This is a genomic window from Flavobacterium sp. GSB-24, assembly GCF_027924665.1.
In the GTDB taxonomy this organism is placed as follows: domain Bacteria; phylum Bacteroidota; class Bacteroidia; order Flavobacteriales; family Flavobacteriaceae; genus Flavobacterium.
This window is the reverse complement of the sequence record NZ_AP027043.1, coordinates 576,716-633,766: the sequence shown is the minus strand read 5'-3', so window position 1 is coordinate 633,766 and position 57,051 is coordinate 576,716. Positions and strand designations below refer to the sequence as shown.

Genomic DNA, 57,051 nt, shown 5'->3' with positions numbered 1-57,051 from the left:
TATAATCTGTTTTCTTTTCTCTTTTAAGAATTCATCAAAGTTTCGATTTCGTCAACTTCAACAGGAATGTTTCTCATTAAGTTAAATGGTTCTCCTTTTTCCTGAACTACAACATTATCCTCCAAACGAATTCCGAATTTTTCTGCTGGAATATAAATTCCTGGTTCAACCGTAAAGACCATATTTGCTTTCATTGGTTCGTGCAGTAATCCGTAATCGTGCGTGTCTAATCCCATGTGGTGAGAAGTTCCGTGCATGAAATATTTTTTGTAAGCAGGCCATTCTGGATTTTCATTCTGAACATCAGCTTTGTCTAATAAGCCTAAACCAAGTAATTCAGAAGTCATGATTTTACCAACTTCAATATGATATTGTTTCCAAAGTGTTCCTGGAGCCAGCATTTTTGTAGCTTCGTTCTTAACTCTCAAAACAGCATTGTAAACTGCTTTTTGTCTTTCAGAGAATTTACCAGAAACAGGAATTGTTCTAGTCATATCGCTTGAATAGTTAGCATATTCAGCAGCAACGTCTAATAAGATCAAGTCGCCGGCTTTACATTGCTGATTATTTTCGATATAATGTAAAACATTCGCATTATTTCCAGAAGCGATAATTGGCGTGTAAGCAAAACCTTTAGAGCGGTTACGGATAAATTCGTGCGCTAATTCAGCTTCGATTTCATATTCTGTAACATTTGGTTTTACAAATGAAAGCAATCGACGGAAACCTTTTTCTGTAATATCGCAGGCGTGCTGAATCAAATCGATTTCTTCGCTTTCTTTTACAGAACGAATGCGCTGTAAAATTGGGTTGCTTTTTGCTACGTTATGCGCAGGATAACGCTCTTTCCACCATTTTACGAAACGAGCTTCGCGGGTTTCAGTTTCAACTGTTGCGCGGTAATGTTCGTTGGTGTTGATGTACATCGTATCGGCGTACGTCATCATTTCGTTCAAAACTTTATGAAAATCTTGTAACCAATAAACTGTTCTGATTCCAGAAACCTGAAAAGCACGTTCTTTAGTCAGTTTTTCACCTTCCCATACTGCAATATGATCGTTGGTTTCTCTTAAAAAAAGAATTTCTCTTTGGTGCTCATAAGGCGCATCTGGAAACAAAAGCAAAACGCTTTCTTCCTGATCAACACCGCTCAGGTAAAAAATATCTCTATGTTGTGCAAACGGTAAAGTACTGTCGGCACTAATTGGGTAAATGTCATTAGAGTTGAAAACGGCAACCGAATTAGGTTTCATTTCTGCCGTAAATTTTCTGCGGTTTTTTACAAAAAGAGCGCTGTTTATTTGATGATATTTCATAATTATTTCGTTTTTGAACTTCGAATTTCAAAATTAGTGATTTTTGGATAAGTGGAGTATAACAGATTTATTAAAGTTTTCTTATTTGTTTTGGTTCTAATTTTTTAGCCACAGATTTGAGGGATTAAAGAATTTTTCTCAATTTATGTCATTGCGACAAAGGAGAGATCACGGTAGTAATTCGACAAAGAATGATATGAGGAAGTTGTTATAAATTTTGTAAGAAAAGAACTGAGTATGTGAGAATATGTCAGTAAGATGATGTTAATTTGTACTTACTAAGTTTAATTTTCTTTTTAGATATAATGACCACAATCAATTTCAAATTAATCACAATAGCCGAAATCAAAACAAAATATCCTTTTTTAACAGAAGATGAAAAGTTCGATTATTTTGAAGAATGGGAAAATGAAGATTTTTTTCTCATTGCAGACGAAGATGTAAATTTTGATGGCAATTTTTATTTAGATGTTTATGAAGAGAAAGAGAAAAAATGGCTTGCCAATTTGCTAAACCTCTCAGTTAAAAAGATAGAAGAAATAAGAATAGAAGGCATTTTTATAAATGGAAATTTTTCTGTCAGCGGTTCGATTATTAATGCAGAAGGCGATTATGGCCCGTATGTTTTTATTAACGGAAATGTAATGTGTCAAAGTCTTTTACTTGGTGGCGCTAATGTTGAAATAAAAGGGAAAATTACAGTAAAAGAAGTTGTGATGACTTATTATAATCATGGTAATTTTAATTGTTCGGGGTTAATTGATTCTCCAGTTTTTATTGTTAATGATCATAATACAACATTTGCAGAAAGAAAAAATGATTTGTTCTATTATAATGACAGAGCCGATGATGTAGATCCAAAAAATGAATGTGAATATGATGATGAAACAGGTGATGAAATTATTTCAAACGAAATCCGAAAATTACTTGATAATCCGCTAATTGAAACTTTTGAAGAATTAGAAAGAGAGCTAGCAAAAGGCGAATTGGTTTTTAAAACAAATAATCCACCCGCTAAAACTTATGAATACTGGCGTAATAGTGTTTCAGAAAATTATAGAAATCTAAAACTAGTTCCAAAAGAATTTAAAACCGAAGAACTTTGTAATTTGGCATTGAATAAAACCTTCCACGCTCTGCCATTTATCGATCAGGACTTAATAACATATGAACTCTGCGAAAGATTAGTCAGTAAAGATGGTTTTGCAATTCAGGTTATTCCAGACGAGTTTATCACAAAAGAATTATGTTTTAAAGCTGCTGAAAGCGGTACAATGCTAAGATTAATTCCGTCAGCATATTATTCTGAAGAATTGATTCTATTAGTTTTCAAAAACGGAAAACATGAACCAGATATTAATGATGTTCCTTTTCAATTTATAACAGAAAACCTTCTTGTAGAATATGTGAAAATTGGAAAAGGATTATGGCTTGATAAAGCTTGTAAAGCAAGTGGAATTGATAAATTGGAGGTTTTAAAACAAGCAATCGACTTTGGAATAGAATATCTGGATACCATTTTTGGAAATCATTTTAGCCAAGAAACGGCAGATTATGCAGCTTGTGTTTATGATAATGAAATGCATAAAGAGGAATGGAGTAAGTATGTTCAGAAATATAAACAAAAATTTGAACGACTTGAGAAATGAAAGAGCTATTAATTGAAAGTAAAGGAATAAAAACTAGCGAGTATTTTATACCGGCTTTTGAACTTAGAAAAGGAGAACTGCTTCTCATTCATATACATGGAACAGTTTGTTTTTATGAAATGAAAGCAGAGTTAACAGATATTTTTACAGGAAAAACACAACATGAGAATGTAAAGATATTACATGCCTTAACTTTTGCTGAGAATTTTAAAGAATCAAGATTTGAACGTATTTTTAATTCTATAACAGTAAGTAGATACTTAAAAAGAAATACAAATTTGCATGAACACTCAGTTCCAAAAATCTTTAAAGAAAATGGTATTTCTAAAAATGATAAAGTAAAAAGCCTTGATTATAGTCAAAAAAAGTTACTTTCTTTATATTCAGTTTTTACGAAAACAAAAAATATAGTTTTTGATTTAAGTGGAGAAGTTTCTGTTGGAGCTATAAAAACATTTGATTTTGTTAAAAATGAAATAAAAAATGATGGTGCCGCAATTTTAATTGATTGGGCGGGAAGTGACGTGAAAGATAAATGTTCAAAAGTTATTGCTATTGAATGGCTTATTGAGCCGAAAAAGAGGTAATAAAAACATTGAAGGAAATATTATGAACAACAAAGAAAAAATAATTCAAAATTATATCGAAGGATATAATCAATTTGATGTTGATAAAATGATTGCCGATTTTGACGAATCGGTTATTTTTGAAAACATTCAAAATGGCGAAATCAACTTGACTTTGACTGGAATAAAAGAATTTACAGTCCAGGCCGAAAAAGGCAAAGAATATTTCTCAGCACGAAAACAAACTATTACATCAATTAAGCAAGATGAGATTACAGCAATAATTGACATTGATTATTATGCTGTTCTAGCAGTAGATTTCCCAAACGGATTAAAAGTTGGTCAAGAATTAAATATGAAAGGAAAATCGATTTTTCAATTCTTGGACGATAAGATTGTAAAACTGATTGATATTAGTTAGAGTTATGAATCTAAAAGTAAACATCAGAAAAGGAGAAAATCACGACTTAGATTTCGTTTACAAATCAATATGCGAACTCGAAAATGAAATTTTAGATTTTAAAGTTTTCAAAGCAATCTTTAACGAAAATATTTCAAACCCAAAAAATCTGTATCTAATCGCCGAAAATGAAAATGAAGGTTTAGGTTTTATTAGTTTCCACACCCAAAATCTTTTACATCATTGCGGATTGGTTGGCGAAATTCAGGAGTTTTTCATTCATCAAAAATACCGAGGTCAAGGCGTTGGAAGATTATTAATTAGTGAGATTTTAGATTTTGCTACTCAAAATGATCTAAAAAGTATTGAAGTTACCACAAATAAAAAGCGAGTTGAGAATGTGGCAATTTATGAAAATCTTGGTTTTACTTTGAGTCATAATAAGTTTACGATTTATAAGTAGAATTATTGGTGTAATTTGTCATTTCGATCCCGAGACTTCGGAGAGAAATCTTCGCAAGTAACTCCGTTCCAATAAGCCAATCTTTGTCGAGCTTCTTGTGGAGATTTCTCCCTTCGAGCGAAATGACAAGATTGTGAAAAATACGATTATAATGTATAAACTAAACCCATCAATAAAGCATCATTTAGTAATTGCCATTCTCATAAGTTTATGGCTTTTTGTTTTTGCTTTTATCATAAAACCATTTGACGACGGGACTATAAATTTCAGAGCTTGGTTTTTAATCAGTTTTGGTTTTAGTCTAATGGCTTTTTTATGTTATGGACTTTTAGCTTTCATTCAAAAAAGCTTTTACGAAAGAAAAGCAAAGTGGAATGTCACTTTAGAAATAATAGCCATTTTTCTTTTTTATATACTGTATTTAATTGGAGTATTTGCCTTTTATAAGAGCCCAATTTTAAACGGAGGATACGATTTTTCGGAATTCTTTTTGATAATCTTTATAAAAGTGGCGTTGATTTTAACTCCTGTAATTATTCTCGCGAGAAGGTATTTAATCAAGCTAATTTCGATAAAAGAAGATGTTTTAATATTTAAAGGAGAAAACAAATTAGATGTCTTAAAAATCAACAAAGCCGATTTGGTTTGTGTTTCAAATGCTCAAAATTATGTTGAGATTTTTTATATCGAAAACGATAAACTCCATTCGAAACTTATTCGATCTTCTCTCAAAAAAATTCAGGACGATTTTGGTTTTTTAGTACAAATTCATCGTTCGCATTTAATAAATCCATCGCATTTTAAATCTTGGAGAAACGCGAATACAATCATTTTGACTCAAATCGAACTTCCAGTTTCTAAAAATTATAAAGATATTTTAATGTCATTGTAAATTTTGTACCTAAAACAATACATTTCGTACCTAAGTCCATAAAACAGTGCTTTTCGGTAAATTTTCATTCTAGTTTTGCTTCATCAATTTTTAAAACAAATTATGAAAACAAAATATTTTTGCACGATTGGATTGCTGTTTTTTTTAGCCAGTTATTTATTATTTTCTAACATTTTGCCGAGTTTAAATACATCGATAGATTTTGCCCATTGGTTTAACTTAATTGGAGCTTGTTTTTTATTGTCTTTTAATGACGCATTTCCTAAAAAGAGAATAAATGCTGTAGCTTCTGTACTAACAACCTTAGGTGTTATTGCGCATATCGGACTTTGTACAATCGATTTTATTATGTCGAGTTACGGCAATAATGAAATTGCAAAAGAGGTATTAAGCCAACAAATCAGTAATTCGCCAAGTATTTTGTATCCTTTTGTTGTTGTTGGGCCGTCTTTGCTTTTTCTTGGTTTGGCTTTGCACGCATTTGCTTTTATAAAAACAGAAACTGTAAAATCTTTAATGGTAATTGTGGGTTCAGTTGCTGTTGGTTTTTCTTTTTTTGTTTTGAAGGATGGAGTTTATATGCTGTTAAGTTGTGCTGTTTTTGTTTTAGGATTAGGTTTGTTAGTGTATAGAAACGAAGAAAGAGAGGTGTTAAATTGAATCTGTTGTTTTAATTCGTCTTTTCGTTTGCGTAATAAACGCATAGAAGATACCCGAATTAAAGGAAATCAAAATTACATTAGTAATTCGACATGCAAAATCGCCAATCTTTGTAGAGTTTCTAATGTGATTTCTCCTTTCAGTCGAAATGACAAAACATGTGGATATAAACAAAAAAACCAAAGCATTTGCTTCGGTTTTTTTGGAATTTGGGATTTGAAAAATTGGAATTTAACTTTTATTCCACCCATTTATAATATCTCGCCCCAATCAAAACTGGAATCTCTTTTTCGATTCGATCTAAAACCCATTCGTTTTTTGGAGTTCTTACACTTTGTTTTTGTTCTTTTTTATGAAGACTTTCATAAGTATTGAAATCAATTTCTACGCTTTCAGCTAAATTTTCAAAAAGCTTTACATTGGCCAAAGCCGATTTCCATTCTGGCTGAATCGTTCCTTCAAAAACTTTAGATTTTGATCCGCTTCCGTAAGCCAGGAAACCGAATTTAGTTTCGGCAACTTCTTTATTGGTATCATAAAAATGCGCCAAAGTCGATAGTAATCCCATGAAAATAGAACCTGTGTAAAGATTTCCAATTAAAGAAGAAGCCAATTCTGCAGGTTGTAATTTCTCAGTTACAAAACTTTTGTAATCGTCAGATTTTGCTACTTCCTTAATTTTAACTTGATAATCTGCAGGTGCGATATCATCGGCTATAATTTTTTCGGCGCTGTCTAAAGCATAGATTTCAGATAACATCCTTCTTCCTTGGAAAGAATAAGGCAAGTGCATCACGATACTATGCCAAGTATTGTAGAGAGTTTCGGTAGTATTTTTTAATTTTTTGAATGAAAAGTAAGCATTACGCGTACGATCCATATAACATTGGTTTGAATATTGTCCGTCAAAAACCGGCTGGTCTTTGTGGATTTCGATTTCGGCTTCTAAATTGTCAAACCAAGAATCATTGTTAGTGTTTTGTGTAATTTCTTCTTTAGAAATAGTTCTGTAAGGTTTAAAGAAGTCAAAAACACCTTTTGTGCTCGTCGCCCAATTATCATCAAAAGCAATAATTTTTGGATTTGCAGTAATCAGCATTGCAACTGCACCAGCTCCTTGAGTATATTCTCCGCCTGAATTCAAATCGTATTTGGCAAAATCAGTCGTAACTACAATTGCTTTTTTAGTCGGGTTTAACTTTACAAAGTCCAGACAGTTTTGTAATGCGTCTACACCGCCAATACAAGCGAAAGTAAAATCTACAACATCGCATTCTGCTAATGAATCTTCGCCAAATTTCTGCTCCATTAAACTAATTAAATAAGAAGCAATTGGCTTAGAACTGTCAATGCCACTTTCGGTACCAACATAGATTCGGCTGATTTCTTTTAAGTCAATTTTATTGTCAATGATAAGTTTTGTTAAAGCGTTTGCTCCAAAAACAACAGCATCCTGATGTACGTCTGGGAAAGTCATTTTAAGTAATCCGAGACCTTTTTCTAGTTTCTCAGGTTCAATATTTCTGGCAGCCGCCAAAGTTTTTATGGGTAAATGTATGTTTGCTACATCAAAAGAAATAGCATCAATTCCTGTTTTCATTCTTATTTTTTTGAGCCGCTAAAGGTAAAACTATGTTGCGGAATGACAATTTTTTACTCAGACAAAATTTATGCGCAGTGAAACTTTTAAAGAAAACAAATCAAAACTTTGAATAAAATAGCAATATGATAATTTTTGATAATCTACTTAGAATTGATTTCTCTCGATTTTACTTAGAAAACAGTGGTTTGAGAATTGCTATAGTGAATTATTTTTTAGCAGTATATTATTTGTACGTAAAAATACGTAGAACCAGGCTATTTTAAAATCATTATAAATAACAGCGAAATGGTTGTAGTTCTTTTGTAATTGAGTTATTTTTGTCTAATTTTTTAAAACAAACTACTTAAACACTTATGGCACAATCTGCACAGTTGAATGCTTCCATCTTAAAGAAAGTAGCTATGGCTCTTTCGGGAATATTCTTAATCACGTTTTTAGCGCTGCATGTTTCCTTAAATTTTATTTCTATTATTAGTGAAGATGTTTTTAACGAAGCTTCTCACTTTATGGGATACAATCCGCTGATACAATATGTAATGCAGCCAGTTTTGGCATTTGGGGTAATTTTCCATTTCGTTATGGGATTTGTTCTAACAGCTCAAAACAGCGCAGCAAGACCAATTGCGTATGCAAAATACAACGGAGCGGCAAATGCTTCTTGGAGTTCTAGAAATATGATTATTTCTGGATTGGTTATCTTGGCATTCTTAGGATTGCATTTTTATGATTTTTGGTTTCCTGAAGTTAACTATAAGTATATAGCAGGACAAGTACCAAATGCTACAAGGTATTATGGAGAGTTAGTTCATAAATTTCACGATCCAATCCGTACAGGATTATACTGCGTGTCTTTTATCCTTTTAGGATTCCACTTATGGCACGGGTTCGCATCTTCTCTTCAATCAATGGGGATGCACAACAAATATTCAAGATTTTTAGCAAAAGTAGGTTACTGGTTCGCAGTTGTTGTTCCAGCACTTTTCGTAATTATCGCATTATTTCATCATTTCAATAATTAATATCAATTATAATGGCATTAGATTCAAAAATTCCAAATGGTCCTATAGCGGACAAATGGACAAATTATAAAGATCATATTAATTTAGTAAACCCTGCTAACAAACGTAATTTAGATATTATTGTAGTTGGTACAGGTTTGGCTGGAGGTTCTGCTGCGGCTACTCTAGCTGAGTTAGGATATAACGTAAAAGCATTTTGTTTCCAAGATTCACCACGTCGTGCGCACTCTATTGCTGCACAAGGGGGTATCAATGCGGCAAAAAATTATAAAGGTGACGGTGACTCAGTTTACAGATTGTTCTACGATACTGTAAAAGGAGGTGACTACCGTGCACGTGAGGCAAACGTTCACCGTTTGGCTGAAGTTTCTGCAAATATTATTGACCAATGTGTGGCTCAAGGAGTACCATTGGCTCGTGAATATGGCGGACTTTTAGATAACCGTTCATTTGGAGGAACTTTGGTTTCTCGTACATTTTATGCACAAGGACAAACTGGACAGCAATTATTGTTAGGAGCTTATTCTGCAATGAACCGTCAGATTGGTCGTGGAAAAATTAAAATGTACAACCGTCACGAAATGCTGGATTTAGTAATCGTTGATGGAAAAGCGAGAGGTATTATCGCTCGTAACTTAATCACTGGAGAAATAGAAAGACATTCTGCTCACGCGGTAGTAATTGGTTCTGGAGGATACGGAAACGTATTTTTCCTTTCAACAAATGCTATGGGAAGTAACGCAACAGCAGCTTGGAAAATTCATAAAAAAGGAGCGTTTTTCGCAAATCCTTGCTACACACAAATTCACCCAACATGTATCCCGGTTTCTGGAGATCACCAGTCAAAACTGACTTTGATGTCTGAGTCTTTACGTAATGACGGTCGTATTTGGGTTCCTGCAAAATTAGAAGATGCTCAGGCAATTCGTGAGGGAAGAAAAAAAGCAACTGATTTATCTGAAGAAGAAAGAGATTATTTCTTAGAAAGAAGATATCCTGCTTTTGGTAACTTAGTACCTCGTGACGTTGCGTCTCGTGCAGCTAAAGAAAGATGTGATGCTGGTTTTGGAGTTAACAAAACTGGAGAAGCAGTTTACTTAGATTTCGCTGCAGCGATCAAACGTTATGGAACTGAAGAAGCTTACGTAAAAGGTTTAGATGCTAATGATGCCGCTTTGGTTACGAAATTAGGAACTGCAATTGTGAAAAGTAAATACGGAAACTTGTTCCAAATGTACTTGAAAATTGTAGACGAAGATCCATATGTAACACCAATGATGATTTACCCAGCGGTACACTACACAATGGGTGGAACTTGGGTTGATTATAACTTAATGACTACAATTCCTGGATGTTTCTCAATTGGAGAGTCTAACTTCTCTGACCACGGAGCAAACAGACTTGGAGCTTCTGCTTTGATGCAGGGATTAGCTGATGGATATTTCGTACTTCCTTATACTATCGGAGATTATTTAGCTCCAGATATTAAAATGGGTCCAATTTCTACAGACTTACCAGAATTCGTTGAAGCTGAAAAAAATGTAAAAGATCAAATCGACAGATTTATCAACAATAACGGAAAACATTCTGTAGATTATTTCCATAAAAAATTGGGGAAAATCATGTGGGATAAAGTAGGTATGGCTCGTAACGCTAAAGGTTTAACTGAGGCTATCGAAGAAATTGCTGCTTTACGTGAAGAGTTTTATAGAGATGTAAAAGTTCCTGGAAGCGCTAACGAATTTAATCAGGAATTAGAAAAAGCGACTCGTGTTGCCGATTTCCTAGAATTAGGAGAATTGTTCGCGAAAGATGCTTTACACCGTAATGAATCTTGTGGTGGTCACTTCCGTGAGGAATATCAAACAGAAGAAGGAGAAGCACTTCGTGATGATGAAAACTTTGCATACGTTGCAGCTTGGGAATACAAAGGAAAACCAAGTGACGCCGTATTACACAAAGAACCTCTTAATTACGAAAACATTAAATTAGTTCAAAGAAGTTATAAATAAAAAAGTTAAGAGTTAAGGGTTATGAGTTTAAAGTCGTTCGAAGATTTAGAGTGCTGGAAAGCTGCACGCGAATTAAGAATCTTTGTTTCTCAAAATATTATTTCGAAATTTCCAATTGACGAAAAATATGCCCTAACTAGTCAGCTTAAACGATCTTCTAGATCTGTTAGTGATAATATTGCCGAAGGGTTTGGAAGATATCATTATCAAGAAAATATTCAATTCTGCAGAATTGCCCGTGGGTCATTAACTGAATCTTTAAATCAGGTAATTACTGCTTTAGATGAGAATTATATTGAAGAAGATTTGTTGCAAAAATTTAAAGAAAGGTTCGAAAGAACCAAAGCAATATTAAATGGATATATAAATTATTTAGCTAGGACTAAAATGGAGTAGTAACCCTATGACGTTTAACTCTTAACTTATAACCCATAACAAAATTATGAAACTTACATTAAAAATATGGCGTCAAAAAAACGCCCAAGATAAAGGGGGAATCGTTGAATACCCAATCGACGGAATCGAACCAGATATGTCTTTCCTTGAAATGCTTGATGTTCTTAACGAACAATTGATCAATAGAGGAGAAGAGCCAGTAGCATTTGATCACGATTGTCGTGAGGGAATCTGCGGAATGTGTTCATTATTCATTAATGGAGAAGCACACGGACCAGACAGAGGTGTTACAACTTGTCAATTACACATGCGTATGTTTAAAGATGGTGATACAATTTTTATCGAGCCATTTAGAGCAAAAGCTTTCCCAGTAATTAAAGATTTAGTTGTAGACAGAAGTTCTTTTGACAGAATTCAACACGCAGGAGGATTTATCTCTGTAAATACTTCAGGAAATACAATAGATGCGAATACAATTCCAATTAACAAACACGATGCAGATAAATCTTTTGATGCTGCAGCTTGTATTGGTTGTGGAGCATGTGTTGCAACTTGTAAAAACTCATCGGCAATGTTATTCGTTGCTGCAAAGGTTTCTCAATATGCATTATTGCCACAAGGTAAAGTTGAAGCAGTTGATCGTGTTTTAAACATGGTTCACCAAATGGATCACGAAGGTTTTGGTAACTGTACAAATACAGGAGCTTGTGAAATCGAATGTCCAAAAGGAATTTCTCTTGAAAATATTGCACGTATGAACCGTGAGTATTTAGCAGCAAGCTTGAAAGGATAATAAAAATCCAATTACTATATAAAAAAACGCATTCATTTTTGAATGCGTTTTTTTTGTGATCTATTTGAATGTTAATCCTGCTTAAGGTCATATGTTCTGCCGTAGTAATTTTTATAATGGTGCAGTTTTTTTGTAGCATTTTATAATTTGAAACCAACTAGCATTCTCAAATTTTGATTTTTTGTAAGTCAAAGTCTAATTTTAACCAACAGATTTACAGTGTAAAAGCAGTGTTTTTAATCCACGTGCTGTTTTGAGGAGCAAAAAGATAATTTTCAATTTATAAAGCAATCTAATTCTAATATTATGAAAAAGATTTTAGTACTAATTACATGTTGTGCCTACATTCTTTTATCTTGCAAAAAAGAGAAAGATGTCGATGATCAAAAAATGGCTGTAGCCGATCAGAAAGATTCTACAGATATTGCTGATAATGGCTGGCCGCGCGAGATAACAAATAATGGGACAAAACTGGTTTATTATCAGCCGCAGGTCGATAGCTGGGATGACCACAAGGAAATTAAAGCAAGACTAGCTTTTTCATTAACTCCTAAGGATGGAAAGCAAGTTTTGGGTGTTGCATCTTTACAAGCGTCAACTTTAGTAGATAAAGACAGCCGAAGTGTTTTCTTTAAAGATATTAAAGTAACCGATGTTCGCTTTCCAGCTCTTGATGAAAAAAAGATTCCCGAAATGGAAAAGCTATTCAAAGAAACACTTCCGAAAGGAGGTGATCCCGTTTCTGTGGATCGTATCCTGGCAGATTTAGATAAAACTACAAGTCCTGCGAAAGGAATTGCTGCGCAAAATAGTCCGCCGCCAATTTTTTACAGTTCAAGTCCGGCAATATTGCTAATTGTTCAGGGAGAACCTGTTTTGGTTCCTGTAGAAAAATCAGATATACAATATGTGGTAAATACAAATTGGGATTTATTTTTTGATAAAACTACTAGTGATTATTATTTACTTGCCGAAAATATTTGGCTGAGCTCTAAAAAACTTGACGGTAAATGGACAAAAGCGACAAAACTTCCAGATGGTTTGAAAAATCTGCCATCGGGACAAAATTTCGACGAAGTTAAAAAAATGATTCCGCCTCCAGAATCAGGTACTGCGCCAAATGTTTTCTTTAGCAAAGTACCTGCTGAATTAATCTTAGTAAATGGCCCTCCAAAATTTGAAAAAATACCAGGCACTCAATTATTGTATATTGATAATACAGAAAATGATGTTTTTGCCAATGAAGCGCAGGGACAATATTATGTGCTTTTATCAGGAAGATGGTTTGGTTCTAAAAGCTTGGACGGACCATGGAGTTATGCAGGGAATAATCTCCCTGCAGATTTTGCCAAAATTCCAAAAGATTCTCCAAGGGCAAGTGTTTTGGCTTCTGTTCCTGGAACTCAGGAAGCAAAAGATGCCGTAATGTTAGCGCAGGTGCCCACAACTGCAATAGTAAACAAAGCTGATGCAGAAGCAAAAGCAAAAGTCGTTTACGATGGTACGCCTCAATTTAAACCAATCGAAGGAACAAAAATGCAGTATGCCAGCAATACGCAGGAAAAAGTCATAAAAGTGGGTGATCTGTATTATCTGTGCTTTCAAGCTGTGTGGTTTATGTCTACAAGTCCAAACGGACCTTGGAAAGTTACAAATTCTGTTCCCAAAGAAATTTATACCATTCCACCAAGTTCGCCTGTTTATAATGTAACATATGTTACTCAAACTAATGTGACTGATACAACTGTAGAAAGTAATACAACTGCAGGTTATTTTGGAGCCTTTATAATAGGAGCAACTGTGGGTGCAATTTTAACTTATGGTACAGGATATTACTACCCGCCTTATTATTACTACGGAGGATTGTATCCAATTTACCGACCATGGCCATGTACTTATGGAGCGGGAGCCGTTTATAATCCGTGGACAGGGGGCTGGGCAGCCGGAAGAAGGGTTTACGGACCTTACGGTGCTGCTGGAACATCTGCTTGGTATAATCCAGCAACAGGCAGGTACGGACGTTCTGCAAGTGTGCAAGGGTGGTACGGAGGTAGGACTGCGGCCAATACTTATAATCCGTGGACAGGAAATTACGGGCAAACTATTCAGGGACATAATGCTTACGCACAATGGGGTCATTCGGCTGCAACAAACGGACATGATTGGGTTCAAACGGGGCATGTCACTACAAGACGAGGCACCGCGGTTGGGTATGAAACTTCTGGTGGAAATAAAGGCGTTATCACGCATAGAAGAGGCGGCGGAACGACTATTCATACTAATAACAATATGTACGCAGGACATGACGGACATATTTATAAAAGAGATCAAAATGGCAATTGGAGTCATTATAATAATGGAAATGGAGGCTGGACTCAAGCTGGAACTCTCGGTGGATCACAGCGTAAAGCTGATAAACCAGATCTTAATAACTTACCGAAAAGGGATAGAGAATCGGGACTGACAAATAAACCTTTAGGAGAAAACAATCGTCTTGGGGATCGCGTTGATAATTTTCCAAAAGCCGATCAGACATTGGGCAGACCAGAAAAACCTTTAGGTGAAGCTGGAGGACAAAATGTAACAAGAGATCTGGATCATTTTGAAAACTCTAGATCACAGGGTGAAGTGAGAAATCAAAATTTCCAAAACTTTAGAAACAACAGCAATTTTAGAAATAACGGAGGCCAATTTGGCGGCGGCGGTTTTAGAGGCGGTGGCTTTAGAGGTCGAAGATAATTCTGTCCTATATAAAAAAAGAAAGGTTGTTACTAACAATTGTAACAGCCTTTCTTTTTTTAGTTAATTACGTGTTTTTTATTTATTCATAAAATAACTGCGATGCTGTAATTTCTTCTTTCTTTTTTCCTTCTTTCTGAATAAAACAATTTAAAATTGTACCGCCGGTTAAGTCAAAATAACTGATGTTGATTTTATGAAAACCTTTTTCTAGTTTAACTGCTCCGTAAGCTTCATTTGCCCAATGAATACCGTCATTATCAACAGTCAATTCATCATCAATAAAAAGCTTCGATCCGTCGTCTGAAAGGGTCGAAAAAGTATAATTTCCAGTTTCAGGTACAAAGATGTATCCGTTAAATTTTAAGCCGATATAACGTTCTAATTTTGTTTTCCATTTTTCAACGCTGATTTTGCCTTCAAAAATTCCTGTCGCTGCAGGTTTTGAAAGCTCCAAATCCAGAACTTGTTTAAATGTTCCTGTATAATATTCATATTTCAAACCATTTTTCTTAGGCTGAATGGCCAAGGCTGATTTTAAATCTGGATTTCGAACTATGATTTTATTAATAGAACTTCTTTTGCCGCTTTCGCTGATTTGAATCGTTTTGATGATTCGATATTCTCCTTTTGGAATATTTATGGGCACTGGATTTTGATACAATTCTGCCGTTTCATCAGGATTATAACCGTCAATTGTATAAAAGATCTTTCCGTTTTTTATAGTTGGTTTTAAATCTAAAATATATTTTGATGCAATTAAAGCCATTTCATCAGCACCAAATGGCGTCGGAACTTTATACAATCGATCTTCTAATTCTAACTTTTCTAAATGATAGGGCAGTTGATTTTGAATAAAATGGTTGTAGTTTTTATTTTTTGGTTCTGTCCAAGCGATTTCTGCTAAAGCCAAAACACGCGGATAAAGCATATAATTCAATTTTGCTGGGCTAGTTAAATATTCTGACCAAAGATTGGCTTGAGCTCCGATAATATATTTTTGTTCTTCAACCGATAAACTGTCAACCGGAGTTGGGTTATAGTTGTATACTTTTTCTAAAGTACTTAATCTGCCAACGGTAAGCGGTTCATTTGGAGAATATCCCTGATTGTAATCAAAATAAACCGTTCCTTCTGGTGTCATTACAACTGGGTGTTTCAGTTTTGCTGCATGAATTCCGCCCGATTCTCCACGCCAAGACATAACGGCAGCGTTTGGGGCGAGTCCACCTTCGAGGATTTCATCCCAGCCAAAAATCTGTCTTCCATTAGCATTCAAGAATTTTTCAATTCTTTTAATAAAATAACTCTGTAATTCATGCTCATCTTTTAAACCTAAAGCTGTAATTCTCTTTTGGCAATTTGGGCAGGTTTTCCATCTTGTTTTTGGGCATTCGTCTCCGCCGACATGAATATTTTTACTTGGAAATAATGCCATGACTTCGGTTAAAACATCTTCTAAAAAAGTAAAAGTTTCATCTTTTCCCGCACAAAATACATCTTCAAAAACACCCCAAGATTCTATAACTTTATAATTTCGATCTGGAAAACAAGCTAAATTTGGATATGCTGTAACGGCGGCAGAAGCATGGCCCGGCATTTCGATTTCTGGAATAACATTCACGTAATTTTCTTCGGCAAATTTCACAACATCTTTAATTTCTTCCTGAGTGTAAAATCCTCCGTATGGATTTCCGTCGAAAAAAAATGGCGATCGTTCAAATTTATTTCCCACTAAAGTTTGAGCTCTTTTTGAACCAACTTCGGTCAGTTTCGGATATTTTTTTATTTCGATCCTCCATCCTTGATCGTCGGTTAAATGCCAGTGAAAATTATTTAATTTATAGCTGGACATTTGTCTGATAAAATCTTTTATGACAGCAACAGAGAAAAAATGACGGCAGACGTCTAAATGCAGGCCTCGGTAAGAATATCGGGGTTGATCTTCAATAATTAGACAAGGAAGTTTGATTTCTTTTGAAATTTTGTTTGGAAGAAGCTGAAGTAAAGTTTGAACTCCATAAAACAACCCTTCTTCTTTTCCTGAAACTATAATTTTTTTAGAAGTAATTTCGATTTTATAGGCTTCTTTTGATGTGAAATTCACATTCGTATTAAAGTCAATTTTTACATGTGATTTCTTTGAAGCAGTTTGAGAATTGAAAGCCGTTTCTAAAATTTGAGCCGATTTAAATTCCCTTTCACTGTAATTTTTATTCACAAAATTGATTTGAACTTTTCCAATTATACGAATACTGTCTCCTGTTAATTTGTAGAAATTTGGAGCTGGAATAATAGAGTTATTCTGCTGGAAATTTTGTGCGGTTCCATTTAAAAAAGAAAGAACAAAAAAGAGGTAAAGGAATTTTTTCATAAAAGAAAAACTTTAGAATTTATTAAAATGGAGTTTTAAAGATAGTAAATGGTTTTAAAATCAGATTTTTAAATTTTTTTATTGATAATCGAGCTTTTGGTTTCAATGAATTATTTACTGAAATGTTTATTTTTGTAGTAAGAAAAAAAACAATCGGCATGAGTACTGAAAATGAAGTTTTAAATTATAGTAAAGAAGAACGTAAAAATCATATTTTAAAAGAGATCAATCTGCACACGCGTGTAAGTTTTGAAACCCTCTCAGCTAAACTTGGTGTTTCTGAAGATACTATTCGCCGTGATATTAATGAACTCGACGCTGATGCACTTTTGATTAAAGTAAAAGGCGGCGCAATGACCAAAGGATATCACTATTCTTCATCTAACCAGACTTATGCAGTCGAAGCCAAACAGGTTATTGCTCAAAAAGCAGTCGGACTACTTCATGACGGAATGGTTTTGATTGTTGACGGAGGAACTACCATTCGTGAATTCATCCGATTAATTCCAAACGATCTTAATTTAACCGTTTTTACCATTACAGCTTTAACGGCCGTACAACTTTTAGATAAGCCTAATATTAAAACGATCATGATTGGCGGCAGTATTTCTTCTTACAGTCAAATGTGTGTGAGCGGAGAAGCTTTTCATCAATTAGCCAACATAAAAGCAGATCTTTTGGTTTTGGGAACAAATGCATTAGACGTAGACGGTGGTTATTCTGATTCGGACTGGGAAACTGTTCAGGTAAAAAAGGCAATGATTCAGGCTTCTAAAAAAACAGCAGTTTTAACAATTACGGAAAAATTAAATACGGTTCTTAAAATGAAAATTGCGAGTTTGTCTGAAGTAAACTATGTTATTACTGAGGAAGAACCTACTCACGAAAAACTAAAGCCATATAAAAGCGCCGTTCCAAGTCTGGTTGTGGTTTAATGTCAATTTTTTATTAGAAAAACACTTCAGGTTTGATAAAATTAAATCTTGAAAATTTCAGTACTTGTTTTCAATCTAAAATATATTTAAAATGAAAATTGCTTTAATCCAAACCGATCTTTTCTGGGAAAATGCTGCTGCAAATCGAGAAAACTTTGATTCAAAAATCGATGAGATTGCTTCTGAAGTAAATTTAATTGTACTTCCAGAAATGTTTTCGACAGGATTTACAATGAATCCATCTGCAATTGCCGAAACGATGGAAGGAGAAACAATCGAATGGATGAAAGTAAAAGCAAAACAAAAAAATGCTGCAATAACAGGAAGCTTAGTTATTACAGAAAATGGAAAATATTACAACCGAATGTTTTTTGTTTTTCCGTCAGGAGATTTTCAATATTATGATAAAAGACATTTGTTTTCGCTGGCGGGAGAAGACCAGTTTTACACTGCTGGAACTCAGAAATTAATTGTTGAATATTTAGAATGGAAAATTTGTCTTCAAATTTGTTACGATCTGCGTTTTCCTGTTTTCGCTAGAAATGTCGAAAATTATGATCTTCTTTTGTATGTTGCCAATTGGCCAAAAGTTAGAACAAACGCTTGGGACACTTTGCTAAACGCGCGCGCCATAGAAAATTTAAGTTATGTTGCCGGCGTAAATACGGTAGGTTTTGATGATAATAATTTTGAACATAATGGTCATACCCAATTAATTGATTTCTGGGGAAATTATATAATAAAGCCACAAGAAACAGCAGGTGTTTTTGTGGCTGAATTGGATAAAAATATAATGTTAGAAACCCGAAGAAAACTTAATTTTCTAGGTGATCGTGATACTTTCGAAATTAAAATCTAGAAAGCTTTCCGTTTCTTTTCTTCATCTTTTTTCTTTTTCTCGTCTTGTTTTTTCTCGACTTCTGGATTAAACGGAACACTTAAATCGATAGTTTCGTTTCGATCCCAATTGGCGCGGACATCAAATTCTTCCTGATTGTAGAATACTTCTTCAGAGTATCGTTTTTCTAGGAAACTACCCGTGTCATACATCTTGTTTTTGTTGTCATCGTAAATAATACGCACCGTAAAAACTTCTGGCTGGAGTAAATTAAATTCTAAAGTTGTTGCACCTTCAGAATAATCGCTGGCTAAAACAACATCTCCTTTTTTATTCGTCAATTCGACAATTATAGGAAAACGTTTTACATTTTTTAGATTTAAAATGATGTTTCCATAATCTGCTGCTTCTTTGGTGCTGAGTTTATAAGATAATGTATCGTTTGTTTTTTCATAAAAATCAGTCAAAGCGCCTGGCAGGAAAGTAAAATTGTATTTTTCTAAAGGCTCTTTTTTGAAATCAATATATAGTTTTTGATCAAATTCGTCATATTCAGTCGTATACGGAACTGCTACAGAATCTTTATTGACTAAAGTGATTTTAGATTTGTCAAATTTTACCAAAGGAGTTTCGGTCTCCAATGTAAAGCGCTCTCTAAAATTAATTTGGCCATTTTGTACTGCTTTGATATTAAGAGTATCCTTTTTTAAAGCTTTGATTTTAAAAGAAAACCTCTTGTCATAGTTTTCTTTTGAAACTTCAAGCGATAATGAATCTGCTTTTATCGGTTTGTACCAAACTTGCAGGGAATCCTTTTTAGGAAGCTGCGTAACTATAGTTTCTAGAACTTCGCTTCCGTTTTTAAGGACAATTTTCGGTTTCGAATTCTTAAAATTCTGTTTTCCTTCATAAGGAAGAAACAATCTATTTCCAGAAGCTTGAATAGGTTTAAAAGTTTTTAAAGGCAGTGTTTCTTTAAATAATTCTACTTCGTAAACAGTGTCAGTCGGAATCGTAACATAATTTTTAAGAAACCCAATTTTATCATCTTTCGGATTAAATTTATTGTTGCTTCCCTTATCCTTTAATGCCACTAAAAGATATTTTCCTTCTTTTAGATTTTCAAACTGGAAAGTTCGCATACTATCCAAAGTGTTGGTGATATAACGCGGAAATTCTTTGTAAATAGTAGAATCTTTAAATTTATCATTTACTTCATAAAGCATTACCGAAACAAAATTATCTACATGTTTTTCGTATGAATCTTTAATTCGTCCGTTCAGTTTAAGCGAATCAATATGAGATCCTGTGGAGAAAATATATTTGAATTGGTTTAAAGCATTTCCTTCATTATTATCCGTAATAGCCTGCCCGAAATTTAAACTGTAAGTTGTGTTGGGCTGTAAAGTATCTTTAATTTCAATCTTAATAAATTTACTAACGGTACTTGGTGTTATTAACGGTTCATTCTTTAATGGCGGAGAAATAATCAACTGTTTATTGGTATTTTTCAGCTTAACATATTCGTCGAAATTTAAAGTGATAGTGTTTCCTTTAAAGTTTGTACTATAATTTTCAGGATAACTTGATACCAAAACCGGTGCTAAAGTATCTTTTAAACCGCCTGTAATACTGCCTCTTTTAGCGCAGCTTATCATTGATATTAAAATTATAAATGAAATATATTTTAGAGTGTTTTTCAACATAACGGGTTTTCAATTTGATTGCACAAAATAACGATTATATTTGCTTTAATTGAAATTTTTTATCCATTTATTAGGATTTAAAAAAATTACATTTCTGTTTATTTTTTATGGTTTCGAATATTTTAAAGAGCCATAATTTCTTACTTTTGGGTTTAAATGTAATTTTCCAAGTTTTGTTAAAGCGACTTTTTCCAATTTTATTTCTCTTTTTACTCTTCTCCTGCAGTAAAAACGAAAAGCCTGTTATTTCTTTTTATTATTGGAAAACAATATTAAAATTTTCAAAAACGGAAAGAGAAGTTTTAAATGAAAACAATGTTCAAAAGCTTTATATAAGGTATTTTGATATTGGAGTTCATCCAGAAAAGAAAAATCCAATTCCGGTTAGTCCAATTCGCTTTGACGAAAATCTTAATCAATATGCTGTTGTTCCAGTTGTCTTTATTCAGAACAAAGTAATGCTGCAGCCCAATCTGGATGTCAATGATTTGGCTGAGAAAACATTTGATTTTATTGAACAGATCAACCAAAAGAATAAAATATCTTGTGACGAAATTCAAATTGACTGCGATTGGACATTGAATAGCAAAGATAATTATTTGAAGTTTGTAGAGGTTTTTAAAAAGCTATCGAAGAAGAAGCTTTCGGCAACAATTCGACTGCATCAAGTCAAATATTTCAAAAAAACAAAAATCCCAAATGTCGATTCTGGAGTTTTAATGTACTACAACATGGGGTCGATTGCACCAGATTCGCTAAATTCTATTTACGATCAAAAAGCGGCTTCAAAATATTTGAAGAGTTTGAAGAAATATCCGCTTCATCTTGATTTGGCACTTCCCATTTATTCTTGGGGAGTTCATATTAGAAATAATAAAGTAATCGGACTTCGTTCGAAAATGAATATAAAAGATCTGCTTCAAGATTCGAATTTTGAAAAAATAAGCCCGATTTTTTTCAGAGTAAAACAATCTAACTATAAGAATGGTATTTTTTATGAAGAGAAAGATTTATTGAAAATAGAAGAAATCAGCACAAAAGATTTAAAAGAAATGGCAGAAGATTTGGATGAAAATCTGCCACAAAAACCAAAAGAAATTATATTTTACGATTTAGACGAATTCAATTTAAACAATTATGAAAAGAATATTTTTGAACAAGTTATTTCTGAGTTTTAGTCTCGCTTTACTTTCGATATACGGAATTATTTATGCCTGTGCCGGCGGAGACGACTGGGATTTCTTTGGTTATAATTCTAATTTTACGCCAGAAACTTTTGCAGACAAATCCTATTCTCCTCTATTTTTATCAGGAGGAATTTTTTACGGAATTGGTTTTGATACGCAGCACAATTCCCGTTTTAATGGAAATATAAAATCAGATTGGGCGAATTACCTTAAAGGAAAAGTGGATACTACAACAGTAAATTATTTTTTGATTGGTGACGAAAAGCCAAGATACTATTCTGACGATAAAAATGCGATTAAAAACAAAGAAGAAATTACAGATCTTCATGTTTTTTATAAAAGCAAAAAAGAAAATAAGAGTTCGCAGAAATGGGGAAAAAAGATTAATTTGAAAGACGAGAAAATTAAAGATTTTATTGAATTCTTATACTTAGCTCAAAAGATTGAAACAGTTTCTATTGGAGAAGATTACTGGAGTTACGATCCAGTGGTGGCAAAAACATTCAATGATGCAAAGATGATTCAATCTATCGAAAATGTGTACAACACTTTATCAGATTCATTTTTGAAAAACAGATATTGGTTTTTAACGATGAAGGCTCGTTTTTATAGTAATGATAAACAAAAAGCAATTGACTTTTTTAATAAAACAGAAAGTTCTGTAGCAAAAAACACTTTGTATTATCGTGCTTTGGCGTATGTTGCAGGAATCAATTACCAACAGAAAAAATATGCGATTTCTAACTATTTATATGCCCAGGTTTTTGATAAATGTCCAGAATTACGCGTGGTAACTGCGTATAGTTTTCGTCCGAAAAATGAAACAGATTGGACTAAAGCTTTAGCAATGGCTAAAAATAATAGTGAGAAAGCTGCGCTTTGGGCAATTCATGGTTATTATAAAGATGAAAAACAAGCGATCGAAAAGATTTATGAACTAGATCCAAAAAGCGAACATTTAAATTATCTAGCAACAAGATTGGTGAATTCGCTGGAGCAAAAAATCAATAATTCTTTTCAGCAGAATGCAGGTGAAAATCAACCTACCAAACCTCAGACAATCGCAGAAAATAAAAGTGAAAATCAAGCAAAGATTGACAAAAGTGCATTTGATTTAATTGCTAAAATTTCTGCAGCGGGAAATACAGAAAAACCATATTTGTGGGATATTGCAATTGGTTATCTTCAAACGCTAAAAGGCGATTATGCCAATGCAGACAAGAATTATACTAAAGCAGTAAAAACGCTGCCAAAAACCGAACTGGCAAGTTACCAAATTCGATTATTGCGTTTTGTAAATAACTTGAGCAAAATAGATAAACTAGATGACAACAATGTAAAAACCGTTTTAGCAGATCTAAATTGGATTTATTTTGAGCTGCCAAAAACTTATAAAGGAAGTGAGTTTCGTTATCAAAATGCTTTTCAATGGAGTAAAAATTATTTGGCAGCTTTATACAAAGCAAAGTCAAATCCAGTAATGGCAGAATTGTTTAACGAATCGCGTTACAGCTATTGGAACGATGGAAATTCATTTTATGATAATGAAAAGGAATTGCTGGCAATGAAAGCTTTTTTAGAAAAAACCAATAAAACCGAAATCGAGAAAATTGGTGCTGGAATTTATAGTTTGAAATTGAAAGATATTAATAATTTTCAGGCAGTTCAGGCGACTTTCAAAAACAAAATTCCTGAAGCGATCGAATATTTGAAGCAGACAGATTCAGTTCAATATTATAAATTTTTAGGAAATCCGTTCAACGGAAGCATTAAAGATTGTCACGATTGTGATCATGTCGCTTATCAAAAAAGAAAATATACCTACATGGATTTTCTGACTACGATAAAATCGATGCAGGAAAAATTGGCGCAGAAAGAAGATGTTTATACCAATAGTCTTTTGTTAGGAAATGTATTTTATAATATTTCTCATTTCGGGAACGGAAGAACTTTCTACGAAATTAATATTGTGGGTTATGGCTCGAGTCCGTATTCATTTAGAAATGCAATGAAAGAAATGATTACCAATAATTCAGTTTCGAAAATGTATTACCAAAAAGCTTTTGAAGCTGCTTCGAACAAAGAACAAAAAGCAAAATGTCTGTATCTGATTTCAAAATGCGAACGAAATGATTATTACAATAAAAAGTATAATAACATAAACAGTTACTGGGAAATTCAAGATGATAAGATTAATTTTATTGCTTGGAATTCTTTCAAAGCTTTAAAGAAAGACTATTCAGATACGAAATATTATCAAGATGTAATTGCAGAATGTGGTTATTTTAATACTTATGTAAATCAATAAAATTTGAAACAATGGTAAACAAAATTGAACATATCGGAATTGCAGTAAAAAATATGGATGATGCCAATGTTTTGTTCGAAAAAATGCTGGGCGTTCCATCCTATAAAATGGAAGCTGTAGAAAGCGAAGGCGTGCTGACTTCTTTTTTTCAAACCGGTAATAATAAAATCGAACTTCTAGAAGCAACAAATCCAGAAAGTCCGATTGCTAAATTTTTGGAAAAAAAAGGAGAGGGAATTCATCATATTGCTTTTGACGTTGATGATATCGAAGCAGAAATTATTCGCCTAAAAAGTGAAGGTTTTGTGTTGATAAATGAAATTCCGAAGAAAGGTGCCGACAATAAATTGGTTGTTTTTCTGCATCCGAAGAACACAAATGGTGTTTTGGTGGAGCTTTGTCAGGAAATTAAATAAAAAAATGTCATTTTAATTTTTAAATAAGACATTGAAAATCAATTTCGTTTTTGAAATTCAGTAAAAGATTTAAAATTAAATACAAATGATGTCTTAAAATATTTGGAGTGAATCAAAAATAGTAGTAATATTGCATCCTCTAAACCGGTCCTATAGCTCAGCTGGTTAGAGCACCTGACTCATAATCAGGTGGTCCCTGGTTCGAGCCCAGGTGGGACCACTTCTTTAGAAATAAAAGCCTTTACAGCAATGTAAAGGCTTTTTTTGTTTTTCTTCCTATTTTAAAATGAAAATAATACAATATTTAACCTCAAATAATTGAATTTTCATTTCCGTTAAATAACTAACTTTATCTGTAAGAAACAAATTTAATCTTACGATGGATAATTTAACTCCCGAACAAAGGAGGAAAAATATGCAGGCGATAAAAAGTACTGCTACAAAAGACGAAATAAGGCTTGCTAAAGCTTTGTGGAATCTGGGCTACCGATATCGGAAAAACAATAAAAAAATATTTGGTAAACCTGATATTACTTTTGCCAAATATAAAATTGCCATTTTTGTAGACAGTGAATTCTTTCACGGAAAAGATTGGGAAGTTCAGCAATTGAGAATTAAATCAAATCGCGAATATTGGATTCCGAAAATTGAAAGGAATATGAAAAGAGATGAAGAAGTCAATGCTTTTCTAGTTTCAGAAAATTGGACAGTTCTAAGGTTTTGGAGTCAAGAAATTAGAAGAAACTTAGAAGTTTGTTTGGCTAAAATTGAAGGAACAATAATGCTTTTGAGTATTTAAACCTTTTGAGCTTTTGCTTTTTTAGTTTCAATTTTTTCAATGCACTTAAATATTTCCGAAGCCAATCTTTCAATCACGGGCATGCTTACGGAATTTCCAGCCTGCTTATAAAGACTAGAATTTGAAATAGAAGGTAGTTTATAAGTGTCGGGAAAACCTTGAAAACGAAAACATTCTCTTGGGGTTAATTTTCTAAAACCAAAATCTGTCGTAATAATAGGAACATTATGTCCGCCGGTTCCCATATTTGCAGTTAGCGTGGGGCAGACTTTAGATTTATTTTCTCTTACGTATTGTCTTCTAAACTGGTAAATTCTGTCTTTACTCACAACAGCTTCTTTCAGCATGTTGTACATATATTTCTCTTCCGTGTAATAGAATTTTTTATCGACTTTTTCTTTTGTGATTAAATCGGTAATCTTTTTAGTTAACGGCTCTTTTTCAGGAAAGGTAAATTTAAAACCTTTTTTTACGAAACTTTTATCGAAAGCAACCATGAAAATCCTTTCACGACTATGTGGAATGTTTCCAAAATCTTTGGTATTCAAAATAGCGCTGTCAAAAGTATAATCGCGTTTTTTTATTTCGCTTTGAATTACTTTCATTGTATTTCCGTTATCATGACTTTTTAAATTTTTTACATTTTCAAGAAATACAACTTTAGGTCTCATCTCGTCAATAAAATCCAATATTTTAAAGAAATGATTTCCCCTGCTGTCATTAAAACCTTTTCGATGGCCCGCAAGAGAAAATGGCTGGCAAGGAAATCCTGCGGTGAGAATATCAATTTTTTTTAGATTTTTTACATCAATCTCCATTACGTCACCTTCTATAAGAGTATGATCGAAATTGTTTCTATAAGTGACACAGGCTTTTTTATCAAATTCATTTGCCCATTCTAATTTAAAACCTGCATTTTCAAAGCCTAAACAAATACCGCCGACACCAGCATATAAACTTCCAACTGTATATTTGTTTTTCATTATTTTTTGGTTTTTAAAAAAGAGCTTGTTTTTTTATTGATAGCCAATGCAAATATATTAATTCAAAAGATTGTTCCCGTGTAAAAAAAATAAGATCCAAGGTTTAAGTTTTTACGTAACTTTTAATGAAGAAATTTTGGTTACAGTTACTGTTCTTTTTTTAAAATCAGGAAATTCTTATAAGCTTGCTGAATTAGTAAATAGTAATGAAAATGAGCTTTTTATGAGCTACAACGTTTTCTAAAAAGGGATTAAGCTATTTGTTGAAAAAAGTGTTAAAATTTGTTTTATGTTTTTTGTTTTAAATATTGCTTTTGTGCAAAAAACTTATACTTTTGTCCAAGATTTTGCAAATAGGAATGTATTTATGCGAAATTTCTATTAAAGAATATTTGTTAATAATTATAGCTTGCTGTTTTGACAGCTTGAATTTTATGAAAAATCTAAAAGCCCCATTTTTAGCAGTTGCTTTAATATTATTAAATGTCTCATTTATGCTGGCTGGTCCTACACCGCCATCGCCAACTGCGAAAACAGCTGGTACTATGAGCTTAGAAGATGATGATGGACCAGGTGGACCGGGTAGTGGTGGACCTGACTTTCCAATAGACCAAAATACCGTATTTTTACTAGTTAGCGGTTTAGCTTTAGGTGCTACCATAATATATAAAAATCAAATAAAAAAAGCTTCAATTTAAATTGAAGCTTTTTTTATAGGAAATCAGTAAGTTATTTATTAATAGAATATAGTCTTGAAATGTATTTTCCAACTACATCAAATTCTAAATTGATTTTTGTTCCAACTTTGAAGTCTTTAAAGTTAGTGTGTTCATAAGTATAAGGAATAATTGAAACACTAAATTCATGAGTTTTAGAATTCACAACTGTAAGACTTACTCCGTTTACAGTAATCGAACCTTTTTCTATTGTAATGTTATTTAAATCTTTATCGTATTCAAAAGTGTAATTCCAGCTTCCGTTGGCTTCTTCAATTTTAATACACGTTCCTGTTTGGTCAACATGGCCTTGAACAATATGTCCGTCAAGACGATCGCCAAGTTTCATGCCTCGTTCTAAATTTACAATATCGCCTGCTTTCCAATCACCAATATTGGTTTTTGAAATTGTCTCATCGATTGCTGTTACGGTATAAAGAGAATCTTTAATGGCTACAACGGTAAGACAGATTCCGTTATGCGAAACGCTTTGATCTATTTTTAATTCGTTAGTTATCGAAGAGTCTACTGTTACGTGAAGATTGTTAAGGTCTTTTTTGATTTCGTGAATCGTACCAAGGGTTTCTATAATTCCTGTGAACATTGTGGTTTTATTTTACTAAATTTGCACATCAAAATTAGTAATAAATAAACTGAGCTCATGAATAAAAAAGCAGAAAATATAATTGTTGGAATTTCAGTAGGAGATTTAAACGGTATTGGAAGCGAAGTTATATTAAAAACATTCGAGGATTCTCGCATGTTAGAATTGTGTACGCCGGTTATTTTTGCAAATGCTAAAATTCTTTCTTTCGTTAAAAAAAGTTTTACCTCTACAGTTCAGTTTCACGGGATTGATAAATTAGATCAAGTTGTACCTGGAAAAGTAAATGTTTTAAATCTTTGGAAAGAAAGTATTGATGTAAATTTTGGTGTAAATGACCCAAAAATAGGGGAGTATGCGATAAAATCTTTTGCGGCAGCAACAAAAGCTTTAAAAGATGATGAAATAGATGTTCTGGTAACAGCACCTATTAATAAGTATAACATACAATCTGAAGGTTTTAAATTTCCAGGACATACAGATTATCTAAATCAAGAATTAGAAGGCAATGCGCTTATGATGATGGTGCAGGATAATTTAAGAGTAGGTTTAATTACAGATCATGTGCCTTTAAATGAGGTAGCTTCTCATTTAACAGAAGAATTAATCACTAAAAAAATTGAAACGATTAAAAAATCTTTAATTCAAGATTTTAGTATAGTGAAGCCGAAAATTGCAGTTTTAGGATTAAATCCGCATGCAGGTGATGGTGGTGTTATCGGAAAAGAAGATGATTTGGTTTTAAAGCCAGTTTTAAAGAAACTATTCGATTCTGGAACAATGGTTTTTGGTCCATTTCCTGCGGATGGTTTTTTTGGAAGCGGTCAATACGAAAAATATGATGCTATTGTGGCAATGTATCACGACCAAGGATTGATCCCGTTTAAAACATTATCTTTTGGAAAAGGCGTGAACTATACAGCTGGTTTGAATAAAGTTAGGACTTCTCCAGATCATGGTACAGCTTACGATATTGCTGGAAAAGACATGGCAGATCACAATTCATTTACAGAGGCAGTATATCTTGCAATAGACATTTTTCGCTCGCGTAATCAGTATGAGGAGATTAGCCAAAAACCTCTTAAAATAAAAGAAAAACAGTTATAAACAAAAAAAGGTGAATAAGATTATTAGATTTATAATAATTTTATATCTTTGCACCCCAATTCAGACATCTAGTTATAGAACTGAATTGATCAAATTGATGTTGAAATGAGCAAAACAAAAGAATTTTTAATTCCTTTCGTAGGATTAAAACTAGGAAAACACCATTTTGAGTATCAAATAAATAACACGTTCTTTAAGGACTTTGACTATGAAGAGTTTCAAAGTTCAGATATTAAAGTGAATTTGGTTTTCGAAAAGAAAAGCAACATGTTAGAGTTAGAATTCAAACACAAAGGAACTGTAAATGTGCCTTGTGATCTAACGGGCGAGGATTTTGACCTTCCTATAAAAGGGAAAATGAAATTAATTGTTCGCTTTGGAGACGAGTTCAATAATGATAATGAAGAATTGTTGATTTTGCCGCATGGAGAACATGAATTATATGTGTCACAATACATTTATGAAATGATTGCACTTTCGGTGCCTCAAAAAAGAATTCATCCAGGTGTTAAAGACGGAACATTACAAACCGAAGCTTTGACAAAATTGAATGAATTAAGTGTAAAAGAACAAAAGGAAGAGAGTAATAAAGAAGAAGATATTGACCCGCGTTGGGAAAAATTAAAGAAACTATTAACGGATAAATAATATAGTAAAATGGCACATCCTAAGAGAAAAACCTCGAAAACAAGAAGAGATAAGAGAAGAACACATTATAAAGCTACTGTAGCTCAAATCGCTACATGTCCTATTACAGGTGAAGCGCATTTATACCACAGAGCTTACTGGCATGAAGGTAAAATGTACTACAGAGGGCAAGTTGTTATCGATAAATCTGAAGCGGTTGCTTAATACGTTTTTGTAAATTATACTAGAACTCTCACATAGTGAGAGTTTTTTTTGTTGGTTATAATTTTTGTTTTTTAAGAAAATATAGACAAAATCGCTTCGTTTTTTTTTGTAATTTTCAAGTCTTTTAAAAATTTTTCAAATCGCAGTATTTGAAAGGAAATAATAGAATATAATGAATAAAATCACAGCCGCTATTACCGCTGTTGGCGCTTACGTTCCTGACTTTGTACTTTCTAACAAAGTTTTAGAAACAATGGTTGATACCAATGACGAGTGGATTACTACTCGAACAGGAATTAAAGAGAGAAGAATTCTTAAAGATGCAGATAAAGGCACATCTTATCTTGCTATAAAAGCAGCGCAAGATTTAATTGCAAAAGCAAATATTGATCCTTTAGAGATTGATATGATTATAATGGCAACAGCAACACCAGATATGATGGTGGCTTCGACAGGAGTATTTGTTGCAACAGAAATTGGGGCTACAAATGCATTTGCATACGATCTGCAGGCTGCATGTTCAAGTTTCTTATACGGAATGTCTACTGCTGCAGCTTATGTTCAGTCAGGACGTTACAAAAAAGTACTTTTAATTGGTGCCGATAAAATGTCATCAATTGTAGATTATACAGACAGAGCAACTTGTATTATTTTTGGTGATGGAGCTGGTGCAGTTCTTTTTGAACCAAATTACGAAGGTCTAGGTTTGCAGGATGAATACTTAAGAAGTGATGGTGTAGGACGCGATTTTCTTAAAATTCCAGCTGGAGGATCTTTGATTCCGCCTTCTGAAGAAACTGTAAAAAACAGACAGCACAATATTATGCAAGACGGAAAAACTGTTTTCAAATATGCTGTGACTAATATGGCCGATGCCAGCGAATTGATTTTACAAAGAAATAATTTGACAAATCAAGATGTAGATTGGTTAGTGCCACACCAAGCTAACAAACGTATTATTGATGCTACTGCCGGAAGATTGGAATTGGATGATTCTAAAGTATTAGTAAATATCGAAAGATATGGTAATACTACTTCTGGAACTTTACCATTAGTATTGGCAGATTTTGAAGATAAGCTTAAAAAAGGAGATAATGTTATCTTTGCTGCTTTTGGTGGTGGATTCACTTGGGGATCTATCTATTTAAAATGGGCTTACGATAAGAAATAAATTAAAACTAAAAACGAATCATTATGGATTTAAAAGAAATTCAAAACCTAATCAAATTTGTTGCAAATTCGGGCGTTGCAGAAGTGAAGTTAGAAATGGATGATGTAAAAATCACGATCAGAACAACTTTAGAAACAAATGTAACTGAGGCAACTTACGTGCAGCAATTACCAACTCAGGCAGCTTTACCTCAGGTAACAGCTCCACAAGTTACTGCTCCAACAGTTGTAAATGTAACTCCAGAAGCACCAGCTGCTAACGATTCTAAATACATAACTATAAAATCTCCAATCATTGGAACTTTTTATAGAAAACCATCTCCAGACAAACCAGTTTTCACAGAAGTAGGAAGCACTATTTCAAAAGGAGATGTTCTTTGTGTAATTGAAGCAATGAAATTATTCAACGAAATCGAATCTGAAGTTTCTGGTAAAATTGTAAAAATTCTTGTTGACGATATGTCTCCGGTAGAATTTGACCAACCTTTATTCTTAGTAGATCCATCATAAATAAATTTAGATTTTAGATTTTAGATTTTAGAATGGTTCATAATATAAGTTTTGTTAATCATCTAAAATTATCTAATTATCAAATTGTCTAATTATCTAATTAAAATAAGATGTTTAAAAAAATATTAATTGCGAATAGAGGAGAAATTGCACTTCGTGTAATTCGTACATGTAAGGAAATGGGAATCAAAACTGTTGCAGTTTACTCTACAGCCGACGCAGAAAGTTTACATGTTAAATTTGCTGATGAAGCGGTTTGTATTGGTCCTCCTCCGAGTAACTTATCGTATTTGAAAATGTCAAATATCATTGCAGCTGCAGAAATTACAAATGCAGATGCAATACACCCAGGATACGGTTTTCTTTCTGAGAATGCTAAATTCTCTAAAATTTGTCAAGAGCACGGAATTAAATTTATCGGTGCTGCTCCAGAAATGATTGACAGAATGGGTGATAAAGCTTCTGCAAAAGCTACAATGAAAGCTGCAGGAGTTCCTTGTGTGCCAGGTTCAGACGGATTATTAGAATCTTACGAGCATGCACAAAAAGTAGCTAAAGAAATTGGTTATCCAGTTATGATGAAAGCTACTGCTGGTGGTGGTGGAAAAGGAATGCGTGCTATCTGGAAAGAAGAAGAGCTTTTAAAAGCTTGGGAAAGCGCGCGTCAAGAAGCTGCTGCTGCATTCGGAAATGACGGAATGTACATGGAAAAGCTTATTGAAGAACCACGCCATATCGAAATTCAAGTTGTTGGAGATTCTTACGGAAAAGCCTGTCACCTTTCTGAAAGAGACTGCTCTGTACAACGTCGTCACCAAAAACTTACTGAAGAAACTCCTTCACCTTTCATGACAGATGACTTACGTACGAGAATGGGAGAAGCTGCTGTAAAAGCTGCTGAATTCATTAAATATGAAGGAGCTGGAACTGTAGAGTTTTTAGTGGACAAACACAGAAACTTCTATTTCATGGAAATGAATACTCGTATTCAAGTTGAGCACCCAATCACAGAACAAGTTATTGATTATGATTTGATCCGTGAGCAGATTATGGTTGCTGCTGGAATTCCAATTTCTGGTAAAAACTATCTTCCAGAATTACACGCTATTGAATGTCGTATTAATGCTGAAGATCCTTATAACGATTTTCGTCCTTCACCAGGAAAAATTACTACGCTTCATATGCCAGGAGGACACGGAGTACGTTTAGATACTCACGTATATTCAGGTTATAGTATCCCGCCAAACTACGATTCTATGATTGCTAAGTTAATTACAACAGCGCAGTCTCGTGAAGAAGCTATCAGCAAAATGCGTAGAGCTTTGGACGAGTTCGTAATTGAAGGTGTAAAAACTACAATACCTTTCCATAGACAATTAATGGATGATCCACAATATATTGCAGGAGATTATACAACTGCATTTATGGATACATTTAAAATGAAAGATCCAGAATAATTATAAAGGCTGTCAATTTTTTTGACAGCCTTTTTTCTTTTATATGCACTTTATTTAAAATTCCAATAAATAAACTCCAAATTCCAACTTGGAGTTATAATTTAAAACCTCAAACATTGGAATTGGGAATTTTAAAATTTGAAATTACTTCTAAGGTTACACTTTAAGTGTTTACTTATTACACACCTTTTTTATCTTTTACACACTTTTTGAAATTTGTCTTTTTTGGGCATAATTAATCAAACCCTTTAAAAATAAGGGTTTATAGCGTTTGGCACAGTTCTTTTCTATTACGGCATAATAATTTCATTACCTAAAGCGTAAACAACTATTAATATTAAATATATACGTTATGAAAAATTTATTTTTATCAGCCGCAATTGTCTTAGGAAGTTTAACTTCATTCGCTTCAAATACACAAGTAACAAATACAATCGTAAAAACGATTTCTATTGAAGACGAATACACAGAGATCAAATTAGAAGAATTACCAGCTGCAATTACAGAAGCTTTGAAAAAAGCATATCCAGAAGCAGTAATAACAAAAGCATATAAAAACGAAAAATCAGAGTACAAACTTGACGTTACTGTTGGTGACAAAGTTGGAAATCTTTTCGCTAATGCAGACGGAACTTGGATTAAAAAATAATCTAAAATAGATTGGTGTGAAAATCCAGTTCAAGAATACTAAAATCAAATTAACAACATTAAAATATAACTATCATGAAAAATTTATTTTTATCAGCCGCAATCGTTTTGGGAGGTTTAACATCATTTGCTTCAACTTCGCCAATTTCAAATACTATCGTAAAAACAATCTCTATCCAAGATGATTATACAGAAATTAAATTGGAAGAGCTTCCAACAGCAGTAACAGATGCTCTTAAAAAAGCATATCCAGATGCTGTGCTTACTAAAGCATTTAAAAACACAAAATCTGAGTACAAGTTAGAAGTAACTGTTGGAGATAAAACAGGAAATCTTTTTGCAAACGCAGACGGAACTTGGATTAAAAAATAATATAAGACTAACCCTTAAAAACTATTACTATGAAAAAGTTGATTCTATCGGCAGCAATTGTTTTAGGCAGTTTGTCGATGCACGCAGAAACCACTGCTGTAACCAGCCCAATGGTACAGACAGTTAATGATCAGGATGGATATAAAGAAGTAGACGGAGTTCCGGCGGCTGTAAAGAAAGGCTTAGACGAGGCTTATCCTGGTGTAGTGCTTGAAAAAGCATGGGTAAATGACAAAAAAGAGTACAAAATTGAGATCACTGTTAGAGGTGAAAAGTCAATTGTCTTTACAGACGCTTCTGGTAACATTCTTAAAAAATAATTTTTAAACCACAATATTATGAAAAAGTTAATCTTATCAGCAGCGATTGTTTTAGGAAGTTTATCGGTAAATGCCGCTATCCTGCCAGCAATTTCGATTTCTCAATCAGTACTTATTCAAGATGAATTTACTGAAGTAGCTGCAGATGCCGTTCCAGCAGCAGTAAAGTCTACAGTTGAAAAATCTTTCCCGAAAACTAAGCTTGAAAAAGCTTATAAAAACGAGAAAAACGAGTACAAACTTGAAATTTCAAATGGAGACAAGAAGTATACTATTTTTACAGATGCTTCTGGTAATATCATTAAAAAATAATTAAAAATCAGCATCATGAAAAAATTAATCTTATCAGCAGTTATCCTTTTTGGAACAATGTCAATTCATGCAGATGTATTGCCAGTTTCAGAAGATATTAAAACTACTGTCATTATTCAGTCAGAATATACAGAAGTTGCTGCAGATGCTGTGCCTGCAGCTGTAAAAACAGCATTGCAGACCGCTTATCCAGGAGCAAAACTGGAGAAAGCATTTGTAAACGAAAAAAAAGAGTATAAACTCGAAATATCAGTTGGAGACCAAAAGGCTACTGTTTACTCAGATGTCAATGGTAACTGGTTGAAGATATAATTAGGTGAATTTAGATTTATGTTTTTGGTGAAAAAGAGATTGCGACGTGCAATCTCTTTTTTTTTGCATAATTTTGTGAAAATACAATTTTAATAGTCTTATTTTAGCAAAAAACTCCCTAAACTCAAATGCCGAAGATATTATTGATAGAAGATGACATCGCGTTTTGCAAATTATTAGAAAAATTTCTAATTAAAAAAGCTTACGATGTAACGATAGCTTTCTCTGCTGCAGAAGCGCGTACAGCAGTTAAAAACGAATCTTTCGATTTGATTTTGACAGATCTTCGTCTGCCTGATTTTGACGGTATTGCTTTAATGTCAGAATTCAAAAATTCATACCCCAATATTCCAGTCATTTTGATGACGGGATATTCGGATGTAAATACTGCAGTCAAAGCCATTAAAAATGGTGCGGCAGATTATATTTCTAAACCTTTCAATCCCGATGAGGTTTTATTAGTTATTACTAACGCTCTAAAATCGCAAGAGCTGGAAGACGAAACCGAAACTCCGGTTAAAGAAAAAAAGAAAGTCAAAAAAACAGTTTCTACAGAAAATGAGTTTGTAAAAGGAATTTCTGTTGCTTCTAAAAAACTGTTAGATCATATTGAATTAGTTAGTCCAACTGATATGTCGGTTTTAATTATCGGCGAAAGCGGAACTGGAAAAGAAATTATTGCAAAAAGTATACATCAGCAAAGCCAGAGGAAAAACAATAATTTTATAGCAGTTGACTGCGGTGCTATTCCGAAAGAATTAGCTGCGAGTGAATTTTTTGGTCATTTAAAAGGATCTTTTACAGGAGCGATCAGTGATAAAATGGGTTATTTTGAAGCAGCAAATGGTGGAACATTATTTTTGGATGAAATTGGAAATCTTTCATACGAAAACCAGATACAGTTGTTAAGAGCACTTCAAGAAAGAAAAATTAAACCCGTTGGAAGTAATAAAGAAATAAACGTCGATATACGCATTATTACAGCTACAAATGAAGATTTGCGCGAGGCAGTAAAAAACGGCGATTTTAGAGAAGATTTATATCATAGAATCAACGAATTCTCTATTCAGTCACCATCTTTAAAAGATCGTGACGAAGATTTAATGGTTTTTGCCGATTATTTCCTAGAAAAAGCCAATCAGCAATTAAATAAAGATATTATTGGGTTTTCTCCAGAAGTAGTTACTATTTTTCAAAACTACAATTGGCCAGGTAATTTACGTGAACTGCAAAATTGCGTAAAACGTGCAACTCTTTTATCTCGTGGTAATTTTATTGAAAGTGATGTACTTCCAGCAGAATTTTTTCAAATTCAAAAACAACAGCCTGCAGCAGGAATGTCATTATCTGAAAATGAAAGAGAGACTATTATTCACGCTTTATCAAAAGCACAGAATAATAAATCGGAGGCAGCGAAGCTCTTAAAAATTACTAGGAAGACGCTTTATAATAAATTGAAACAATACAACATAGAGTAAAGCATTTTTTAAATGCTTTACTTTTTTTATACCTCTTGTTTTAATTCTTCAAAAAGGACATTCATTTTTTCTTTTAAATCGATAAACATACTTTCCAGATCTAAAGTATTCAAATCGTCTTTTTCTAATTTCTTTAAAATCTCACCAATTTCATTCGCCTGAATTTGTTTAAACATTGGCGCAATACGATGTGCAATCGATTTTATTTCGTCGTGATTGTTTTCTTGTATAGCCGTGCTCAAAAGACCTATATTTTCTATACTGCTGTCTATGAAAGATTTTAGAACCTCTTTCAAAGCGGATTCATCTTGACCAAGAAAATCTTTTAAAGTATCTAAAGAATACATTTGAGAAGAATGATTTTCTGCAGTTTCTGAAAATTCAGTATCCGGAATTTCTTCATTGTCTAAAATATGCTGGATAGTTTCGAGCAAAATTTTTGGCGAATATGGCTTTTTGACAACAGTAGAAAAACCAGCTTCTTTATAAACCGAAAGGTCCAAATCTGTTCGACCAGTTAACGCTATTACGGGCTGATTTTTGAAAACAGAATCAGGAAGTTCACGAAGCTTTTCTAAGAACAAAAATCCGTCGATTTCTGGCATCTGAATATCGGTAATCACAAAATCAAAAGGCGTGTTTTGAATGGTTTCTAAAGCCTTTGCAGGATTGCTAAAAGATAAAACCTGATGTTGTTCTTGTTTTAAAACACCACTCGTTAGATTTAAGAGATTAATGTCATCGTCAACAACAATAAAAGTTTGTTTTTTAGTGTTTTTTAATGGCTTGTTTTTGACTTCAGTCGTAGTTGGCTGGCTATTATCAAAAATTAATGGCAGTTCAACTTTAAACGTACTTCCTTTACCATAAATACTTTCTAAACTTAAAGTTCCGCCCAAAATAGAAATGATCTTTTGGCAGATCGATAATCCTAAACCAGTGCCGCCATATTTTTTCTCGATATTTTCATTGGCTTGCGCAAATTCTTCAAAAACTAATTTTTGATTTCCTTTTTCAATTCCAATTCCAGTGTCTTGAATAGAAATAGTAAAAGTCTGGTCTTCATTCGCGTAAGCGGCAATTCTAATGTGTCCTTCCTCTGTAAATTTATAAGCGTTTCCAATAATATTGGTTAAGATTTGTTTTAGTCGAAAAGGATCACCAACAATGCGTTTCTGAAACTTTTCATCAACATTAATAATCAGGTCAATATTTTTTTCCTTATAAACAGTTTGAATGTTTTTCGCAACATCTTCTACAATTTCAGGAAGTAAAAACGGAACTTTTTCGATGGCAATTTTTCCCGCTTCGATTTTAGAAAAGTCCAATAAATCCTGTACCAGCTGTGTAATATATTCAGAAGAATTTTTAATGTTTTTAACGAAATAAGACTGCTTGGTATTAATATCTGAATTTCCTAAAAGCTCAGAATATCCCACAATCGTACTCAAAGGTGTTTTTAAATCGTGGCTTACGGTCGAAATTAATTGCTCGCGGCTTTTAAGCAGATTTTTGGTTTTGAAATTGGCAATTTCCAGTTGTTTTTTATAAACCTGTGATTTAGAATAATCACTCACAATTAAAATAGAGAAAAACACTGTCAGCAATAAACCAATAACAGCAGAAGCCGTCACGATTTCATTGACTCTTTTTAGTGATTTTTCTTTTAGTGAATTGTTTTTTATCGAATTGATAATGATTTCACGCTCAATAATTCGAAGTACTTTTCGCAGCTGATCTGAAATCGCCATTTCGTTTTGAAGCAGTTTGTTTTCTTCAAAATTTAGGGATTCTTTTTTCTTTTCAGCTTTCATTTTTACGTTGCTCAACAGCTTTTTAGAATTTGCTAAAATAGAATCCGAAGCTTTTTTGCTCAACGTATTGGTGCTGTCGTCAGGAATATTTTGATTGAGATAATCTACATATCGCTGTAAAACGCCTCGCTGATAACTTCCTAATTGATTTGGGTTTTTAGTAAAATCCTGAAGTTCGAGTTTTCTCAAATTAAACTCCATTTTCGTGATTTCGTCAATAGCATTATTTACAGAAGTTTCGTCATCTGCTTTATTCTTTATTTCTTTTAACTGTTTGATGTTTTTAGTCTTTTCAGATAAAAGATAAGTCACACTATCCAAAAGTGTTTTTTGATATTCTGTAGTAACAATTTGTTTTAAAGTATCGATGCGAAGACGAAGCGAATCTGTCTCGATCAAATAATTTTTAAAATCTTTTTCGGAGTTATTTTGAATCGTCTGTCTTGCTAAACTTTCTGTTTTATAAACGTTCGAGAAAAGTTTACTGACTCTAAGAATTTTGGTTTTTTCGAAAGCAATTTTGTCTTCCAGTTTGTTGTAAACGACATTTTCAGAATATAAAAACCATCCAACTGTAACAACCAAAGCCAATAATGCAACATAGCTGAATAAAACTTTGAGTGCCGTGTAACTTCTTTTGCTCTCCATATTTTGCTGAAAATGTTTGTAAATTTGGGATGAATCTAAACTCCTGCAATTTATCTAAAAAAATCTGTTTACCGAAAAGTAAATCTCTTCGATATGTTACATAATTATAAGGTCTGCAAATAAAAACAGCCGTAGATTATGTAAATCTACGGCTGTGAATTGATCTTTTTTATGAATTAAAGAGTTTCATCTAACCATTTAAAAAATTCACCTTGCCAAACCTGAGCATTTTGAGGTTTTAACACCCAGTGATTTTCATCTGGAAAATAAACAAAACGGCTTTTAATGCCTCTTAACTGTGCTGCTTGAAAAGCTTCTTGTCCCTGCCCGATTGGCACACGGAAATCTTTTCCTCCTTGGAAAATTAAAATTGGTTTATTCCAGTTCTGAACCAGAGTTGCAGGATTAAAAGTAGTATAAGCTTTTTGAGCTACAGCATTATCTTTTTCCCAGTAAGGCCCGCCGAAATCCCAGTTGTTAAAGAAAACTTCCTCAGTAGTTCCTAACATTGAAACAGTATTGAAAACACCATCGTGAGCAATAAAAGTTTTGAAACGGTTTTTGTGAATTCCAGCTAAATAAAACACAGAATATCCGCCGTAACTAGCACCAACACATCCTAAACGAGTTTTGTCAACGTATTTTTCTTTAGCAACATCATCAATTGCAGAAAGATAATCGTCCATAACTTGTCCGCCCCAATCTTTACTAATTTGCTCGTTCCATTCAACACCATGTCCTGGCATTCCACGACGGTTTGGAGCAACTACCACATAGCCTTTTGCGGCCATCAAAGAGAAATTCCAACGGAAAGAATACGATTGAGTCAACGCACTTTGTGGTCCGCCTTGACAGAATAATAAAGTTGGATATTTTTTAGAAGCATCAAAATTTGGAGGCAAAATTACCCAAACCAGCATTTTTTTGCCATCTGTAGTTGTAACGTAACGTTTTTCGGTTTTGCTTAAAGTTAAAGATTTGTACGTTTCTGTATTCACATTTGAAAGCTGTTTCCAAGTATTTTTCTTCAAATTAAAAGAAAAAATTTCACCAGCATGATTCATATCTGTTCTGGTAACAATAATATCATCTCCAGAAAAACCTACTAAATCATTTACGTCAAAATCTCCGTTTGTCAATTGGCGAACGTTGATTGCGATTTTAGTTAAACCAGGAAAATTAACAGAGAAAAGTTGTTTCGTTCCGTCAATTGGAGCTACAAAGAAAACTGTTTTTCCGTCTTTACTCCAGATGAAATTATCTACAGTTCCGTCCCAATTTGCAGTTAAGTTAGTTTTGATTCCTTTAAACTCAACAATAATATCGTTTTTATCAGACTCGTAACCGTCACGTTTCATTTGTAACCAAGTTAAATTTCCTGTTGGAGAAAACTGCGGTGCAGTATCATAACCTAAATTACCTTCGGTTTTATTAATAGTTTTTTGAGTTTCTAAATTGTACTCATAAATATCTGTATTCGTAGAAATTGCGTAAGCTGTTCCTGCTTTTTTCTTGCATACATAAAAAATGCTTTTGCTGTCTGGCGACCAGATATAATCCTCGTCACCGCCAAAAGGTTTTTGCGGAGAATCAAAATTTTCTCCTTTTAAGATGTCGATTCCTTTTGCGCCGTCTTTGTTTTCTTTATAAAAAACGTGATTAAATTTTCCTTCGTTCCAAGTATCCCAATGACGGTAATCTAAACCATCATAAATTTGCGCATCAGATTTGGTCAATTTTGGATAAAAATCTTTTCCTAAAACTTTATCAATTTTTACTTCTTCATTGTAAACGATAAATTTTCCGTCAGGTGAAATGTTTTTATCTGCCAAGATATCTTTTGTATCTTTAATTTCAACTGCATTTCCTCCATTTACAGGAATCATATAAATTTTAGAAGTCGACTTATTTTCTTCTACAGAAGGCGTAGAAACTTTAAAAACAACATTTTTTGCATCTTTAGAAATGCCAAGAGGTGTCACTCTTCCTAATTTCCATAACAATTCTGGTGACATAACATTCTGTCCGATAGCGTTTAAACTCATCATTATTAAGGTTGTTAATAATACTTTTTTCATAATCAAATTATTCTATTTTTTGTGGCGCTAAAAATACAACAATAAAATTCCAATCTTTTAAATTCCAAATCCCAATTATTGTTAAAACTTAGATAAAAATTCCAAGATTTAAAATCCAAATTCCAATTTTACTTTAGACAATTGTAATCATGTTTGTCAAGCTGAGCGTCCCGAGACTTCGGGAGAAGGACATAATAGGGGCGGGTTTCTCCCGAAGTCTCGGGACGCTCAGCTTGACAATGAGTTGAAAATTATATTAGTTAAATATTTGTAAGCTCGCCAAAAAAAAACTCATAGTAGTTTTGGAATTTAAAAAATTGTAATTTAACCCAATATTGGAATTTAGAAAAGATGGAATTAAGTTATTGGGAATTAAAAAACTGGTTCACGAATATTGATTATACAATTGTGGGAAGCGGAATCGTTGGCCTGCATACGGCATTGCGCTTACGCGAAAGATTTCCAACGGCTAAGATTCTTGTTCTCGAAAGAGGAATGCTGCCTCAGGGTGCAAGTACAAAAAATGCTGGTTTTGCGTGTTTCGGAAGCCTTTCTGAAATTTTGGAAGATTTAAAAACACATTCAGAAGATGATGTAGTAAATCTTATAGAAAAACGCTGGAGAGGTTTGCAACTGCTTCGAAAAAGATTAGGAGATTCTGCGATCGATTTTAAACCTTACGGAGGATATGAATTGTTTTTGAAAGAAGATGAATTCGGATTTAATGAATGTGTTTCTAAAACTTCTTTTATTAATGAAGTACTAAAACCACTTTTCAAAGCTGATGTTTTTTCTAAAGAAATAGACCGTTTTGGATTTGGAAATATTCAGGAATATTTGATTTTTAATCCGTTTGAAGCGCAGATTGATACTGGAAATATGATGCAGGAATTATTGAAGCAGGCAGTTTCTGCCAATATTTTAATTCTAAATCAGCAAACGGTAACTTCTTATGCAGATGCGGGAAATCATGTTGAAGTTGTTGTGAACAATTTTAATTTTACAACCCATAAATTGCTTTTTGCAACAAATGGTTTTGCGGGATCTTTAACCAGCGGAGCTGTAAAACCCGCAAGGGCACAAGTTTTAATTACAGAACCCATTCACAATTTAGATATAAGAGGAACGTTTCATTTAGATCGCGGTTATTATTATTTTAGAAATATTGATAATCGAATTTTATTAGGAGGAGGACGAAATTTAGATTTTGAAGCAGAAACCACAATCGAATTTGGACAGACGAAAATTGTACAAAATAAATTGGAAGATTTGCTGAAAAATGTAATTTTACCAAATCAGGATTTTCAGATCGCGCATCGATGGAGCGGTATTATGGGAGTCGGAAACAGTAAAAATCCTGTTGTTTCTCAACTGTCTGAAAACGTGTTTTGTGGAGTGCGTTTAGGCGGAATGGGAGTAGCAATAGGCAGTTTAATAGGAACAGAATTAGCAGATTTAATATAATGGCAGCACCCAAAAAACCAGTACCAAAAAAAACAACCGCAGCGAAACCAAAACCAAAATCGTCTCCTAAAAAAGGAAATCGATCTTTGGGAGAAAAAATAAAGTGGTTTTTTATTAAAGCAGCTTTATGGTTTTTCGGACTATCAATTGGGTCGGTTATATTTTTTAAATATGTTCCCGTTCCTTTTACGCCCTTAATGATCATTCGAGCTATCGAAAATAAAATGGGAGGAAAGGAAGTTTATTTTGATCACGATTGGGAACCAATTGAGAAAATCTCAATGAATTTGCAAAAAGCAGTAATTGCTAGTGAAGACGCTACTTTCTTAACGCATAATGGCTTTGATTTTAAAGCACTTCAAAAAGCCTATAAAAGCAATGAACGCGGACGCCGAATTCGCGGCGGAAGTACTATTTCGCAGCAAACCGCCAAAAACGTCTTTTTATGGCAGGGAAAAAGTTATTTGCGAAAAGGTCTCGAAGCTTATTTTACGGTTTTAATAGAATTGATTTGGGGCAAAGAGCGTATTATGGAAGTTTACCTCAATAGTATTGAAATGGGCGATGGTGTTTACGGCGCTTATGCGGCAACAGAACACTGGTATCGTCGAGACGCTTCGAGTTTAACACCAATGCAGGCGGCAGGAATTGCGGCCATTCTTCCAAATCCAAGAAAATTTAAGGCTACAGGTTCTTCAAGTTATATAAATAGAAGAAAAGAACGAATTGTGCGCGAAATGCGATACGTTGGAAAAATCAATTATAAAGGTGATGGGAAAAAGTAAAAAGACTTTTTTTGCTTTTCTGATATTAACAGTAACGTTGACTTTTGGACAAGGAAAAACTTCAGAAATAGGTTTTATATCGGATAACGATTTGTATACTTCGTCTAAAAATGACATGTATTACACTAACGGATTGGAGATTTTTTATCGTTTTTTATCAAAGAATGAAAATCCGAAAATCAATAAAAAAGTAACAGAGTTCCGTATCGGACAATATATTTATAATCCGAGATTTATAAATAAAGAAGCAGAGTATGTAAGCGATCGGCCCTTTACTGCCTATCTTTTTGCAGAAGCAGGGAGAAGCTTTTTTTATCAAAGTGAGTCAGTTTTAAAAACCGATTTTCAGCTGGGCTTTATGGGACCAAATGCTTTAGGAGAAGAAACACAGGTAGGTTTTCATAATTTAATTGGCTACAAAAAAGTATACGGTTGGGAGCATCAACTTCACAACGCTTTTGGAATACAAGCGCATGTAATGTATGCTAAAAAAATGTTTCCTTCAAAACACAACGATTTTGTCGATCTGTACTTTCAGTCAGAAGGCAGGCTGGGAACAATTTATACAGGTGTTTCAACAGGTTTTATGGCAAGATTTGGTTTTAAAAGACTGACACCAATTTACAATTCTAATATGTATCATGCTTCTGTAAATTCAGAAGCACAGCCCAACATAAGGGAGTTTTATTTCTACATGGCACCAAGTGTCAATTACCAATTTTACGATGCCACAATCGAAGGAAGCTTGTTTAATCATACCAACCCAATTACCTTCGATTTGGTTCCACTTCGTTTTAATGGTGAAGCAGGTTTAAAATACCGTCACAATAATTTCAATATTTCGTATTCTTTCCTCTACCGCGGACGCGAATCAAAAGGTGATATTAATGATACTAATCGAGGTTATTTTTATGGGTCTATTCGAATGGGGTTTTTGTTGAGGTAGATTTTCTATGCACAAAGGCGTTAAGACGTGAAGATTTTTTTAAAATGAAAGTTTAAAAGTTATGTGGAATTATTTTTTCTTGTTCTTCTTTTTTGTCTTTTATGCTTTTATGAGCTATAAATGGGGATCGTTTTTGATTCCAAACTTTGTCGTTGGATTTATTTTATTACTATTCTTAACCTATTTTTATTACAAATACAATGATAGAGGATTGATTCTGATTTCTATGTTTAATCTGTTCTTGTATGCCCTTTTATTCCTTTCGTCAATATTTATTTATTTTGATAGAGAAAACGAAAAAAGAACTTACTACATATTTCCTATTCTTATCTCTATTTTATTAATGATTGTACAAAAGCAGACTATGAATTATGAGGCTCTTTGGGGTATATACATACCAGTTGCTGGGGCATTTTTTCCTTTGTATTTTTTGAAGTATTACTTAAAATACATGAAGGAAGAAGTTTGATAATAAGTGAAAATTTTTTACAAATCCACGCTATCTACTTTAAATGCTTTCGGATTTAATCCATTTCCATGTTTTTAGACAAATCCTCCCATTTTTGATCCAGACAAACTATAGTATTTTCCATTAGAGCGACATTCACATCAGAAGTGCTTTTTACTTGCGGACTTAATACTGCTTTTTCATTTTTGAAATAAATATAAGCATCAACATTGCTGTCTCCCCAAAAGTATGGGTAAACTATTGCTCTGTTTTCCGTGCTTTCGGTAACGAATTTTTCCATACTGACGATAAAAGCAAGCATGGGCAGCATTTCAACATAATTTTCACTGAAAAACAACAATCCCCATTGCCATTCTTCTTTCGCTTCATCATAGTCTGAAAAAGCCATTGCTTGTTTGTATTCCATCCATCCATCAAGAACTTCCTGATTGGTTTTTTCATTGTAGGAACGAAGATATTCTGGCGTTAAATCCATTTTAGAATACATTTCACGGCTGTCCCACCATTTTTGCCAGTTGTCGTTTAAGGTTGGTTTTTCGGGAGCGCTTTTTAAAAAATTTTCTAGCTGCGCTTTTGTGATTTTTACTTTAGAGAATAAAGAACTTAATTCAGACATTATTTAAGATTTTAATGAAACATAATTAAACAATCAGCGGTTTGTTTTTAACGATTATTTTGAAATTTATATAAAGAAATATACTGATAATGAGATCGAATCTCAATACTATTTTTTATTTCGACTCATGCTTTTTTAGAATATAATGTAATGTAAATACTGTAATTATAGATAAAATGGAAATAGGTAAAAATGACAATGTAAGCGTATGAAGCAATTCTTCTGTAAATAGAAATGTGCTCCACGAAGATTCTCGATCAACAAAAATGCTGTAATTCCAGAAAAACCATATTGAAATTAAGAATAATAATTGAAGAAAAACTATTGAATAGCTGTTTTTAAGGAAAGAAAGAAACCGAAAAACTATTGATAATAAAATTGAACAAATGAAAGACATTAAATAAGCGTCATAAGAAAAAGAACAGTCGAGACAGCTGCTTGAACTTCTTTCAGAAAGGCTTCCCATTGCCCAGTAAATTTGTATAAAAGTAACAATGAAAATTGTAATCGCAGTTATAGAAAGTTTTAGTAATAAAGGGAATAATTTAATTTTTAAGGTTTGCTCCATTTGTTTTTATTGTCCGAAAGGTTTACTTGTTTAGATTTTGACAAAAATAAAAATAAAGAAATATTTCGGGAATTGGCATTGTTTAACTTTAAAGAAACACTTAACCTTTTGATAATATGCTTAATAATTAAAATCTTTACATTTAATTAAAATTCAAACTATGGAAATTAATTGGATTGTAATAGGAGTTGTAGCGCTATTGGTTATCATCTTGGTTATTTTGACACTCAGAAAAAACCAAAAAGAAAAAAGGAAATTGGAAAATTTGCTGAATAATGATTTCAAAAAAACAGATAAAGACGATGTAAATGCTGAGGATTCGGCGAATGAAAAATAAAAATAAAACCGCATAACTAGTTGCTATGCGGTTTTTATCGTTTATTTTATAAAAAGGCAGATTTTATTTTTTAGTATAAATTCCTTTAAAAGCTCCTTTAGATTCTATTTCTGTATCTGATATTTTGACAAAATTATAAGTTCTTTTGGAAGAAGCAGAATTTTTATATTGTAAAATATAAGAATCATCGGTTTGTGTTTGCGTAATTTCTGGATCTTCATCCTGAATGATGTAATACTGTACTTCTCCTTTAGCCGAATAAAGATTTCCATAAGAGTTACAAGTAATATCAGATTTTGTAAATTCAAATATTTGACCTTTAGAGTCAATCCATGTTCCTTGAATCCACTGAGGAGGATTAATTTTAGCATTGATATTATAACCACCATCAATACTCATAACATCTTGACTTTCGTCAGATGAACATGAATACATAAAAACTAGACTTAGTAAAACTATTAATTTTTTCATCATTAAATTTTTTTACAAAATTGATTCGATGAAATTTGAACGAGATACTGGTTTAGTTTTAAATATAATAAATTAGGACATTTTTTTAGAAAAAAAATGATGCCATAAAAGAATTCTTTGGTCCAAAACTTCTAAATAATAATTTTGATAATAATGCTTAATTATGGTTTTATTCTGAAATTATTATTACAAAATAAATAACAGATACAATTAAGAGAACTAATCCGATTATTAGTAATATGTCATCTTCCGCAGAAATAATGCTTTTTTTGACTAGATAATAACGATCGATCAACATTCCGATTTCGTAAAATAATAGAAAACCAATTAAGGTTAATAAACCATATACTTTTTCTAATCCGCCGCTTCCGCTAAAAGCGCCTTCATGAGCAAACCAGCCAATAATTAAAGCTAGCGGAATAATTAATAATGTTGATTTTAAAAGAAGCGGACTTCCTTTCCAGAATAATAATGCAATCAAAGCTATTATTGGTAGTAATAACCATCGTAATAATAATGTCATTTTTAAGTCGATTTTACAGATTAGTAATTTGTATGGTAAAGCTTAAATTTTGCTAAGGTTATAATTTAATGTAAGTTACTTAAAAATGTTTTTATTTGTGCAGGTTGTCTTTTAAAAGCTGTAATTCTGCTATTAGATATTAATGCAAAAGGCTATTGTTGAAGTTTAAATTTCCATTCTACGTTTTTTGTCGCTATCTAAATAAAAAACCGTATCACAACTAAGTAATACGGTTTCTGTGGAGAATATCGGATTCGAACCGATCGCCTTCCCGATCCATGGGATACTTTAGCCTTTTGTAGCTATAAGATTCTCAATGTATTTTCTACTTTTCATTTTTTTAATTTGCATTTCTCTGTGGTAAGCTTCACTTCTTGTATGAAAAGTTTCGAAATATTTTATTTTCCAATCCTTAGCTGTTCTTGTAAATTTACTTCTGCTGTTTAAATGATAATTTAGACGTTGTTCGATATTTTGGCAAGATCCAATATAATATTTATTCAGTGAAGAAGAATATAAAATATAAGTGTAAAACATAGTTTGATATAAATGAAAATACCCAAACAGAATCAATATCTGTTTGGGTATTTTTTTAATTATTAGTGGAGAATACCGGATTCGAACCGGTCACCCCTTGCCTGCCAGGCAAGTACTCTAGCCAAATGAGCTAATCCCCCTTTTGTTTTGTGAAGAATATCGGATTTGAACTGTCACCTTCCCGATTTTCATCGGGATACTCTAGCCAAATGAGCTAATCCCCCTTTTGTTTTGTGAAGAATATCGGATTTGAACTGTCACCTTCCCGATTTTCATCGGGATACTCTAGCCAAATGAGCTAATCCCCCCTTTTGTTTTGTGAAGAATGTCGGATTCAAGCTGTCACCTTCCCGATTTTCATCGGGACGCTCTAGCCAAATGAGCTAATCCCCCAAAAGCATAACAAATAAAGTCAAATAATTCTCAAAAAACAAATTTAGAAATCAATCAGACAAAATATTTTGCAAAAGCGTAACTTTACGTTTAAATCTATTTTTTATGAGTTCAGAAAATCTAAATGGAAGTTTAGAAACTTCTTTTCAAAATACAATTGCAACGGTTCAGTTTGGTCATCCTGCAAGTAATTCTTTTCCGCGTCAATTACTAGATCAGCTTACCACCGAAATTAATTCGTTAAGCCGAAATGAAAATGTTTCGGTTATTATTTTAAAAAGTGAAGGTGAGAAAACCTTTTGTTCAGGCGCTTCTTTTGATGAACTTTTAAAGGTTGAAAATGAAGACCAGGGAACTGAATTTTTTTCTGGTTTTGCCCATTTGTTGAATGCAATGCGAAATTGCAATAAAATTATAATCGGTCGTGTGCAGGGAAAAGCAGTTGGGGGCGGTGTCGGAATTATTGCTGCCTGCGATTATGTTTTTGCGACTCCACAAAGTGATATTAAATTATCGGAATTAGCAATCGGAATCGGACCTTTTGTAATTGAGCCTGCGGTTTCTCGCAAAATAGGGAAAACAGCAATGACAGAAATGACCTTAGCAGCACATGAATGGAAATCGGCAGATTGGGCTTTTCAAAAAGGACTTTATTCTGTTTTAAAAGATATTCGTGATCTTGATGCAGACGTTGAAAGTTTTGCTCAAAAATTAAGTTCATACAATCCTGAAGCTTTGCAGGAAATGAAAAAGATTATTTGGGAAAATACAGAAAACTGGGAATCGCTTCTTTTCGAACGTGCTGCAATTACGGGTAAACTAGTTTTATCTGATTTTAGCAGAAATGCTTTGCTTCAGTTTAAAAAATAGATAAGGGAAATTCCAAGTGGAGAAATTTCAAATTCCAATTACATTAAATTCGTAATGGATTTTGGAATTTTTCTTTATTTGCAATTTATTATTTAAACGGTTATTAATTCGTAAATTTGCATCCTTAAAATTAAACATCGATGAGTAATATCAGAATTACAAAACAATTTAGTTTCGAAACTGGACATGCATTGTACGGTTACGACGGAAAATGCAAGAACGTTCACGGACACAGTTATAAATTATCGGTAACTGTTATTGGTTCGCCAATTACAGATCGATCGAATGTAAAGTTCGGAATGGTGATTGATTTTTCGGATCTAAAGAAAATTGTAAAAGAAGAAATCGTCGATCAGTTTGACCATGCAACTGTTTTTAACCAAACTACGCCACATATCGAATTGGCTAATGAATTGAAAAATCGTGGTCATCATGTTATTTTGGTAGATTATCAGCCAACAAGCGAAAATATGGTGGTAGATTTTGCAGAAAGAATTGTGGCAAGACTTCCAAAAGGAATTTCTCTTTTCTCGCTAAAACTTCAAGAAACAGAATCTTCTTTCGCAGAATGGTACGCATCGGATAATTTGTAAAAAAGTTAAAAGTTAAAAGTGAAATGTGAAAAGTAAATTGTAAAAGGCTTTTCATTTCACATCTTACATCTCACAATTTACATCTCACATTAAATGAAAAAAATATATTTTGCTTCAGATCAGCATTTTGGTGCGCCTACTCCAGAATTGAGTTTGCCACGTGAAAAGAAATTCGTGGCTTGGCTTGATGAGGTTAAAGAAGATGCAGAAGCGATTTTTTTATTGGGTGATTTATTTGATTTTTGGTTTGAATACAAAACGGTGGTTCCAAAAGGATTCGTACGCATCTTAGGCAAACTGGCTGAAATTCGCGACAGCGGCATCCCGATTTATTTTTTCGTTGGAAATCATGATTTATGGATGAATGATTATTTTGAAACCGAATTGAATATTCCCGTTTATCACGATAACAAAGAATTTACTTTTAACGGAAAAACCTTTTTAATTGGTCACGGCGACGGAAAAGGTCCTGGTGATAAAGGTTATAAAAGAATGAAAAAGGTATTTACGAATCCGTTTTCAAAATGGCTTTTTCGCTGGCTACATCCAGATGTTGGTGTAAGTTTGGCGCAATATTTATCGGTTAAAAACAAATTGATTTCTGGAGATGAAGACATTAAGTTTTTAGGCGAAGAAAAAGAATGGCTGATCTTGTACGCAAAGCGCAAACTAGAAACCAAACATTATAATTATTTTATTTTCGGACATCGCCATTTACCAATGATTCGTACCGTTGGAGAAGATTCCCAGTATGTTAATCTGGGCGACTGGATTGGTTATTTTACATATGGTGTTTTTGACGGCGAAACTTTTGAATTGAAGGAATTCAAGAAATAATTACTTTTTGCTTTTCGGATAAATTCCAATTTTGTGTGTTCTCAAAATATAATTCGAAAGTTGTTTACTGTTCGAAAGCTGAAAACTAATTGCATTTGAAGCTTTCTTAGGCATGTGGCACTCTACACAATTGTCGGCTAATAACTTTTCGGGCATGCTTTTAAGCGTTGTTTCGTTGTGTTTTAAGCCTTGATGACAGCTCATGCAGATTTTAGAATATGATGCCATGTTTTTAGAAGCATTTTCATGCGGATTATGACAAGTAATACAATCCATTTTTTCGCTGTTGATAAAACATTTGCTCTGCGCCATTAATCTGAATTGATTTCCATGAACATCAAATTGCGTTGTATCATTTATACTTCTGGTTTCACGAAAGAAAGCCGATAAATTATCTCCAGGTTTAAATTCAAAACGGGATTTTAACTTCATTCCATCATTTCCTGCATGACATAATGCACAGGCATCTAGTTTTTGTTGTCGGTTCAGTGTTTTAAAACTGGTAATACTGTTTGCGACTTTCACGTTTGGATTTTTTAAATGAAATTCCACATGTTTTTTTGCTGGTCCGTGACAGCGCTCGCAGTCAATTCCGTAAACAATAGTTTTTTTATTGATAACATCTTCAATGTCCATCGACATGAAGTTTTTCTCTGTAGAACTTTGGTCAACTGTTCTAGAACTGATATTAGAACTATGGCAGGCGTAACAATCTTTTACGACCATTCTGTCAAAGTAAGGTTTGTCGGCTGGAAAGCCAGGACTTGTTGCCCAGCTATTTACAGAATGATAGAAAGAAAGTGGTAATTCGTAAGTATTATTATTTCTCCAGTAAACTGATGTTTGGGCATGTTTGGTTCCAAAAACAATTTCGAATTTATATTTTGCTGTTTCTTTTCCATTTTTATACAAAACCTGGTACAAACTGTCGCCATGTTTTTCCATGACCAATTTGGTGTCTTTATCATAAATGAAAGTATGGTTTTTAGAGTCGAAATCTCCTGAAACATTTTCGAGTATGGCTGGCGCTGTAGCTTTGAAGTGCGAACTGTGAAATACCATTTCCGACTGCGTTTTGTGGCATTGAACGCAGCTTTCAGAACCTGCGTAATCAGTTCCGCGCGGGTCAATATATTCTTCTGATTTATTGTTGCAGTTGACAAATAAGATTGCCAAAAGAATATTGGTAATTAGAAATACAGCTTTTTTCATTGCTGTAAATATACTTTTTTTTGAATTGAATCAAAATATATTTCAATAATGAAAAAATGTTGTTAAAATATTTAGAATGCTTCTTAGTTCATGCCTATTCCGTAAACATATTCATCCAATTCAATTTTGAATAAAGAACCTTCAACCAAATCTTTGATTGATCTCAATTCAGCCATATTTACAGCTAAATCAATAGAATTACATGGAGTTTTAAGTAGAAATTTATGGCAGGAATATTTCATTTCACAAGCTTCACAACAGCCATTTTCAACCATACTGTCTTCAATTAAATCACAAAAAAGATTTAATTCCTGAATGGTAAAATAAAAGCCGGTTTCTTTAAAAACCAATTGTACTTTGTCTGAAATTGTCGTGTTATGATCTTTCCAGTAAAAAGCTATTCCAAAGTTGTTATGGTATATTTGTTCAATTTCTCTCATCGTAAAACCTTTTATGTCAACAAATATAAATATTATTTATATCAATTCTAAATAAAAAGTTCATAAAACTAGAAAAATATTATACCATGTAAGTGATATAAGATAATTTAAATTGATTGTTGATAGATTTGAAAATTAACTTATAGCACTTCTATGTTTCTGTAAGTATTATTCCAATTTTTGATGATCTTCCATATCTTTATGAAGATCTAAATTTCTGAATGTCGGCGATTTTAATGCTGTTACCACAACAGTCAAAAGAGTCACACTTCCTCCAAAAACAACAGAGGTTACAGCTCCCATTAATTTAGCGGTTGCACCACTTTCAAAAGCGCCTAATTCATTAGAAGATCCAACAAAAATTGAATTTACGGCACCAACACGCCCTCGCATATGATCGGGAGTTTTAAGCTGTAAAATCGTTTGGCGGATTACTACAGAAATTCCATCAGCCAAACCGCTTAAAAATAAGGCGAAAACAGAAAGCCAGAAATAAGTAGAAAGACCAAATAAGATAATTGATAATCCAAAAACAAATATGGCAGCTAAAAGTTTTTTTCCTGCATTTTTATATAAAGGCACGTAAGCAGAAATAATCATAGTAATAAAAGCTCCCACTGCAGGGGCAGCTCTTAAAATTCCAAAGCCTTCAGCACCAACTTTTAAAATATCCTGAGCAAAAACAGGCAATAGTGCAACTGCTCCTCCAAAAAGTACAGCAATCATGTCTAGTGATAAAGCGCCTAAAACAACTTGGTTTCTGAATACAAAAGTCAAGCCTTCGGTTAAACTATCTTTGATTGATTCTCCAATCTTCGGATTTATGATTGGTTTTTTACTGATTTGTGATAGCGCAACTAAAGAAAGAATTGAGAATCCAAATACCAGACACATTGACCAGTGAACTCCGATCCAGTTAATAGAAAATCCAGCAATTGCAGGTCCCATAACAGCTCCGATCTGCCAAACTGAACTGCTCCAAGTAGCAGCATTTGGATATACTTTTTTAGGAATAATCAAGGACAAAAGAGAGAAAATAGTAGGCCCAAGAAAAGCACGTACTAAACCTCCCAAAAACACTAATGCATAAATGGAATACAGAATTACAGTCGAAGACCAGCCGCCAGCAACTGTAGGCCAAGTCAGTAAAAATAATCCAAAACTAATTACTGAAAAACCTAAAATACATTTTACTAATAATCCTTTTTTCTCTCTTTGATCGACAATATGACCGGCAAATAATGCCATCGAAACGGCAGGAATAACTTCCATTAAACCAATAATTCCTAACGAAAGCGGATTTTTAGTTAAACTGTAAACTTCCCATTCGATTATAATAAACTGCATAGACCAGGCAAAAACCATCGCAAAACGCAATAATAAAAATACATTGAATTCTTTATAACGCAATGCCTGATACGGATCTTGCTTATTGGATTTAATCTCTTCCATTTGTTCTAATGTCTTTCAGCATAAGCTGTGTTGAAATATTTCCGTTCCATTCATTTTCGGCAATACAGTATGCCAATTGAAACAGATTTTGATTTTGTACAATATTGAGTTTTTTTCCCAGTCCAAAGCCAATTGCAGCTATTCCGTCGTTCCCGAGACCTCGGGATTGTTTGACGAAAAGTCTTAAATGTTCTTCTTCTGAGCCCAGCGTTTTGGCATACCCCGTATCCTTTACATCAGAAGTCATAAAAACTGGAGTCATATTTTGAGGACCAAAAGGTTCAAATTGTTTTAAAATTCTAATCAATTTTGGAGTGATGTCTGAGAAGTTTATCTCTGCATCGATTTCAATTTCTGGAGTGCGCATTTCGGGTTGAATGGTTTCTTGCACACATTTCTCAAAAGCCTCTTTAAAAAGCTGATAATTTTCGGCTTTTAAAGTCATTCCAGCTGCATACATATGACCTCCAAATTGTTCTAAGTGCTCGGAACAAGCATCAAGCGCATTATACACATCAAAACCTTTTACAGATCGGGCAGAAGCAGCATATTTGTCACCGCTTTTGGTAAAAACTAAAGTCGGTCGATAATAAGTTTCAATTAATCTTGAAGCTACGATCCCGATCACACCTTTGTGCCAGTCTTCTTGAAAAACAACGGTAGAAAAACGTTCTTCTTCATTGTTTTCTAAAATTTGCTGAAAAGCTTCTTTGGTAATTTTTTTATCTAAATCTTTTCGGTCTGCGTTGTACTGTTCAATTTCTGAAGCGAATTGCTGTGCTTGTTCAAAATCAAATTCAGTTAATAATTCAACCGCATGATTTCCGTGTTTGATTCTTCCTGCAGCATTAATTCTCGGTGAAATAATAAAAACAACATCTGTAATATCGAGAACTTTCTTTTTTACCTGATGAACCAAAGCTTTAATTCCAGGTCTCGGTTCTGAATTAATTACTTTTAAGCCAAAATAAGCTAAAACACGGTTTTCTCCAGTAATTGGAACAATATCGGCAGCAATTGCCGTAGCGACCAAATCCAGATAGGGAACTAAATCTTCGATAGTTTCATTTCGGTTTTGACCTAAAGCCTGAATCAACTTAAAACCAACACCGCAGCCGCATAATTCATCATAAGGGTAGGAGCAGTCTTCTCTTTTAGGGTCAAGAACTGCAACGGCATCTGGAAGAAATTCTCCAGGCCTGTGGTGATCGCAGACAATGAAATCAATGTTTTTCGCTTTCGCGTAAGCGATATGATCAATCGATTTGATACCACAGTCAAGTGCGATAATTAAGGAAATTCCATTGTCGTCCGCATAATCAATTCCTTTATACGAAATGCCGTAACCCTCGTTATAACGATCTGGAATATACGTGGCAATGTTTGGATAATGTGATTTTAAGTAAGAAGAAACCAAAGAAACCGCTGTTGTTCCGTCAACATCATAATCGCCAAAAACCATAATATTTTCCTGGTTTTCAATTGCCGCTTCGATTCGAGCAACAGCTTTGTCCATATCTTTCATTAAATACGGATCATGTAGATGTTCTAAAGACGGGCGAAAGAAGTTCTTCGCATCTTCAAAAGTTTCAATACCACGCTGAATCAAAAGTGTTGCTACAAAATCTTCTACATTTAAGGCCTGCGCCAAATGTTTGATTTTATCTTCAGAAGGTTTTGGTTTTAAGGTCCAACGCATGGGTTGATTTTAGATTTTAGAGTGTAGATTTTAGAGTGTAGATTTTAGATTGTTGATTTCTGAAATCAAAATCGTTAATCAAAAATCTTAGATAATTATTTTGCTTCTAAAGCATTTCCTTCAAATTGAATTCCGTCCCAGCCTAAGTTGATGAAGTTTCTAATGTTCTGGTGATTTGTTCCGCTTGGATCTTTTAAAACTTCTTCAAAATAAAAAGCTCCGAAACATGCTAAAGTTTCTTCTTTGTTTAAATTTTGCAGTTTTGCGAAAGAAAATAATTTACAAGAACCAGAATTTTCTCCAGCAGCATTATGCTGTGTTCCGTTTTGAAAAGCGGTTGGAGTAAAGTTGTAATTTTCCTCGATTACGGCAATAGTTTCAGGAAATGTGATGTGAGTTGGAGTTTGTTTTACTTTTTCTAAAAAGGCTTGTATGCTCATGATTTTATTTTTTTACATTAAAGGACATTGCATTTTGTAAAATAATTGTTTTTCCCTGATATGGTATTTTTACTAGCAAATGTATTTTATTATCGTCAATTGATTTTGGGATAAAATTGTAATTAAATTTTGTTTGATTGTTTTCTCCAATTTTAATTTTTTTATCTCCTTCAATCTTATAAATTTCATATTTAGGTAATTTTTTATCGGATGTATGAAATAGCATTACAATATTGTTCTTTTTTCCAACTTTAATAGTTTCGACATCAGGAACTCCGATTAACATTTGAGAATTTAAAAAATCACGTTCATTTTTTGATAATGAATCTTTTAGGCTTTTATTCTCATTTTCAAGTTGGGAAATTTTATCCAATAAGGCCTTTTCTTCGTTTGAACTATTTTCTGAATTATTACAACTAAATAACGTAATGCAGATAATTATAGAGATTAACTTTTTCATTAATTAAGGGCATTGTTTGGATTATAAATAGAATTATTCTTCATCCTTAGAAAACTTACTTTTCTTAGGTTCTTTTGTTATTGTTTTTCCGGCAACGACAACGACGATTTCGCCACGCGGTGCTGTTTTCTCAAAATGCGCTAAAACTTCTTTTGCAGTTCCGCGAACATTTTCTTCGTGTAATTTTGATAATTCTCGCGAAACGCAGACTTGTCTGTCTTCTCCAAAATATTGTACAAATTCGGCTAAAGTTTTAACGAGTTTATGCGGCGAAACGTATAAAATCATTGTTCGGGTTTCTTCGGCTAAAGCCAAAAAACGAGTTTGACGTCCTTTTTTATCGGGCAGAAAACCTTCAAAAACAAATTTGTCATTTGGGAGTCCGCTGTTTACAAGAGCGGGCACGAAGGCAGTTGCGCCAGGAAGGCATTCAACTTCGATTTTATTTTCGACACAAGCTCGGGTCAATAAAAATCCAGGGTCTGAAATTGCCGGAGTTCCAGCGTCAGAAATCAAAGCAATCGTTTCGCCAGCTTTCAAACGGGCAATTAAATTTTCGGTTGTTTTGTGCTCGTTATGCATATGATGGCTGTGCATGTGCGTGCCAATTTCAAAATGCTTTAAGAGTTTACCGCTTGTTCGGGTGTCCTCCGCCAAAATCAAATCGACTTCTTTTAAAACCCGAATGGCTCTAAAAGTCATGTCCTCAAGATTGCCAATTGGCGTTGGAACGATATATAATTTTGACATAATTGTTTATTCGTGAAATGTAAAATGTGAGATGTGAAAATGTCTTTAAGCGAATTTCTTCTCCACAATTCCAAGGAAACGTTCCGCGTAATCATCTTTTCCTTCCCAATTGTTATAATCTGGTTTTACCATGTTTTCAATAAATTCTTTTGCTTCATCATAAGAATCAAAAGTCATTAATTGATTTAAAACACGGCTGTAATCTTCTGTGCTGTTGCCGAAAAGATTTTTTGTAAATGCAATTCGATCGTTCAGATCAATATGAAAACCTCTTGCCAGTTTTTCATTTAAACTAACCGCTTTTGGCTGTGCAGGAGTTTCAAGAATAGCTGTTTCTACCTTTTTCTCTTCTTTAAAATCATTAATCGAAGGAGTTTTAGCTGGTGGAACAGCCTCAAAACTATCAACTTTTACAAATTGTGCATCGGCATAATTCACTCCAAAATCTTCAAATAAAATGGTAGGTATTGATGAAGTTTCTGTTTTTGGTTCTTCTTTAACTTCCTCTTTTATTTCTTCAGTTTCTAATTCGAAAGCAGGTATGAAATCTGGAATTGGTTTTAATTCGTTTACGGTTGTAAATGAAAATTCTTCGATATTCTCCTTTGGTTCTTCTATCTTTTCACTTTCTTTTTCTGCTTCGACTTCAATAATTTCTGAAACAACTGGTTCCTCAATTTTTTCTACTTCAGGTTCTATAATTTCAGCAGCAATAGGCTCAGGTGTTTCCTCAATTA

Annotated in this window: 58 protein-coding genes and 2 tRNA genes (1 of these 60 running past the window's edge); 38 read left to right on the top strand and 22 right to left on the bottom strand. The window is 33.4% G+C overall.

The annotated features are described in order from the left end of the window. Nucleotides 1-23: 23 nt before the first annotated feature. Complete coding sequence (locus tag QMG60_RS03080) at nt 24-1,316, bottom strand: aminopeptidase P family protein (protein ID WP_281866840.1); 1,293 nt, start codon at nt 1,314-1,316, stop codon at nt 24-26. Nucleotides 1,317-1,621: 305 nt separating this feature from the next. Here QMG60_RS03080 and QMG60_RS03075 point away from each other — a divergent pair, with 305 nt between their 5' ends. The 6 genes from QMG60_RS03075 (at nt 1,622) to QMG60_RS03050 (ending at nt 5,946) form a co-directional block, all read left to right on the top strand. Beyond that, the gene (locus tag QMG60_RS03075) at nt 1,622-2,965 is read left to right on the top strand and encodes a polymer-forming cytoskeletal protein (protein ID WP_281866839.1); all 1,344 of its coding nucleotides are present in this window, start codon (nt 1,622-1,624) and stop codon (nt 2,963-2,965) included. Beyond that, nucleotides 2,962-3,552 carry a hypothetical protein gene (locus QMG60_RS03070; protein ID WP_281866838.1) on the top strand — a complete coding sequence of 197 codons (591 nt, stop codon included), beginning with the start codon at nt 2,962-2,964 and terminating at the stop codon, nt 3,550-3,552. The genes QMG60_RS03075 and QMG60_RS03070 overlap by 4 nt, the downstream gene beginning before the upstream one ends. After that, nucleotides 3,521-3,952: a nuclear transport factor 2 family protein gene (locus QMG60_RS03065; protein WP_281866837.1), complete on the top strand. Its 432-nt coding sequence runs from the start codon at nt 3,521-3,523 to the stop codon at nt 3,950-3,952. The genes QMG60_RS03070 and QMG60_RS03065 overlap by 32 nt, the downstream gene beginning before the upstream one ends. Before the next feature lie 4 nt (nt 3,953-3,956). After that, nucleotides 3,957-4,394 (top strand): GNAT family N-acetyltransferase, encoded by a 438-nt coding sequence (locus QMG60_RS03060; RefSeq protein WP_281866836.1) that lies wholly within the window; start codon nt 3,957-3,959, stop codon nt 4,392-4,394. A 151-nt stretch (nt 4,395-4,545) separates the two neighbouring features. Continuing rightward, the gene (locus tag QMG60_RS03055) at nt 4,546-5,286 is read left to right on the top strand and encodes a LytTR family DNA-binding domain-containing protein (protein WP_281866835.1); all 741 of its coding nucleotides are present in this window, start codon (nt 4,546-4,548) and stop codon (nt 5,284-5,286) included. Between the two features lie 102 nt (nt 5,287-5,388). Next, a complete protein-coding gene (locus QMG60_RS03050; protein WP_281866834.1) occupies nt 5,389-5,946 on the top strand; it encodes a hypothetical protein in 558 nt (185 codons plus the stop codon). A 238-nt stretch (nt 5,947-6,184) separates the two neighbouring features. Here the strand turns inward: QMG60_RS03050 and QMG60_RS03045 are convergent, their stop codons facing one another. Further along, a complete protein-coding gene (locus QMG60_RS03045; RefSeq protein ID WP_281866833.1) occupies nt 6,185-7,546 on the bottom strand; it encodes a hydroxymethylglutaryl-CoA synthase in 1,362 nt (453 codons plus the stop codon). A 356-nt stretch (nt 7,547-7,902) separates the two neighbouring features. Here QMG60_RS03045 and QMG60_RS03040 point away from each other — a divergent pair, with 356 nt between their 5' ends. From QMG60_RS03040 to QMG60_RS03020, 5 genes are all read left to right on the top strand, one after another. Next, the gene (locus QMG60_RS03040; protein WP_281866832.1) at nt 7,903-8,568 is read left to right on the top strand and encodes a succinate dehydrogenase cytochrome b subunit; all 666 of its coding nucleotides are present in this window, start codon (nt 7,903-7,905) and stop codon (nt 8,566-8,568) included. A gap of 11 nt (nt 8,569-8,579) precedes the next feature. Then, nucleotides 8,580-10,580, top strand: a complete 2,001-nt coding sequence (locus QMG60_RS03035) for a fumarate reductase/succinate dehydrogenase flavoprotein subunit (RefSeq protein WP_057115184.1) — start codon at nt 8,580-8,582, stop codon at nt 10,578-10,580. Between the two features lie 21 nt (nt 10,581-10,601). Then, nucleotides 10,602-10,976 carry a four helix bundle protein gene (locus QMG60_RS03030; RefSeq protein WP_281866831.1) on the top strand — a complete coding sequence of 125 codons (375 nt, stop codon included), beginning with the start codon at nt 10,602-10,604 and terminating at the stop codon, nt 10,974-10,976. Between the two features lie 46 nt (nt 10,977-11,022). Continuing rightward, complete coding sequence (locus QMG60_RS03025; protein ID WP_057115183.1) at nt 11,023-11,769, top strand: succinate dehydrogenase/fumarate reductase iron-sulfur subunit; 747 nt, start codon at nt 11,023-11,025, stop codon at nt 11,767-11,769. A 306-nt stretch (nt 11,770-12,075) separates the two neighbouring features. Next, entirely contained in the window at nt 12,076-14,508 is a 2,433-nt protein-coding gene (locus tag QMG60_RS03020; RefSeq protein WP_281866830.1) for a hypothetical protein, read from the top strand. An 82-nt stretch (nt 14,509-14,590) separates the two neighbouring features. Here QMG60_RS03020 and QMG60_RS03015 read toward each other — a convergent pair whose 3' ends face one another. After that, nucleotides 14,591-16,882: a family 20 glycosylhydrolase gene (locus QMG60_RS03015; protein ID WP_281866829.1), complete on the bottom strand. Its 2,292-nt coding sequence runs from the start codon at nt 16,880-16,882 to the stop codon at nt 14,591-14,593. Between the two features lie 158 nt (nt 16,883-17,040). Between QMG60_RS03015 and QMG60_RS03010 the strand changes: the two genes are divergently transcribed. After that, nucleotides 17,041-17,817 carry a DeoR/GlpR family DNA-binding transcription regulator gene (locus QMG60_RS03010; RefSeq protein ID WP_281866828.1) on the top strand — a complete coding sequence of 259 codons (777 nt, stop codon included), beginning with the start codon at nt 17,041-17,043 and terminating at the stop codon, nt 17,815-17,817. Between the two features lie 91 nt (nt 17,818-17,908). Then, complete coding sequence (locus QMG60_RS03005) at nt 17,909-18,676, top strand: amidohydrolase (protein ID WP_281866827.1); 768 nt, start codon at nt 17,909-17,911, stop codon at nt 18,674-18,676. Here the strand turns inward: QMG60_RS03005 and QMG60_RS03000 are convergent. Further along, on the bottom strand, nt 18,673-20,361 hold the full coding sequence (locus QMG60_RS03000) for an Ig-like domain-containing protein (RefSeq protein WP_281866826.1): 1,689 nt from the start codon (nt 20,359-20,361) through the stop codon (nt 18,673-18,675). The two genes, QMG60_RS03005 and QMG60_RS03000, sit on opposite strands and share 4 nt — an antisense overlap. A 146-nt stretch (nt 20,362-20,507) precedes the next feature. Between QMG60_RS03000 and QMG60_RS02995 the strand changes: the two genes are divergently transcribed. The 5 genes from QMG60_RS02995 to QMG60_RS02975 all read left to right on the top strand — a co-directional run bounded on the left by QMG60_RS02995 (nt 20,508) and on the right by QMG60_RS02975 (nt 25,071). After that, nucleotides 20,508-21,539 carry a hypothetical protein gene (locus QMG60_RS02995; RefSeq protein WP_281866825.1) on the top strand — a complete coding sequence of 344 codons (1,032 nt, stop codon included), beginning with the start codon at nt 20,508-20,510 and terminating at the stop codon, nt 21,537-21,539. Next, nucleotides 21,499-23,856 carry a hypothetical protein gene (locus tag QMG60_RS02990; protein WP_281866824.1) on the top strand — a complete coding sequence of 786 codons (2,358 nt, stop codon included), beginning with the start codon at nt 21,499-21,501 and terminating at the stop codon, nt 23,854-23,856. Before QMG60_RS02995 ends, QMG60_RS02990 begins: the two co-directional genes overlap by 41 nt. 11 nt (nt 23,857-23,867) lie before the next feature. Further along, nucleotides 23,868-24,272, top strand: a complete 405-nt coding sequence (gene mce, locus QMG60_RS02985; protein ID WP_281866823.1) for a methylmalonyl-CoA epimerase — start codon at nt 23,868-23,870, stop codon at nt 24,270-24,272. A gap of 146 nt (nt 24,273-24,418) precedes the next feature. After that, nucleotides 24,419-24,492: transfer RNA gene (locus QMG60_RS02980), tRNA-Ile, on the top strand. 195 nt (nt 24,493-24,687) lie between these two features. Next, nucleotides 24,688-25,071, top strand: coding sequence for a very short patch repair endonuclease (locus QMG60_RS02975; RefSeq protein ID WP_281866822.1), 384 nt, complete (start codon nt 24,688-24,690; stop codon nt 25,069-25,071). Here QMG60_RS02975 and dcm read toward each other — a convergent pair. Next, nucleotides 25,068-26,054, bottom strand: a complete 987-nt coding sequence (gene dcm, locus QMG60_RS02970) for a DNA (cytosine-5-)-methyltransferase (protein WP_281866821.1) — start codon at nt 26,052-26,054, stop codon at nt 25,068-25,070. The two genes, QMG60_RS02975 and dcm, sit on opposite strands and share 4 nt — an antisense overlap. Before the next feature lie 335 nt (nt 26,055-26,389). On the opposite strand from dcm, the gene QMG60_RS02965 reads away from it, so the two are divergent. Further along, nucleotides 26,390-26,752: a hypothetical protein gene (locus QMG60_RS02965; RefSeq protein ID WP_281866820.1), complete on the top strand. Its 363-nt coding sequence runs from the start codon at nt 26,390-26,392 to the stop codon at nt 26,750-26,752. 31 nt (nt 26,753-26,783) lie between these two features. Here QMG60_RS02965 and QMG60_RS02960 read toward each other — a convergent pair whose 3' ends face one another. Beyond that, entirely contained in the window at nt 26,784-27,374 is a 591-nt protein-coding gene (locus QMG60_RS02960) for a riboflavin synthase (protein ID WP_057115168.1), read from the bottom strand. Between the two features lie 57 nt (nt 27,375-27,431). Between QMG60_RS02960 and pdxA the strand changes: the two genes are divergently transcribed. The 12 genes from pdxA to QMG60_RS02900 all read left to right on the top strand — a co-directional run bounded on the left by pdxA (nt 27,432) and on the right by QMG60_RS02900 (nt 35,912). Beyond that, a complete protein-coding gene (pdxA, locus tag QMG60_RS02955) occupies nt 27,432-28,481 on the top strand; it encodes a 4-hydroxythreonine-4-phosphate dehydrogenase PdxA (RefSeq protein ID WP_281866819.1) in 1,050 nt (349 codons plus the stop codon). Nucleotides 28,482-28,586: 105 nt separating this feature from the next. Next, nucleotides 28,587-29,129, top strand: coding sequence for a DUF177 domain-containing protein (locus QMG60_RS02950; protein ID WP_281866818.1), 543 nt, complete (start codon nt 28,587-28,589; stop codon nt 29,127-29,129). A 9-nt stretch (nt 29,130-29,138) separates the two neighbouring features. Further along, nucleotides 29,139-29,333, top strand: coding sequence for a 50S ribosomal protein L32 (gene rpmF, locus QMG60_RS02945; RefSeq protein WP_008465217.1), 195 nt, complete (start codon nt 29,139-29,141; stop codon nt 29,331-29,333). A gap of 172 nt (nt 29,334-29,505) precedes the next feature. Beyond that, on the top strand, nt 29,506-30,504 hold the full coding sequence (locus tag QMG60_RS02940; RefSeq protein ID WP_057115165.1) for a beta-ketoacyl-ACP synthase III: 999 nt from the start codon (nt 29,506-29,508) through the stop codon (nt 30,502-30,504). Between the two features lie 23 nt (nt 30,505-30,527). Next, entirely contained in the window at nt 30,528-31,013 is a 486-nt protein-coding gene (gene accB, locus QMG60_RS02935; RefSeq protein ID WP_057115164.1) for an acetyl-CoA carboxylase biotin carboxyl carrier protein, read from the top strand. Nucleotides 31,014-31,123: 110 nt separating this feature from the next. Beyond that, a complete protein-coding gene (gene accC, locus QMG60_RS02930; RefSeq protein ID WP_057115163.1) occupies nt 31,124-32,470 on the top strand; it encodes an acetyl-CoA carboxylase biotin carboxylase subunit in 1,347 nt (448 codons plus the stop codon). Between the two features lie 352 nt (nt 32,471-32,822). After that, the gene (locus tag QMG60_RS02925) at nt 32,823-33,119 is read left to right on the top strand and encodes a hypothetical protein (RefSeq protein ID WP_057115162.1); all 297 of its coding nucleotides are present in this window, start codon (nt 32,823-32,825) and stop codon (nt 33,117-33,119) included. Between the two features lie 74 nt (nt 33,120-33,193). Beyond that, nucleotides 33,194-33,490: a hypothetical protein gene (locus QMG60_RS02920; protein ID WP_057115161.1), complete on the top strand. Its 297-nt coding sequence runs from the start codon at nt 33,194-33,196 to the stop codon at nt 33,488-33,490. 29 nt (nt 33,491-33,519) lie between these two features. After that, entirely contained in the window at nt 33,520-33,810 is a 291-nt protein-coding gene (locus QMG60_RS02915) for a hypothetical protein (RefSeq protein ID WP_057115160.1), read from the top strand. Between the two features lie 18 nt (nt 33,811-33,828). Next, nucleotides 33,829-34,122, top strand: a complete 294-nt coding sequence (locus tag QMG60_RS02910) for a PepSY-like domain-containing protein (RefSeq protein ID WP_057115159.1) — start codon at nt 33,829-33,831, stop codon at nt 34,120-34,122. 15 nt (nt 34,123-34,137) lie between these two features. Further along, nucleotides 34,138-34,434, top strand: a complete 297-nt coding sequence (locus tag QMG60_RS02905) for a hypothetical protein (RefSeq protein ID WP_134142666.1) — start codon at nt 34,138-34,140, stop codon at nt 34,432-34,434. Nucleotides 34,435-34,562: 128 nt separating this feature from the next. Then, nucleotides 34,563-35,912 (top strand): sigma-54 dependent transcriptional regulator, encoded by a 1,350-nt coding sequence (locus tag QMG60_RS02900; RefSeq protein ID WP_281866817.1) that lies wholly within the window; start codon nt 34,563-34,565, stop codon nt 35,910-35,912. A 26-nt stretch (nt 35,913-35,938) separates the two neighbouring features. On the opposite strand, the gene QMG60_RS02895 is transcribed toward QMG60_RS02900, so the two are convergent. Next, nucleotides 35,939-38,374 (bottom strand): ATP-binding protein, encoded by a 2,436-nt coding sequence (locus QMG60_RS02895; protein WP_281866816.1) that lies wholly within the window; start codon nt 38,372-38,374, stop codon nt 35,939-35,941. Between the two features lie 176 nt (nt 38,375-38,550). Next, a complete protein-coding gene (locus tag QMG60_RS02890) occupies nt 38,551-40,452 on the bottom strand; it encodes a S9 family peptidase (protein WP_281866815.1) in 1,902 nt (633 codons plus the stop codon). 351 nt (nt 40,453-40,803) lie between these two features. On the opposite strand from QMG60_RS02890, the gene QMG60_RS02885 reads away from it, so the two are divergent. Genes QMG60_RS02885 through QMG60_RS02875 form a run of 3 tightly spaced genes read left to right on the top strand, consistent with a single transcriptional unit; the run spans nt 40,804 to nt 43,647 of the window. After that, a complete protein-coding gene (locus QMG60_RS02885) occupies nt 40,804-41,916 on the top strand; it encodes an FAD-dependent oxidoreductase (RefSeq protein WP_281866814.1) in 1,113 nt (370 codons plus the stop codon). Beyond that, nucleotides 41,916-42,701, top strand: coding sequence for a monofunctional biosynthetic peptidoglycan transglycosylase (mtgA, locus tag QMG60_RS02880; RefSeq protein ID WP_057115154.1), 786 nt, complete (start codon nt 41,916-41,918; stop codon nt 42,699-42,701). The genes QMG60_RS02885 and mtgA overlap by 1 nt, the downstream gene beginning before the upstream one ends. Beyond that, entirely contained in the window at nt 42,688-43,647 is a 960-nt protein-coding gene (locus QMG60_RS02875) for a lipid A deacylase LpxR family protein (protein ID WP_134142660.1), read from the top strand. The genes mtgA and QMG60_RS02875 overlap by 14 nt, the downstream gene beginning before the upstream one ends. Before the next feature lie 524 nt (nt 43,648-44,171). On the opposite strand, the gene QMG60_RS02870 is transcribed toward QMG60_RS02875, so the two are convergent. Both QMG60_RS02870 and QMG60_RS02865 read right to left on the bottom strand, forming a co-directional pair. Further along, a complete protein-coding gene (locus tag QMG60_RS02870; RefSeq protein ID WP_134142659.1) occupies nt 44,172-44,732 on the bottom strand; it encodes a hypothetical protein in 561 nt (186 codons plus the stop codon). A 115-nt stretch (nt 44,733-44,847) separates the two neighbouring features. Next, nucleotides 44,848-45,300: a hypothetical protein gene (locus QMG60_RS02865; protein ID WP_281866813.1), complete on the bottom strand. Its 453-nt coding sequence runs from the start codon at nt 45,298-45,300 to the stop codon at nt 44,848-44,850. A gap of 160 nt (nt 45,301-45,460) precedes the next feature. Here QMG60_RS02865 and QMG60_RS02860 point away from each other — a divergent pair, with 160 nt between their 5' ends. Then, nucleotides 45,461-45,637, top strand: a complete 177-nt coding sequence (locus QMG60_RS02860) for a hypothetical protein (RefSeq protein ID WP_281866812.1) — start codon at nt 45,461-45,463, stop codon at nt 45,635-45,637. 63 nt (nt 45,638-45,700) lie between these two features. Here QMG60_RS02860 and QMG60_RS02855 read toward each other — a convergent pair whose 3' ends face one another. The 4 genes from QMG60_RS02855 to QMG60_RS02840 all read right to left on the bottom strand — a co-directional run bounded on the left by QMG60_RS02855 (nt 45,701) and on the right by QMG60_RS02840 (nt 47,308). After that, nucleotides 45,701-46,108 carry a hypothetical protein gene (locus QMG60_RS02855; protein ID WP_281866811.1) on the bottom strand — a complete coding sequence of 136 codons (408 nt, stop codon included), beginning with the start codon at nt 46,106-46,108 and terminating at the stop codon, nt 45,701-45,703. Nucleotides 46,109-46,277: 169 nt separating this feature from the next. Continuing rightward, nucleotides 46,278-46,631, bottom strand: coding sequence for a hypothetical protein (locus tag QMG60_RS02850; RefSeq protein WP_281866810.1), 354 nt, complete (start codon nt 46,629-46,631; stop codon nt 46,278-46,280). Between the two features lie 288 nt (nt 46,632-46,919). Then, the gene (locus QMG60_RS02845) at nt 46,920-47,168 is read right to left on the bottom strand and encodes a GIY-YIG nuclease family protein (RefSeq protein WP_281866809.1); all 249 of its coding nucleotides are present in this window, start codon (nt 47,166-47,168) and stop codon (nt 46,920-46,922) included. A 66-nt stretch (nt 47,169-47,234) separates the two neighbouring features. Beyond that, nucleotides 47,235-47,308 (bottom strand) — tRNA-Ala (locus QMG60_RS02840). 358 nt (nt 47,309-47,666) lie between these two features. Between QMG60_RS02840 and QMG60_RS02835 the strand changes: the two genes are divergently transcribed. The 3 genes from QMG60_RS02835 (at nt 47,667) to QMG60_RS02825 (ending at nt 49,861) form a co-directional block, all read left to right on the top strand. Then, on the top strand, nt 47,667-48,431 hold the full coding sequence (locus QMG60_RS02835; RefSeq protein ID WP_281866808.1) for an enoyl-CoA hydratase/isomerase family protein: 765 nt from the start codon (nt 47,667-47,669) through the stop codon (nt 48,429-48,431). Between the two features lie 140 nt (nt 48,432-48,571). Next, a complete protein-coding gene (locus QMG60_RS02830) occupies nt 48,572-49,024 on the top strand; it encodes a 6-carboxytetrahydropterin synthase (RefSeq protein ID WP_035653234.1) in 453 nt (150 codons plus the stop codon). A 93-nt stretch (nt 49,025-49,117) separates the two neighbouring features. Continuing rightward, a complete protein-coding gene (locus tag QMG60_RS02825; RefSeq protein ID WP_281866807.1) occupies nt 49,118-49,861 on the top strand; it encodes a UDP-2,3-diacylglucosamine diphosphatase in 744 nt (247 codons plus the stop codon). On the opposite strand, the gene QMG60_RS02820 is transcribed toward QMG60_RS02825, so the two are convergent. The 8 genes from QMG60_RS02820 to QMG60_RS02785 all read right to left on the bottom strand — a co-directional run. Further along, the gene (locus QMG60_RS02820; RefSeq protein ID WP_281866806.1) at nt 49,862-51,073 is read right to left on the bottom strand and encodes a cytochrome c3 family protein; all 1,212 of its coding nucleotides are present in this window, start codon (nt 51,071-51,073) and stop codon (nt 49,862-49,864) included. Between the two features lie 83 nt (nt 51,074-51,156). Beyond that, complete coding sequence (locus QMG60_RS02815) at nt 51,157-51,513, bottom strand: hypothetical protein (protein WP_281866805.1); 357 nt, start codon at nt 51,511-51,513, stop codon at nt 51,157-51,159. A gap of 168 nt (nt 51,514-51,681) precedes the next feature. Next, complete coding sequence (locus QMG60_RS02810) at nt 51,682-52,965, bottom strand: MFS transporter (RefSeq protein WP_281866804.1); 1,284 nt, start codon at nt 52,963-52,965, stop codon at nt 51,682-51,684. Then, entirely contained in the window at nt 52,952-54,664 is a 1,713-nt protein-coding gene (gene recJ, locus QMG60_RS02805) for a single-stranded-DNA-specific exonuclease RecJ (RefSeq protein ID WP_281866803.1), read from the bottom strand. The genes QMG60_RS02810 and recJ overlap by 14 nt, the downstream gene beginning before the upstream one ends. A 95-nt stretch (nt 54,665-54,759) precedes the next feature. Beyond that, a complete protein-coding gene (locus QMG60_RS02800) occupies nt 54,760-55,104 on the bottom strand; it encodes a HopJ type III effector protein (protein ID WP_281866802.1) in 345 nt (114 codons plus the stop codon). Between the two features lie 4 nt (nt 55,105-55,108). Further along, nucleotides 55,109-55,564: a hypothetical protein gene (locus QMG60_RS02795; protein ID WP_134142647.1), complete on the bottom strand. Its 456-nt coding sequence runs from the start codon at nt 55,562-55,564 to the stop codon at nt 55,109-55,111. A gap of 33 nt (nt 55,565-55,597) precedes the next feature. Continuing rightward, complete coding sequence (rsmI, locus tag QMG60_RS02790) at nt 55,598-56,314, bottom strand: 16S rRNA (cytidine(1402)-2'-O)-methyltransferase (protein WP_091494668.1); 717 nt, start codon at nt 56,312-56,314, stop codon at nt 55,598-55,600. Nucleotides 56,315-56,359: 45 nt separating this feature from the next. Next, nucleotides 56,360-57,051, bottom strand: the 3' portion of a protein-coding gene (locus tag QMG60_RS02785; protein WP_281866801.1) for a hypothetical protein. It continues 376 nt past the right edge of the window; 692 of the gene's 1,068 nt are visible here — the last part of the coding sequence; its start codon lies off the right edge, out of view; its stop codon occupies nt 56,360-56,362.

What these genes read in the sequence shown, in the direction of transcription:
- QMG60_RS02850 (WP_281866810.1), bottom strand. Translation starts at nt 46,631, where the DNA reads ATGACATTATTATTACGATGGTTATTACTACCAATAATAGCTTTGATT.
- QMG60_RS02925 (WP_057115162.1), top strand. Translation starts at nt 32,823, where the DNA reads ATGAAAAATTTATTTTTATCAGCCGCAATTGTCTTAGGAAGTTTAACT.
- QMG60_RS02920 (WP_057115161.1), top strand. Translation starts at nt 33,194, where the DNA reads ATGAAAAATTTATTTTTATCAGCCGCAATCGTTTTGGGAGGTTTAACA.
- pdxA (WP_281866819.1), top strand. Translation starts at nt 27,432, where the DNA reads ATGAATAAAAAAGCAGAAAATATAATTGTTGGAATTTCAGTAGGAGAT.
- QMG60_RS03075 (WP_281866839.1), top strand. Translation starts at nt 1,622, where the DNA reads ATGACCACAATCAATTTCAAATTAATCACAATAGCCGAAATCAAAACA.
- dcm (WP_281866821.1), bottom strand. Translation starts at nt 26,054, where the DNA reads ATGAAAAACAAATATACAGTTGGAAGTTTATATGCTGGTGTCGGCGGT.
- QMG60_RS02890 (WP_281866815.1), bottom strand. Translation starts at nt 40,452, where the DNA reads ATGAAAAAAGTATTATTAACAACCTTAATAATGATGAGTTTAAACGCT.
- QMG60_RS03015 (WP_281866829.1), bottom strand. Translation starts at nt 16,882, where the DNA reads ATGAAAAAATTCCTTTACCTCTTTTTTGTTCTTTCTTTTTTAAATGGA.
- QMG60_RS02975 (WP_281866822.1), top strand. Translation starts at nt 24,688, where the DNA reads ATGCAGGCGATAAAAAGTACTGCTACAAAAGACGAAATAAGGCTTGCT.
- QMG60_RS03020 (WP_281866830.1), top strand. Translation starts at nt 12,076, where the DNA reads ATGAAAAAGATTTTAGTACTAATTACATGTTGTGCCTACATTCTTTTA.
- rpmF (WP_008465217.1), top strand. Translation starts at nt 29,139, where the DNA reads ATGGCACATCCTAAGAGAAAAACCTCGAAAACAAGAAGAGATAAGAGA.
- QMG60_RS02910 (WP_057115159.1), top strand. Translation starts at nt 33,829, where the DNA reads ATGAAAAAGTTAATCTTATCAGCAGCGATTGTTTTAGGAAGTTTATCG.
- QMG60_RS02865 (WP_281866813.1), bottom strand. Translation starts at nt 45,300, where the DNA reads ATGGAGCAAACCTTAAAAATTAAATTATTCCCTTTATTACTAAAACTT.
- QMG60_RS02835 (WP_281866808.1), top strand. Translation starts at nt 47,667, where the DNA reads ATGAGTTCAGAAAATCTAAATGGAAGTTTAGAAACTTCTTTTCAAAAT.
- QMG60_RS02820 (WP_281866806.1), bottom strand. Translation starts at nt 51,073, where the DNA reads ATGAAAAAAGCTGTATTTCTAATTACCAATATTCTTTTGGCAATCTTA.
- accC (WP_057115163.1), top strand. Translation starts at nt 31,124, where the DNA reads ATGTTTAAAAAAATATTAATTGCGAATAGAGGAGAAATTGCACTTCGT.
- QMG60_RS02905 (WP_134142666.1), top strand. Translation starts at nt 34,138, where the DNA reads ATGAAAAAATTAATCTTATCAGCAGTTATCCTTTTTGGAACAATGTCA.
- QMG60_RS02900 (WP_281866817.1), top strand. Translation starts at nt 34,563, where the DNA reads ATGCCGAAGATATTATTGATAGAAGATGACATCGCGTTTTGCAAATTA.
- QMG60_RS02845 (WP_281866809.1), bottom strand. Translation starts at nt 47,168, where the DNA reads ATGTTTTACACTTATATTTTATATTCTTCTTCACTGAATAAATATTAT.
- QMG60_RS03030 (WP_281866831.1), top strand. Translation starts at nt 10,602, where the DNA reads ATGAGTTTAAAGTCGTTCGAAGATTTAGAGTGCTGGAAAGCTGCACGC.
- QMG60_RS02825 (WP_281866807.1), top strand. Translation starts at nt 49,118, where the DNA reads ATGAAAAAAATATATTTTGCTTCAGATCAGCATTTTGGTGCGCCTACT.
- QMG60_RS02870 (WP_134142659.1), bottom strand. Translation starts at nt 44,732, where the DNA reads ATGTCTGAATTAAGTTCTTTATTCTCTAAAGTAAAAATCACAAAAGCG.
- accB (WP_057115164.1), top strand. Translation starts at nt 30,528, where the DNA reads ATGGATTTAAAAGAAATTCAAAACCTAATCAAATTTGTTGCAAATTCG.
- QMG60_RS02950 (WP_281866818.1), top strand. Translation starts at nt 28,587, where the DNA reads ATGAGCAAAACAAAAGAATTTTTAATTCCTTTCGTAGGATTAAAACTA.
- QMG60_RS03035 (WP_057115184.1), top strand. Translation starts at nt 8,580, where the DNA reads ATGGCATTAGATTCAAAAATTCCAAATGGTCCTATAGCGGACAAATGG.
- QMG60_RS02895 (WP_281866816.1), bottom strand. Translation starts at nt 38,374, where the DNA reads ATGGAGAGCAAAAGAAGTTACACGGCACTCAAAGTTTTATTCAGCTAT.
- QMG60_RS03055 (WP_281866835.1), top strand. Translation starts at nt 4,546, where the DNA reads ATGTATAAACTAAACCCATCAATAAAGCATCATTTAGTAATTGCCATT.
- QMG60_RS03070 (WP_281866838.1), top strand. Translation starts at nt 2,962, where the DNA reads ATGAAAGAGCTATTAATTGAAAGTAAAGGAATAAAAACTAGCGAGTAT.
- QMG60_RS02855 (WP_281866811.1), bottom strand. Translation starts at nt 46,108, where the DNA reads ATGAAAAAATTAATAGTTTTACTAAGTCTAGTTTTTATGTATTCATGT.
- QMG60_RS03080 (WP_281866840.1), bottom strand. Translation starts at nt 1,316, where the DNA reads ATGAAATATCATCAAATAAACAGCGCTCTTTTTGTAAAAAACCGCAGA.
- QMG60_RS02830 (WP_035653234.1), top strand. Translation starts at nt 48,572, where the DNA reads ATGAGTAATATCAGAATTACAAAACAATTTAGTTTCGAAACTGGACAT.
- mtgA (WP_057115154.1), top strand. Translation starts at nt 41,916, where the DNA reads ATGGCAGCACCCAAAAAACCAGTACCAAAAAAAACAACCGCAGCGAAA.
- QMG60_RS02860 (WP_281866812.1), top strand. Translation starts at nt 45,461, where the DNA reads ATGGAAATTAATTGGATTGTAATAGGAGTTGTAGCGCTATTGGTTATC.
- QMG60_RS02940 (WP_057115165.1), top strand. Translation starts at nt 29,506, where the DNA reads ATGAATAAAATCACAGCCGCTATTACCGCTGTTGGCGCTTACGTTCCT.
- QMG60_RS02875 (WP_134142660.1), top strand. Translation starts at nt 42,688, where the DNA reads ATGGGAAAAAGTAAAAAGACTTTTTTTGCTTTTCTGATATTAACAGTA.
- QMG60_RS03005 (WP_281866827.1), top strand. Translation starts at nt 17,909, where the DNA reads ATGAAAATTGCTTTAATCCAAACCGATCTTTTCTGGGAAAATGCTGCT.
- rsmI (WP_091494668.1), bottom strand. Translation starts at nt 56,314, where the DNA reads ATGTCAAAATTATATATCGTTCCAACGCCAATTGGCAATCTTGAGGAC.
- QMG60_RS03000 (WP_281866826.1), bottom strand. Translation starts at nt 20,361, where the DNA reads ATGTTGAAAAACACTCTAAAATATATTTCATTTATAATTTTAATATCA.
- QMG60_RS02885 (WP_281866814.1), top strand. Translation starts at nt 40,804, where the DNA reads ATGGAATTAAGTTATTGGGAATTAAAAAACTGGTTCACGAATATTGAT.
- QMG60_RS02795 (WP_134142647.1), bottom strand. Translation starts at nt 55,564, where the DNA reads ATGAAAAAGTTAATCTCTATAATTATCTGCATTACGTTATTTAGTTGT.
- QMG60_RS02915 (WP_057115160.1), top strand. Translation starts at nt 33,520, where the DNA reads ATGAAAAAGTTGATTCTATCGGCAGCAATTGTTTTAGGCAGTTTGTCG.
- QMG60_RS02990 (WP_281866824.1), top strand. Translation starts at nt 21,499, where the DNA reads ATGAAAAGAATATTTTTGAACAAGTTATTTCTGAGTTTTAGTCTCGCT.
- QMG60_RS03045 (WP_281866833.1), bottom strand. Translation starts at nt 7,546, where the DNA reads ATGAAAACAGGAATTGATGCTATTTCTTTTGATGTAGCAAACATACAT.
- QMG60_RS02815 (WP_281866805.1), bottom strand. Translation starts at nt 51,513, where the DNA reads ATGAGAGAAATTGAACAAATATACCATAACAACTTTGGAATAGCTTTT.
- QMG60_RS02800 (WP_281866802.1), bottom strand. Translation starts at nt 55,104, where the DNA reads ATGAGCATACAAGCCTTTTTAGAAAAAGTAAAACAAACTCCAACTCAC.
- mce (WP_281866823.1), top strand. Translation starts at nt 23,868, where the DNA reads ATGGTAAACAAAATTGAACATATCGGAATTGCAGTAAAAAATATGGAT.
- QMG60_RS02960 (WP_057115168.1), bottom strand. Translation starts at nt 27,374, where the DNA reads ATGTTCACAGGAATTATAGAAACCCTTGGTACGATTCACGAAATCAAA.
- QMG60_RS03060 (WP_281866836.1), top strand. Translation starts at nt 3,957, where the DNA reads ATGAATCTAAAAGTAAACATCAGAAAAGGAGAAAATCACGACTTAGAT.
- recJ (WP_281866803.1), bottom strand. Translation starts at nt 54,664, where the DNA reads ATGCGTTGGACCTTAAAACCAAAACCTTCTGAAGATAAAATCAAACAT.
- QMG60_RS03025 (WP_057115183.1), top strand. Translation starts at nt 11,023, where the DNA reads ATGAAACTTACATTAAAAATATGGCGTCAAAAAAACGCCCAAGATAAA.
- QMG60_RS03010 (WP_281866828.1), top strand. Translation starts at nt 17,041, where the DNA reads ATGAGTACTGAAAATGAAGTTTTAAATTATAGTAAAGAAGAACGTAAA.
- QMG60_RS03040 (WP_281866832.1), top strand. Translation starts at nt 7,903, where the DNA reads ATGGCACAATCTGCACAGTTGAATGCTTCCATCTTAAAGAAAGTAGCT.
- QMG60_RS03050 (WP_281866834.1), top strand. Translation starts at nt 5,389, where the DNA reads ATGAAAACAAAATATTTTTGCACGATTGGATTGCTGTTTTTTTTAGCC.
- QMG60_RS02810 (WP_281866804.1), bottom strand. Translation starts at nt 52,965, where the DNA reads ATGGAAGAGATTAAATCCAATAAGCAAGATCCGTATCAGGCATTGCGT.